Source organism: Streptomyces actuosus, from assembly GCF_016921115.1.
Lineage (GTDB): Bacteria > Actinomycetota > Actinomycetes > Streptomycetales > Streptomycetaceae > Streptomyces > Streptomyces actuosus_A.
In genome coordinates this window covers 172,153-214,439 of the sequence record NZ_JAFFZS010000011.1, presented here as the reverse complement: position 1 = coordinate 214,439, position 42,287 = coordinate 172,153, and the positions used below count along the sequence as shown (strand labels likewise).

Here is a 42,287-nt window from a genome sequence, read left to right as displayed (position 1 = left end):
CGCCGGGCCCCGAAGACACCCCCCTCCGGCGTACGGAGGCACCACCTCGAGCGCGCGTTGCGTATTGTTTTACCGTGATGTACTTTAGCGCCTGCCCCTGCGCGATCGGGGCCGGCGCAGCCGTGGAGCCGGCGGTGCCGGCTCCACCTCGAGCTTGACCGACCAGGCCCCCACCCGCGGGACCTCGACCACGGCCTGCGGGTTCACTGCCGGTCCGACAAGGAGTAACGGTGATTCCCGCCGACGCTGATGAACTCGTGACCTCGCAGGACATCGCGGAGAAGTACGAGGCCAACGAAGGCAACGTGGCCTACTGGACCACGCTCCCGGGTTTCCCGGAGGGGTGGCCGTCTGGTCCCGGACGGACCTTGGTCCGCGACGCCGCGTTGGTGGACGCGTGGCTGAAGGAAAACCTTCCGGTCCACTGGGCGAAGGGGCAGGACTCGGACAACCCGTTCGGCCTGCCCGCCGGCAGGCGGAAGGACTTGGTGACGCTGTCGGACATCTGCGCCTGGGAGGGCCAGGCCCTCGGGCGGACGGAGCCGGTGCCGGAAGCCACCCTGCGCGGGTACCTCTCCAGGAAGGTCCTGCCCGGCCCCGACCGCACGCCAGGTGACGGGAAGAAGCCGGAGGTCACGGAGCGGAAGTGGTACCGCGAGACGGCCTACAAGTTCGTGAACCGTCCGCGGCGCATGCGCCGGCAGACGAAAGCCGAGGAACCGGCGGCAAGCGAGCAGGCCCCTGCAGCCAGCAGCGAGCTTCCGGGCCGCTCGACCATCGCGCGCACCGGGCACCTGGACGCCCAGGGCGTCGCGACCACGTACAGCGTCAGCGGACAGACGGCCCGGGGATGGATTCGCGCTGAGGGGTTCCCTGAGGCCGGCGAGCACGGTTACAGCGCGGCCGAGGTCGACGAGTGGGTGCGCGAGAATCGCCGGAGTACCTGGGCCAAAGCTCAACGACGCGCTCAGCTGTCCAGCCATGCGTGGGCCGACTCGTCGGCAACCGACGAGGACGCCGGCGCCCAGAAGGAACTCGCCGACCGGGCGCCGGCGGCGGAGCCGGCCGCCGAGGCGCAGGGCGAACAGGCGGAGCTCACTGCGGAGATGATTGGTCCGCGGTACGGCGTCTCTGAGTACACCGGTCTCCAGTGGACCAAGGTCAAGGAGAAGCGCGAGGGCGACAAGGTCGTTCGTCGGGCTTTCCCTGCGCCGCGGAGCACGCAGCCGCGTACGTATGACCAGCACGAGGTCGACGCGTGGGTGGAGAAGCACCGTCCGCATGTCTGGGCGGCCTTCAAGGGAACCGGGCCGGCCCTGGTCCACGATCTGCCCGAAGGGGATCCGCGGGACCTGCTGGACATCTACGACTTCGCCGAGGTGCTGGGCATGACTACCCGTGGCGAGGCCCTCGCGCGCGAGACCATCCGTGCCTACCACGCCCGAGGACAGGTCCCGTTCGCCGACCGGACTGCCGATGACGGCAAGAAGCCTCGGGTCTTCCAGGATCACTGGTATCGCGAGACGGTCTACGAGTTCGTCCTCAGCCGCAGGGGATCCGGCCGCTTCGGTCCCAGGCGCTAGGAGGCCTTGGTGGCCTTGCCCTGTCGACCGGCTCCCGGCTTTTGACCGACCAGATGGGCCAGCCCACGGAACGGTTGGGCGGACGGTCGCTGGAAACGAGAGAGCCCGCCGGTCAGCGACCGGCGGGCTCTCGGCTTTCCTGCTGGGGGTCTCGCACGTCGTGGTGAGATCTGTCGGGTGTTCCCAGGTGCGTTGTCCGCCGTAGCGACGAGGGCGTCAAGTTCTTCATGCTCACGATGACGAAAGCGCGGCCTCCGGATGGAGGCCGCGCTTCTGGCTTCAGCGGTGTGGCGCGTCGCCCGGGTCAGCTGCGCTTGCGGAAGAAGCGGCGGCGAGGGCGGGACTGCGGCCGGTACGGCTGCTGCCCGGCCAGTTCGTACACGGCGTCATGGAGCTGCGGGTGCGCCAGGAGGGTCCAGTGCTTGCCCAGGGTCGCCCAGACCTCCGTCAGGGCGGTGCGGGGGTCCGTTCCCAGGAGCGTGCTGTACGTCGCTGCCACGGCGGGGGTGCGCGAGCGGCCCGCGACGCAGTGGAGGAAGACCCGCTTGCCTTCCTTGCGGAGCCGGAGCACCTGGCGGGCCGCCTGGTCGAGGGCGTAGTGGAGGTTGGAGTTCTCGCCTTCCCTGTCGACCAGCCAGACGCGGACGTGTTCGATGTCGGTCGAGGAGAAGATCGGCCCCTGCCCGACGCGGCACAGGGAGACGACCGCATCGACCGGCGGTGTGCCAGCGAACTCAGTCATGGGGAGGTTGCCGAGCAGGACTCCGGCGTCGGCGGGGTGCTGTGCGACGTAGCCCTTTCCGGCGGAGCCGGGGATCTTGACGCGCGGGGCCGACGGCCAGCCGTCACCGTCGTCCATGCCCTTGCGGGCGGTCAGGACGGCCAAGCGGACGAGATCGGGGCCGGACATCGTGGGCCAGCCGTTCACCGCCTGCTGCCAGGCGAGCGGGATGGCGGACACGCCCCAGCGCGCTCCCAGGAGGGCGCCCGCGATAGCGGCCACAGTGTCCGTGTCATCCCCCGCGCGGACCGCCGCTTCGGTGGCGAGCTGGAAGTGCTGGGCGGGGAACGATCCACGCTCCGGGGCCAGCTCGGGAACGGGCGTGTTGGTGATGGCGGACCACGCGGCCTGGAGGGCCGTGACGACGTACCCATTGCGGGTCCAGTGGTGGGGCGGGTTCGCCTCGGCCTCGTCCAGCCTCGCGTGCCAGATCTCCTGTCGGTCCTCGGGGAGCAGCGCGATGCCGTCACGGACTCCGTCGAAGTGGCCTTCCAGCACGGCGGTTCGGATGCCCGCGCACCACAGGATGCACGCTTCGACGCACTCGGGGTCGCTGTGGGTGAGGGAGCTGATCATGGTGGCGGCCTGGACCATTCCGTCAGCGTCGTCCAGGTAGGCGAGGGCGACGATGCCGGTCCGCATCAGCGAGCCGTTGCCCGCGCTGAACCGGGTGCGGGCGGTGTAGGCGTCGGCTTCCGCCGTCATGGCCTGGGCGGGCGTGCCCGTCTTGTGGTTCTTCGCGGCGCGGAGCACGCCGCTGGTCTGGTTCCCGATGTCGCTGGCGCCTCCGTCGCGCCAGCGGTGGAAGTTGCGGGCGATCTGGTCGAGTGCGGTCGGGCTGGTGAGGTCGGCGCCGGTGGACGCGACGGCGGCGATGCAGACGTGCATCTGGGTGTCGTCGGAGTACTCGCCGGGCTTGTAGGGGCCCAGGCCGCCGCCGATCATGGCGGGCTGCTCGTCGGGGCCCAGTCGGCGGGCGAACTCGTAGGGGACGCCGAGGGCGTCGCCGCACGCGGCGCCGAGGAGGACGCCGGCTGCGCGGTCGATGGCGTGGGCATTGAGCGGGTGGGCCGCCGGGGTCAGGGTGGGGATCGTGGGGTCAACGAGCTTGGCATTCACGGGTGTTCTCCCGAGGTCATGTGCTGCGTGCGTGGTCTGAGGAGGGCGGGGCGGGGAGCGCGGCGTCAACTCGCCGTGCGCTCAAACCCGCTGTCGCTACGTCAGAGTGACACGACCGAACTACTTTCGTCAACATGACGATTAGCGTTGCGTGTTTCTTTTTCACTGTGTATTTTAGTTGCCGTCGGAGGCGCTCGACCGTCCTGGATGACGCGCCCCGCTTCCCTTCGTCGGCACCGCGCCCCCTGGACATCAGCGGCCGCGCGTCCGGCATCGAAGTGCACGCTCACCTACAGGAGTTCTGCCATGAACAAGGCCCAGCTCGTCGACGCGATCGCGGACAAGATGGGCGGTCGCCAGCAGGCCGCCGACGCTGTCGACCACGTGCTCGACGCCATCGTTCGCGCTGTCGTCGCCGGAGACCGCGTCTCCGTCACCGGATTCGGCTCGTTCGAGAAGGTCGACCGACCGGCCCGCTACGCCCGCAACCCCCAGACCGGCGAGCGGGTGCGGGTCAAGAAGACCTCCACCCCCCGCTTCCGGGCCGGACAGGGCTTCAAGGACCTGGTCAGCGGTGACAAGAAGCTGCCCAAGGGCGGCGAGGTCTCCGTCAGGAAGGCCCCCAAGGGAAGCCTCACCGGCGCCTCCGCCGTGGTGAAGAAGGCGGCGGCCAAGAAGGCCGCCACGAAGAAGTCGGGAGCGGGGGCCAAGAAGACAGGCCCGGCGAAGAAGGCCGTCAAGGCCACCCCCAAGAAGTCGCTCGCCTGATCCGCCGTTGCCGGGCCTCCATCCCGGCGTTCCCAGCTCGACGGCCGGGCGCTGGCGCGCCCGGCCGGACCGGAGAGACTTCTGATGAACTACCTCGTGATCGACGGCACCCGCGTCGTCTCTGCCCATCGGACTCTGGCCTCTGCCCATTCAGCGGAGGCGCAGGGGATCGGGCGCAGCACCGAGCCCGGTCCGCTGCTAGGCGGTGAACCGGCTTGGTGGACACGGCAGAACGGCGGTGTGGCGGAGCTCGGCATCCTTCGGACGGACGCGGCCGAGCTCGGCTTCCGCTTCGAACTGCGCGCCTGCCAGGCGCCGGCCGGCTCCTGCCACCACAGGCCATGCGGCACCTACGCCACGTGGGCGGTGAGCCGCTGGTACGGGCTCCTCAGCGAGCTCGCCGCGTTCGTACCCCTGTCGTGGATCTGGGTCGGCAAGCGCAGCGACGACCCCCGCGGCGACGCCCCGCAGTTCCTCGCCGAGGGGCGGGTCCTCGTCGACCGCCTGACCGCAGAGATGCGGGAACCCCTGCGGGTCGTCGAGCTGCCGCCGGCGGACACGCGAACCCTGGACGAGCGGGCCCAGGCAGCTCACGCCCTTGTCGTGCGGTTCCTGGCAGAACATTTCGGCCCCGCCTCCGAACCGGAGCCCGTCGCGGTCCGTCCGGTCCTCCACGGCCACGAACTGCATCTGCGGCTGGACCCGTCCGTCCCGGCGAACCTGCCCATCTGCGGCACCGCCTTGCCGGGCCGCGGCACTGACGCCACCGGCGCCGAGCCGGACGTACACGCCTGTGACCAGTGCTTCGGGCGCGCCCCCATCGTCCCGCCGCCGATTCTCACCACCGCCGAGTACGAGGCGTGGACCACATACATCGGCCAGCCCGGCTCGCGACCGGCGAATTGAGGAGGAGTCACCTCGTGTCCCAGGCATCAGCCGTCGTCCCTGCCGGCTCGTCCAAGCAGACGGCGCTTCGCATGCTCCGGCGCAGGTCCTTCAGCGCCGGGTACCTGGCGCAGGTGATCGACCTTGCCGTGCGTGAGGTGCTCGCCAACCAGTTCGACGAGCCCGACGAGCGCGAAGCGGCCCTGGTCCATCAGCGGCTGACCCGCTATGCCGCGAACGGGCGGCCCGGCTCCGCCGAGCTCGCCCGCGCCATGCTGGACGTCAAGCACGCCCTGGACTTGGTGCGGAACGGGCACTACCGGGCCTCCGCCGTTCCCGAGAGCGGACTCGACACGGTCGTCTCCGCGGAGCAACTGCTCGAGCTGGTCGCCGAAGTCGGCCGGGATCGTGTGCTCGTGGCGCAGGGGGGAGCCCTTGTCATCCTCGCGGAGGACGAGGGAGCTAGCACCGTCTACCGTCCGGTGTCCGCCGCACAGGCGAAGGCTCTGCGGCAGGCGGCACGCAGCGCGAAGGAGGAGGCGATCCGCCTTCATGAGGGTGCAGTTGAGGTGCTGAGCCCGCACGTGCGCATGGCTGACTGGAGCAAGGACGACGGGTACGGAGTCGCGGTCGACGTGGTGCGCGACGGAGTGTCGGTGCAGTGGTGGCCGGCCGCAGTGCCCGAGTCCCTGGCGCTGTGGGAGCAGGGAGGAATCCGGCACCTCTGTGCGGCGCTGCTGTCGGCCCGGTTCACCGTGCCCGAAGGGGATGAGCGGACACCCCACGCTGTGATGTTGCGTATTTAGATTCCCATGTGTACTGTACTCATGTCTGGTTGATCGGCCGCTCTCTCCTCCCCCACAGCCCCAACGCCGCCCCTCGTCGGCGCCGTGAGGGCGGCCGCCAGGCCACTGCACCGCTGCGTGGCGAACCCCGCAGCCCTCCATCTCACCGCCCCGGGCCGCCGAAGCCCGCCTCGAACTGGGAGACCGTCATGGGCCCGAGCACCCCCCAACCGCGCCGGACACCGCCCCTCGACTCGCTCAGGGAACTGGCGCCCGGCGCCGAGCTCGTCAAGATCCGCGCCAACCCGCACAACTGGAGCCAGGCCGTGCTCCTCGCCGCGTACACGTGGCCGCAGTACGAGGGCGACCGCCTGGTCCCCCTCGACCACGGCAGCTACCCGGACGACTCGCACAACACCGCTCTGACCATCGGCGAGTTCCTCAGCCGGTACCGGCAGCTCCCCGTCGTCCGCCAGCTCCAGGCCAGTGACGCCGCCTACACCTTCCTGGTCGAGCTCGCCCGCCCCTCCTGGGAGCTCTCCGGCGGTGATTCCCAGTGAGCGCCCCGGCGATCCCCGCGGCGTGCGCGCACCGTCCCACGCACGGCGGCCTGGTCGTCCCGTACGTCTCGTTCGAGCACAACGGTCTGCCGGTCTTCGGCGGGCTCGACCCGGGCAAACGCACCCGAGCCTTCGAGAACGGCCTGTGCCAGATCTGCGAACGGCCGCTGGAGCGGTGGTTCTACGTGCTGGTCCGCCCCCAGGACGTGGGCATCGGGTACTCGCCGGAACCGGGACTCCACCCGCCCTGCCTGATGTATTCGGAGAAGGCGTGCCCGATGCTCAACGGCACCAGAGCCACCTACCGTTCGGGCGGCGTCATCTCCCGGCATCCGGCGGGCCGTCCGTGCGACGACCCGGCCTGTTCCTGCCCCGCGACGGCACCCACCGCAGAATCCCTGGTGCGCGCCGGGCGCAAGGCCGACGACTGGGACGCCTGGATGCTCTCAGCAGACCAGTACGAGCTGCACCGTGACGGACACGGCGCGGCCGTGGGCATCCGGCTCCCTTCCGACCCGAAGCGCATCCGCCGCGTGCGGGTCTCCCCCGAGCGCAAGCGCGCCCTCGCCCTGGTCGCGGCGCTCCTTGATCTGGGCGCCTAGCCCTTCCCCCCCTTCCACGCCTGGCGGGCCACCTTGCCCGCCACGTTCTGCCACCGATGAGGATGACCGTGCTCGCTGAACGCTTCCGCCCCTCCGACATCGAGAGTCTGGTGCGCATCGCAGGCGCCCTGGCCCCCTCACTGGCCGCCGCCGAACTGCCCCCGCAGTACCGTGAACTCGCCCAGCGCGCTTACGCCGAGATCGTCGCCGAGGCAGCCGGCGGCCGGTCCCCGGCCGTCTCCGCCATCCTGGGGCCTCGCCCGGGCCAGCAGGTCTGGATGCTGCGCATCTGGACCCGCCACGAGGACACCACGGCGCCCTACGCCACGGAACGCGCTGCCCTCGCGGAGCTCGCCACGCACGTGCGCGGCAGCTGGGCCAACGTGGGCGGCCAAGGCGACGTGCCCGACGAGCCCCCGGCCGACGACGCCGAAGCGGTCGATCTCTACTACGGTCCCGACGGCGACGCGGTGCCCGATCAGGGCTTCGAGCTGTACTGCGAGGAGATCGGGCGGGCGCAGCGCTCCCGCATTGCTCCCCTGAACTTCGTCTTCCCCGACGCCGTGACGGCCGAGGGCCTCAACCGCGCCGCGGTCTTCTACCCCGCCGATGACCAGGGACCGTCGTGCATCGAGGTGGCCGGCGTGCTCGTCTTCGGCTACCTGGACGCCGAGGACGGCGTCGTGCGGGTCTCGGTCCACATCGACAGCGCCGACCCCGAGCACGTCGTCCGGCCGGACGGGACCGTGCCGCTGCGCGTCGTCGTCGAGGACACGGTCATCCTCGACGACAGCAACCACTACGCCCCGCATCCCCCCGTACTGGAGCAGCTCCTGGACGCTGCCGACCCGGAGCAGCGGGCCGTGATCTCCTCAGTGGCGGTCTCGGCGGGGCTGATGTGGAGCTGCCCGAGCTGCCAGTGGCACAACCCCCGGGCGACGGAGCAGTGCGAGCGCCCCGGCTGCGGGCGCAAGGTCAAGGCAGCGATCAACCCGCGGGCCGCAGCGCTCGACCCGGCGCCGGTCCTCGCACTGGAGGGCCCGCGGTGACCAGCAACGCCTACCCGCCGGCGCCCAAGCATCTCCGCGCCGCGTGCGCACATCCCTCGGGGCACCTCGTATCGCACGGCAGCCGTACGACGCTCCAGGTCTACCTGGACGACGGCCTGGTCTACCGCAACGACGGCGACGGCTACCGGCTGCCGCCGGAGAAAGCGCAGGCGCAGGGCGTCGGACCGTACGTCATCACCGGCGCCGGACGGCGGTCGATCCTGAACGACTCCCAGCTGGCCGCCCTCGACTCCGCCGACGAGGACGGCGCGCTGAGGGACGTCACCTGGCCCACCGCCGCCTCCCTCGCCCGCCTCGCCCTCGTCGAGTACCGCGACGCCGACGGCGTCCCCCAGCCCACCGACGGCGACGACGGCCGCACCGGCCCGAAGCACCGGCCCTACCTCACTCCGGCAGGCCTCGACGCCGCACGCGCCGCGAAGCCGCAGCCCTGACCCTGTCCTCCGGCGGGTGCGACCCTTCCCAGCCGCACCCGCCCCTCCCCCACAGGTACGCCCATGACTTCCCTCACGCTGTTCGAACCCGACCTCGATGCCGACCCCGCCACGCCGTCGTCCGGCGGACCGGCTCCGGCCGAGGTCGCCTCCGCGGAGGCTCTGGCATCCTTCCGCGCGACGAAGCACAAGTCGCTCAACTTCGGCCTCGGCGTCGACTCGACGGCGCTGGCCCTGGCGATCATCAACGATCCGACCGCCTTCGGGATCGCCGAAGACTTCTCCGACTTCTCGATCGTGACGGCGATGACCGGGTTCGAGTTTCCCGACACGATCGCCGACGTCGAGAACCACGTCCTGCCGTTGCTGCGGGAGAAGGGCATTCGATACACGCAGGTCGCGCGGGCCGGGCGCCCCGACTCGGCAGGTGTCGAAGTCCTCTCCGACACCAAGAACCCCGGCAAGGTGTTCAGCCAAGGTCCATGGACGCTCATGGACGAACTGGAGGAGAACGGCACGGTTCCCCAGTACGCCGGCGGTCACGTATGCAGCCAGAAGCACAAGGCTTGGACGATCGACCGCCTCCAGCTCGAGCGAGCGGGCGGGCAGACCGTCGGCAAGCTCTTCGGCTACAACGCGGACGAGTACAAGCGCGCGGTCAAGGCGAACAAGTTCCAGGCCAAGCGCAACAAGAAGGCCGGCTACGAGACCTTCGCCCTGGACTACCCCTTGCTCAGGCTCGGCTGGGGCCGCGAGGACGTGCAGGGCTACGTCAAGGACCGCCTCGGCATCGACATGTCCAAGTCATATTGCCCGGTATGCCCGTTTGCTGGGGTGTGTTCGCCCCAGCCGGACCACCTGAAGCGACTGCGGAAGTACCCCGACCTCGCCGCGCGCGTGCTGCGTCTTGAGTACCTGTCGATGGCCCTGAACGACAACAGCTCCCTCTACAAGGACGACACCCTGTTCAGGCGGGTCACCGACGACCAGAACGCTGAGGCGCTCGGCCAGTTCAACGCCCGGCTGGACGAGGAGCCGTGGGCGGTCTACCGGTTGCAGCGCGCCTACACCGCCGGCCGCCGGCCCGAGTGCCACACCGCGCACGGCGACCGCTGCTCCAAGCCCGAGTGCCGCGACAGCAGCTTCAAGGGCACGGTCTACCGGTCCGTGAAGACCGTCCGCACCGGCAGCCGTTCCGAAGTCGGCACCTTCCTGCACAACGCCGCCACGGCCCTGGACCGCCCCGTCGAGCACTCCACGAAAGCCCACGGCGCCGGCATCGACCGCGTGCGCACCCGCGTCCGGCCGGACGCCAAGACCTACGGCACGGTCGAGGACTTCTACGTGACCGCCCCGGCCGGCGTGCAGGACAAGGCCCGCTCCGGCTTCGCCGGTGTGTGGGCCGCGATGACCGCCGGCCAGTAGTCCCCGATCCCCCTGCGAGGAGAGATGACCACACGCACCCTGCCCCCCGCCGCCTACGACAGACTCACCGCCGCGGTCGCGCGCGACACCGGCGATCGGCGCACGGCCGCCCTGTGGAGCCACGCCGCGGCCCTCGTCCGGCATGCCCACGTACATGGCCTGGCTCCGGCCGACGAACGCCCGCCGGGTCCGGACGGCCTGCTGAAGTCCCTGGAGAGTCTCGCCGGCTGCCACCCCGCCCTGGCCCCTCTCGCCGATCCGGCCGTGCTGCCGCCGGGGGAGCAGCCGCTCGGCTCCGCCGCCTGGAACGCCATCGAGGAGTTCTGGGACCGGCACCCCGCCCTCGAAGACGGGCGCCGCGTGGACGGCTACGCACTGGGCGACGCCTACCAGCTGCTGTCCGACGAAGCCCGCAAGGGGCGCGCCCTGTGCCAGACCCCGCCCTGGATCGCCCGCCTCCTGCTGCGCCTGTCGCTGGAGCCGGCCATCGAGGAGTGGGGGCCGGCCGACGTCCGGATGATCGACCCCGCCTGCGGGACCGGGCACATCGCCGTCGCCGCGTTCCACATGGCCCGCGTCCCGCCGATCCGCGGCCGCCGCTCCGCTCCGGTCGGGCACGGACCGCGGGCCGTCGAGCGGGCTCTGGCAGCGGTGTCGGGCGTGGACCTTGACGCGTACGCCGCCGCGCTGACCGCCTACCGGCTCCTGGCGTGCTCGGCGTCCGTCCTCGGCGTGAGCCTGGACCAGGTCCCGGCGTCGTGGCCCGTCAACGTGGCCGCCGCCGACTCCCTGCTGGACCGGACCGAGCCTCTACTCGCCGCCGGCGCCTACCACGCGTGCGTGGCCAACCCGCCGTACATCACCCCGAAGGACCCTGCCGTCCGCGACCAGGTCCGCGCCGCGTACCCGCAGGTGGCGGCCGGCAAGTACTCGCTGGCCCTGCCCTTCACCGCGCTGATGCTCGAGCACCTGGCCGTCCCGGGCGGCTTCGTGGCGCAGCTGACCGCGAACTCGTTCATGAAGCGGGAGTTCGGCAAGCGGTACATCACCGAATTCCTCCCCCGCTTCGACGCACGCTGGATCATCGACACCTCCGGGGCCTACATCCCCGGCCACGGAACACCCACCTGCATCCTCGTCCACCGGGCCCGCCCACCGGTCGGCGACACGGTCACGGTGATCCGGGGCAACCGCGGAGAGCCCCACGTTCCGGAGGACCCCGCGAGAGGGCTGGTCTGGAGAGCGATCGAGGACGCGGTCGACAACCGGCTTGCCTGGGAGCGGTTTCAAGCAGGTGCGGACCTCGCACGGCGCAGCGGGGACACCACCACCTGAGATGTTGCGTATTCGCGATTCACTATGTATTGTCATTCTCAGTTCGGGCCAACGCCCCGCCACACCAACCCACTTGACGAGCGCCGCTCCGGGCGTCGCGCCCGTCTCAGCACATCCGGGGGACTGATACAGATGAAGCGGAACAAGCCGCTCATAAAGCGCCGCAAGGCCGGGACGCAGTACCGGCGGCGGAGGCTGCATCCGTGGGGAAAGCACGCCTCCTCGTACTGGGCGCTGGCCGTACCCCAGGCGTTCACCGGGACCGGCCAGACCGTCCTCGACATGACCGGAGCGGTGCCCGCGGGCGCGGACGAGTCCAGGCCCGACAACCCGCGCTACGGCTCCGTGCTGCGCTGGCGGCTCGACCGCGGCGGCCAGACGCAGTTCGTCTACGGCATCCAAGTATGGGGGCGGTACCGGAGCGAGAGCCCGTCGGCTTACGGCAAGCGCATCTCGGGCGCGTTCCGCCGGTCCCTCCCCACTTCGACGGACGTCTACCACGTTTTCGTCGCGGAGCGGCCGGGTTGCGCACGAGGAACGCGGTGCCCGCTCACCCAGCACTGGTACACGGCCATCGAGGCCGACCTGTCGACGCACCAGCCGGATCGGTGCCCGATGGGCGTCCTGAACGACGGCCCGCCCTGGCGCCTGATCGGCCGGACAGTCCCTGACGGCCGCCACATCTACTGACGTCCCTCGCACAGCACTCCGGGCCGCCCGGGCAGCTCTCAGCTCCGGTCGGCCCGGCCTCAGAGCCCGAACCGCCGTTGAGGCCCCTCCGGCAGCCCTCCCTTCCGCCAACCCCAGAGGCGACGCACCGCGCCTCATACCGCCCCAGGAGTCCCTATGCGTAGCACCCGCACACGCCTGCCCGGCATCACCCTCCGCGACGCGGCGCCCACCGACGCGGACGCCGTCATGCGGCTCCTCGCCGACGTGAACCCCGACGATCCCGACGCGTTCGAGGAAGTACGGCCGAACCTGTCCCTGCCGCAGGAAGAGCCGCTCTCCCACTTCCGGGCCCTGATGATCGTGGCCGAAAACGATGAAGGCGAGACGCTCGGCGTCCTCATCGGAGGCGTTCCGCTGTGGCTCTTCGACCATCCCGGCATCGACGTGCCGCTGGCGCACCTTCTGGCGGAACGGACCGCGATCGTCACCGCGGTTGCGGTGGATCCCGGGCAGCGCGGGCGAGGCATCGGGGCCGAACTCATTCGGCATTCCGTACGCCGCTTCACGCGCGCCGGTTATGGACTGCTGACCCTCAACTGCTTCCCGGAGCTGGAGAGTTACTACGAAGGTCTCGGCTTCTCCATCATGGACGGCCTGAACGTGGCCCTCGGCCCCCTGAACGCGGTCGGGCACCGATGGGGCGATACCCGGGTGGCCGCCCGGCTTCTGGACCGATACACGACCTTCGTCGACGTCCCGGGCCTTACCTCCCCGGTCGTTTCGGGCATCCTTCCCAACACCCGGATGCAGCGTGGCGCGTACTTCGACGGGGAGCAATTCCGCGCCTGAGCCGATCACAGCCCGGGGGTCTGGCCTCCCGGGCGACAGAACTCACCCACGGATGCAGGTATCAGCCGGCATCCAGAACCAAGGAGGAACTGATGCCGGTTGTCGACGGCAAGAGCCCGAGCCCGTGGGTCCGATGGGCGCTGCGATGGGGCGCGCCGAGCGCAGTCGTCGCCCTGGTCAGCGTGTGGGTACTGGAGCCCGCCAGTCTTGTCGGCGCGGTCATTGCGGCCGGGGTGGCACTGACGGCGCTCCTGGTCTTCGTCGGCACGATGCCCCGCCGGCAGCTGCCGGCCCAGCAGCGGGCGCGCAGGGGCGCCGGCAAGTAGAAGGCTCCAGCGAGGCGGCCGGTGCGCCGTTACCCGAGAGCTCGGATGGCGGGCCCGGATACGTGATCGCCCGGCTCGCCCCGAGGGCGAGCCGGAAAGCGTTCACAACCACCTGCGATGTTGCGTATTCAGATTTCAGTATGTAGATTGATTGCATCGCTGGCGGACCTCCAAGTCCACGCCGCACGAAGCCCCTTTACTGCTCTGGAGTCCTCCCATGCTTGCTGTCGCCCACAAGGCAGAGGTAGACGCCGCCCTTCTCGCCTACCGGAGGGGATGGGCCGACGTCTGGCTGACCCTGGTGGACGTCACCACCGACTTGATGCACCTGGCCAGTCACATGCGCGCCGACATCGAACGCTGCCTCGACGGCGACGCGAAGGCGCGACTGGACGAACGGCCCCTGGCCGCCATGCCGAACCTCGACCCGTCCGTCGCGCCGATCCACAACACGGACGATTCGGCCGCCGCAGACCACCTCTTCGACGTGTACGTGCACGCCAGCGACGCCGCTGCCGCCCTCCGCGTGCACATGGCAGAGGACCCCTACCCCACCTTCTCGAAGGCGCTGCACGTGCTGCTCAACGAACTGCGCGCCTACGCCCAGAACCTCGGCTTCGACTTCGACGAGGTCATGCGCGCGGCATCGCAGGCCCACCGGGTCGACCAGCGCAAGGCCAAGTAGCCGAACCCTGCCCCGGTGCCGCCGCCCCCACGAACGATCCCACCTGGAAGGACCTTGACCATGACCACGCCCCTGATCCCCGCCCCGGCTCGATCGGGCCGCGGCTCGATACGCATGCACCTCGACCGCGGGGAACACCCCGCGACTCGGGTGCCGCTCCTCGGCGCCGATCTCGACAACCCGCCCGCCGTCTGCGGAGGCTGCGCCAACACCGTGTTGAAGCGGCTCGGTGACGGTCGAGAGCGTCTCAAGTGCGGGCTTCTGCCTCGCGGAAGCCGCGGACTGCGCGGCCCAGATCTGCGCGAGTCCATGCCCGCGTGCGTGAAGTACGCCGCGGCCTCCGCCGCACCGCGGAACACCTGATCTTTCCGACCACGCGCCCGGGGCCCTTCCGCCGGAACCCACGCGGTCCCGTACGCCAAGAGGCGGCGGGCCCCGGGCTCGTGGTCAGGATCCCTCTCCACCACCCGCACCCGCCTCACCACGGAGATGTGATCATGCTGCCCGGCCTCGCCCAGCACATCGACTTCCAGGCCGCCCACAACGACTACACCCGCGGGTTCCTCGTGGTGAGCAAGGCCGACCGCACCACCGCGTACGGGTACGTGTGGGAACACGCCCTCCCGGACGGCACCACCACGTGGGTCGCCCAGCCGGACACGGCCAACAACGCTTCGCGCATCCCCGGGTTCCAGTCCCGGGAGTGGGCCGGGGAGTTCCTGTACGAGCGCGAGTGGCCCAAGTTCGTCCGTCGCGGGGACGACAAGGGCGACGCCCTCCCGCAGCCGGGATGCGCCGAGCGCGCGCCGTGCGGGACGTGCTCCCTGTGCGAGCCCGAGCTGGCCCGCCGCGGAGTCCTCTGAACGAGCCGGCTGACGCCCCTACGCCATCCATCACCACAACGTGCAGGTCCGGGGCTGCGGACGACGCCTTCCCGCTCGCGGCCCCGGCACCGGCTTCCTGCTCCTGACCAAAACACACCACCCACCCATGCCCTGGAACCCTCATGCCCGCTGCTGATTCCACCGCCGCCCTCGTGACCGAGGCCGTTGACCAGGTGCTCACCCACAGGGCTCGGAACTGCACCGACCCGAGCTGCGCCCGGCACGCCGGTACGACCGACTGTCCTGCGATCACCGTCAGCCGTAGCGCCGGCTCCGTCCTCGGCGAAGCGGTCGCCGAAGCCTGGCACGCCGCCGCCGGCAGCCGCCTAGACATCCCCGCAGGGGTCGTCGCGGCCCTCGCCCTGTGGCCCCAGAAGTCCCCCGGTGCGGCGGCCGCCGACACGATCGCCGCGTACATCGCCGCGCAACCCCCGCGCGTCCTGGTCCGCGGCCTGGCCGATAGCGCCAACTACTACTACGGCCTCCGCCCCGACCTTTGGGCCACCGCCCGCCCGCTGTTCGACTGGACCAGGGAGGACCTGCACGACACCCACCTCGCCGGCGTGCGTGCTGTGGCCCTTGCCGCGCTGCGCCATGGAGTCCTCCGGCACACGGGAGACACCGACCCCGCCGAGCGGTCCCGGATCGACCTGATGTCCTGGGTCATCACAGCCCTACGCCACCATCACTCCCGGCGCAGCCTCGGCGAGTACCACACTCCGCCCGACATCAGCGATCTGATCGCCGCGATGCTGGCCGACGAAGGCGGCACAGGAAAGCGACCCCACCACCGCGGTGAGTGGGCGCTCGAGCCGGCCGCCGGAACCGGAGGGCTCTTCCGCTCCGCGGCGCAGGACCTGCGCCGCGACGGCGAGGACCCGGCAGAGCGCGGCTGGGTCATGCTCGAACTCGACCCCCTGGCCGCCGCTGGAGCCGCCGTCAACACCCTCGTCTGGGAACTGGGCCCCCGCGCGGTCGTCGGATGCGGAGACGTCCTCGCACAGCCCGACCTGGCCGAGGAAACCCTTGCCCGGCAGCGTGACATGGCGCGCCACCGCGACGACGTCATGAAACTGATCGGCTTCGCCATCGCCACTCGCACCACCGAACAACTGCTGGACGCCCTCACGACCAGCAGGTAGCTGCCCCGCCCCGGCCCACGCCTCGTGGGCCGGGCCCGAAGGAGGAACCGTGGCACAAGCCCACGACCACAGCGACAGCCAGGCCGTAGCCCGGGCGCTGCGCGCCGTCATGCCCGCACCCAGCCGTACCAGCGTGTATGTGCTGACCTGCGGATGTCCCGACGCCGAGGGACTGTTGTCCTGGTACATCGACACCGAAACCCGGTCCTACGAACTCGACCTCTCCCGCGCCGCGGCCGGTCCGAGCCAGGTTCGGCTGACCAGCCGGCCGCTTATCGGCGACGGCACCGTCTGGAGCGAGGACTTCCTCGTTCCAGACACCCCGGCCGACTGGGCGCACTCCCTCGCACGTCTCGTCGCCCGGCTCACCCTTTCCGACCGCAGCCCCCTCTCACTCGACTGAGCAAAGGACCATTGTGTCGAACCGCACTCCCCTGACCGGCTGCCTGCCCGGCTTCGGCCGGCACCGTGGCTACCCACCGCGCTACGGGTGGCTCCGCAAGGTCTACGACGCCCTGCGCCAGGACCCGACCGCCCTGCGCCGCCCCGACGCGACCGTCGTGCTGGGCGTCGGCAAGAGCATGGTCCCGTCCATGGCCTTTTGGTCCCAGGCCTTCGGCTTGGCCGCCCGCAACGGCCAGGACCTGGTGCCCACGGACCGCGCCCACTGGCTCCTGGACGAGGACACCGGGGCCGACCCCTACCTCGAACTCGACGCCAGTCTCTGGCTGTTGCACTGGTGGTTGGTGAGCTCCGAGCCGTGTCACGTGCCCGCCTGGCGGTATCTCTTCGGGTACTCCCCGTTCAGCCGGTCCAGCCGCGCGGAGCTGCAGGGGCGCTTGGCGGCCGCCGCCGACGCGGCCGGCCACAGGACCCCGGCCGCGTCGGTACTCGCGTCGGACATCGCCTGCCTCGTGAGCATGTACGCGCCCGGCGCCCCCACCGCCGCGAACATCGAGGACGAGCTCTCCAACCCGTTCCGCACCCTCCACCTGCTCGACCCCGAGCCGCCCGCCGACCGCACAGCCGACCGCAGCCACCTCGTCGCCCTGCGCCGCATGGCCGGCCGCCACTGCCCCGCGCCCGTCCAGGCGTACGCGAGCCTGGACTTCGCGGCCCGAACCGCCAGCCCCGCGGCCGGCTCTATCAGCCTGGCGCGGCTTGCCTCCGACCCCCTGGGGCCCGGCCGACTCCTTCTCACCGGTACCGCCGACCTCCGCCGTGCCCTGCACCAAGTCGCGGACAGGCATGCGGATCTGGCTGTCGTGCAGTCCGGCGACGGCGAGGAGTCTCTCGTCTACTCGCGCCCGCCCGTCCTCCTCGCCGAGGACGTCCTGGCCGGCGCCTATCCCGCCCTGCGGCCGGCCACCAGCCGTGCTGCGGAGAAGGGGAGTTCTTGGTCCCTGTCCTGACGGACTCCGGGTTCCCGCGGGCGCGGATCGCTCAGACGAACACAAGCAATGTTGCTTATTAGTGTTTCCATGTGTACTGTGGTTCTCGTTGGTGGTGCTCGCCCCCCCGGCTTGAGCGCCCCGCGCCCTCCCCTTCCGACGAGACAGGCCCAGGAGACACGCATGCGCATCAAGACCGGTGGACAGCACCAGGGTTGGACCGTGGTCCACCAGGCGCGGCGGGCGTGGCGCGGCTCCTTCGAGGGCGTGTGGCTCGGCGTGGAGGAGTCCACGGGGCACTGGATGGTCGGCCGCCAGCACGACGGGCAGTCGATGGACGACGGCTTCGACGCGGACGGCAACTGGGCCACGTCCCGGCACTTCCGGGAGGGCAACGAGTACCTCAACATGCGCCGGGCTCTGGCCGCGTACGACGAGGAGGCACAGAACGCGAGCGACGTCTGGAACGGGATGTGGGACCAGCGCGCCCACGAGGCCGTCGCCCGGCACCTCGCGCACCGCGTTCCCTTCCCCGCGCCGGTCCGGCTCTCGGCCGGATGGATCGGGCGCGGCCTGACCGATTACCACCCCCCGCGCGGGTCGACGTTCCCGCTCGACGGGCCGGAGGCCAAGTACGAGCTGATCCGCTACCTCCAGGGCCAGACCCGGTTCGACGAGATCGTGACGGAGCCGGGCTCGGTCTCCGAGGAGGAGGCGTACCAGCTGGCCATCAACGCGACGGGGCCGATCCGCTTCGTGTGCCGTGGCGTGACCTTCTACCTGAGCGAATGAGCCCGACGGCACGGGCGCGGGGCCACAGCGCGCACCGCGCCCGTGCCGCCGGAGCACAAGTCGTCCAGCCAACCACCGACGTACCCACCGAAGGCGAGGACGCCGCCCCTGGGGGCGGTTGAGACGAGATGGACCACAAGAACCTCATCGGCCACGACGGCGCCGTTCACGAGGGCCTGCTCAACAGCCACACCGGCTTCATGATTGACGTGGCCTGCGACGCGGGCCGGTACGCCGTCGTCCACCACTACGAGAAGCTCGACCCGGCGCGCGTCACCGACGCTCCCCTGACCTGTCCTGAGTGCGTCGCCGCGAACTCCACCGCCACCGCACAGCTGCACCGCGGACGCATCGCCCATCGGTACGCCGAAGAGGTCCTCGCCCTCGCCGATACCCGCGCATGCCCGCCTTCCCAAGACGACGAAGGGCTCCGACTGGCCTTCGTGGCACTCGCGACAGAGAACCCGCCGCCCCGGGCCCTGTACGCGCTGATCAGGGAGCACGTGACCGACATGCTGACCGATCGCGCCCTGGCGGTGCCGGAAGGGGTCCCGCAGGTCCTCGTGCCCTACAAGCGGTACACCGGCGGCACAGTCCAGGCCCCCGTCGGCCCTGGGGACCGCCTCATGCACTACAGCGCCGCCGGCGGGTACTTCCAGTACGTCTGGGTCGATGGGCTCGATGAGTCTCCGGACGGAATCGTCGTCACGGTCCACGAGAAGGACCGGCGTCCGGTCACGTACTCGGCGCGCGAGGTCAGCCAGCGGTACTCGAAGCTCGACCGGGCGGCACCGCTGCCGTCGAGCGGTGGGTGATCGAAGCTGACGGCGACGGCCTGACCTCAAACAGTCCTGGGCAGGCCGGGCACGTACCGTCGCGGCTGATCCCGCCCCCATCCGCAGATGTGCGCCGGGATAGCGCTCGTCTCTCGCGGCCAGTTCCCCACCGCGATGGCGTCGGCCAGTTCAGGTCTTCTCACCCGCGGCCCGTGCCGGGATCCCCTCGGCCCCAGCACCGCGGCGGATGCGCCCCACCACCGTCCTGCCGCCCAACTGACCCTCTCTTTTCAGGATGCTGCGCCGCGCCGTCGCCGCGGCGCCGCCTCACCCGACTCCGGAGGCGCCCACACCATGACCACCGACAGTCCGCACGTCGCCTACCTGGCCCCTTCCGATCCTGCCCGCCCCCAGCCCGGCCGAGACAACGACGAGGAGGCCGACCGCTTCGAGGACTCGGTCCTGACCGCCTACCTCTTCCACCTGACGGCCAAGGGACACCGTGCCCTGCGGCACCGCGTCGTCACGGATCCCGTCCTGGCGTCCACCGACCTCTTCGACGCGACTGCCGGAGAGGTGGTGATGGCCTGTCACCGATCGCACTACCGCGCGCTCATCGCCGCGTACGGAGTGATCAGCGACTGCGCGCGATTCTTCCCCCCGGCCCGCCGCGCACTGCTGTTCACCGCCGAGCCGGGCTCGGTCGCCAAGGAGTTCCTGTCCCACCACAAGATCATCGCGATCTGGCCCGAGGGCGAGTCCTTCGTCCGCGCGGACCCGGCAGCCGAGACAGGCGGAGCGTGAACCGCCAGAGCTTCGGGCCGCCGTCGACGAGAGCCGAGGAACGCGCCTTGCGCGCGGCCGGTCTCCTCGTCGACGTGGCCGGGCGCGTACTGCCGGCCACGGCCCCGCCCTGCGGCTTCTGCGACGGCGAGGACATCGGCGACACCTGCCCGGCATCCCTGACCTGCCCCACATGCAAAGCCACGCCCCGACAAAGGTGCCACCGGCCGAGCGGCCACACCGCCGAGCAGTGGCACCGCAGCCGCGTCCACGCCGCCGACCTGGAAGACCAGCGCCGCGAGGAAGACGGCGACACCACCCTGCCCGCCCGCTGGGCCGACACCCCGCCGGCGCCGACCCCATCACGAGGAACACGATGACCACCGACCACCCCCGCAACAGCGCCACGGCCACGTCGCCCGGCGCCCCGGACCGGCCGCGTACGGCCGGAGCCTTCACACCCCGCATCACCCCCGCCCAGCGCCGCGCCCTCCTCGCCGGGGCCAGGGACCCGATCGGGCTGCTGCCCAAGTCCGTCAACCTGCGGACCCTGGCGTCCCTCGCCGACATCGGCTACGTCGGCCTGGATCAGAGCCGCGACGTCCTTCGTGGACAGGAGGCGACGCGGGACGCGCTGGACGTCTGGGGCGGTGCTCTGACCGAGGACGGCTGGCAGCGGGCCCGCGCCGAGGGCGCGGGCAGGTTCCGGATCGTCGTCGTCGGCTGCGGAAAGGCCAAGCAGGACCGCCGCGTGACCGCCGGCGCGATGTACGTCGGCACCTTCCACGGCTCCTGCCGGGAGACGGCCAAAGCCCTGCTCCAGGACGGCGGCCGCCAGTACATCCTCTCCGCCGCCCACGGGCTCCTCGACCTGTCCAAGCAGATCGACCCGTACGACATCACCGTGGGCGACCCCGACAGCGTCAGCGCGGACTTCGTGCAGGCGCAGGTCCGGGAACGCGGCATCGAGTCGGCGGAGGTGACAGTGCTGGCCGGCAGCAAGTACGTGGCCCTCGCCCGGCACTCCTGGCCGGACCTTCAGGCGCCGCTCGCCGGAGCCGGCGGGATCGGGGAGATGAAGCAACGTCTCTCCCAGATCCGTCTCGCCGCGCGGGCCGAAGCCGGGCAGGAGCGGTGAGCGCGCCGCTCGGGCCCGCTCCGGCTCGGTGGGAGGCCATGGCTGCCGGCAGCGCCGAGGGCTGGGCTCAGCGGTGGAGCCGCGGTGTGCCGACGTGGGTCCATACGTCGCAAGGCGGCTTCGACCGGCGCCGCTACGAGGTGGTCGAGCTGGCGGAGGCGCCCGCCCGGGAGTACATCCAGGCCAACCACTACCTGTCGGGGTGGCCGCCGGCAGTCCACCGGTTCGGGCTGGTGGACCTCGAGCCCGCAGGGGGCGACGACGGCCAGGTGGTCGACGGCCAACTGCTGGTGGGTGTCGTCGTCCTGGGCGTCCCGATGAGCCGCCGTGCTTTGACCAGGGTTTTCCCGTCGCTGGAGCCGTATACGGAGGCACTGGAAATGTCGAGGGTGTGCCTGTCCCCCTCGGTGGCGAGCAACGGGGAGAGCTTCACGGTCGCGGGGGCACTGCGTCTGGCCGCGGGCCACGGCGTGCGGGGAGTGGTCACCTACGCGGACCCCGTCGCCCGGCTTCGGACCCTGCCGGACGGGCGCACGGCCGGCTCCCCCCGAGGGCACCTAGGGGTCATCTACCAGGCCCTTTCCGCAACTTATACGGGCCGCAGCACGGCGAGGACAATCGTCGTGCTGCCGGACGGCCAGGTGCTCCCGGCGCGGTCGATCGCCAAGTTCGTCGCCGGAGACCGTGGTGCCGACGGGTTCGAGCGGCGCATCGCGGCGCTGGGCGCATCACCGCGCCCTGCGGGGTCCGACCAGCGTGCCTGGCTGCGCACCGCACTGGAGCAGATCGGGGCCAGGCGCCAGCGGCACCCGGGGACCCACAGGTACGCCCTGCCCGTTGGCCGTACGCGGGCCGAGCGGTCGAGGGCGGTCTTCGGCATGCCCGCACTCCCCTACCCGAAGTGGGCAGATGCCCGTCCCCGCACCTAGTGTGTTGCGTATTCACGTATCAATATGTAGTGTGGTGTTCGTGATCGAGCGGCGTACCGCTCTCACGCCCACCGCCATCTTGGAACCTCACCCTGAGGAACAACCGTGGACACGTCCATCCCCGACCGCAAGGCTGCGCGCTTCACCGCAGCCGCGGAATCCGGCGTCAACATGACCCCCGCACGTGAGTGCACCCTCGCGGACCGCGCCGCATGGGCCGACGCGGCGCTGGAGGCCTACAACAGGCAGGCTCCCAAGGCCCTGTTGCCCGTTCCCGAGCTGGCCGAGCGCGTACGGCTCGGCGTCCTCGCGGCCGAGGCCATGGCCCAGATCGCCTTCAACCTGCCCGGCGACCAGGTCGTGGACGACCAGGAAAGCGCCCATCGCGTAATCGGTGATCTGGTCGCTCAGGTCTTCTGCCTGACGGACGGCCGGGTCACCGCCCATGAACTCCACCAGGCCGCCGAGGGACTTCGCAGCGAGGCGTACCCCGTGAAGCTCGATGTCCTGTGCGCCGTCGCCGCCGCCGGGGCTGAGCGCGAGGCAGCCATGCTCGCGGCGCTCCTGGACGCGGCCGAGTCCTTCGGGTGCGACGTCCCCGGCATGGTCGAAAGCGCTCGCGACTACTTCGAAGAGCTCAAGGCCGAGGACGAGGAGGCCGAGGCGGCGCGCGCCTGAGCCCCCGTCCGGGAGCGAGGAGTTCGGCCCTGGTGGCCGCGCTCGCTCCCGGCCGGGTCGCCACGGAGCACACCTGATGAAACTGATCGTCCCCGCCTTCGACCAGCACTACCGCGTGTCCGCCACGGACTACAACTGGACCAACCCGGACGAGATCCTCACCATCGGCACCGACGAGGCCTTCGTCGGCCTCGACAGCCGCCGTTACACCACGCACGGCCGGGTCGCCGCACTCGACGTCACCCGAGCCGAGGTCACCGCCAAGATCATCAGCCTCCTCGCCCGGGACGGCTTCTACGTGCCCGGACGTGAGCGGCAGAGCACCGAGACCCGCAGGCGTATGGGCGAAGTCTTCGGCCTGGCACGCGGCTTGGAGACCGGCGCCGTCATCGTCCTTCACCGCGGTCGGCCCCGCCGCCACGCCGCACCCCCGAACTGACCCGCCCGGCGCGGAACATCCGCCAGCGCCCACCGCCACAGGAAGAGCCCCATGGACACCATGCCCCCGGACACCCATGCCCAGCAGCACTGGTACCTCGCCACCCTCGGTCACGAGGCGCTGTTGCGAGAGCTCGCACCGCTGGAGCTCCCCGCCTCCGCCACCCAGGACCCGCTCGCCCTCGCCGCACGGTGCCTGATCGCCGACCCGATCGGCTACCCCGAAGCCCACCAGGCCGCTGAACGGGTTCTGGCCCCGCTGCACGCCGCCCGGACGTTCACCACCACCGTCCCGGACGAGGACAACTCCTTGGAGCACACCGGCGTCGTGCCGGTCCTTGAGCAGCGCCAAGCCGGAGCCGTCACCGGGTGGTACGCCGAGCTCCTCCTCTTCGAGCACAGCACGCTGCTCAACAAGGCTGCCTACCGCCTGTCCCGGATGCCCGGAGACCCGACCTGGATCATCGACAGTGACTTCCAGCCCAGCGGCCACGCCGGGACGCTGCGGCCCTTCGGCTCCCGGCGGCCGGGCCGCAAGCGGACCCTCCTGCCGCCGTTCGTCGCCGAGCTCGACCGCCTCATCGCACAGGGGCCGAGGAGCGCGGCGTGACCCTGTTCGGCATCCCGCCCGCCGGAATGCGCCGCGCCATGGCGCCCGAAAGCGGGCGGGACCACGCCCACGCCATCGCCGAGGCCGCACACGCCTGGTGGACGGCCAACCGCGGAGGCTCCAGCGACCGGGCCATCGCGGTCGGCACCCTAGCCGCCCTCGCCCTCTCCGCGCCCTCACGGCCGGACGGCCCCGACTACGGCCCGCTCCTTCTCCCCCTCGACGACGAACAGCTCGTCGACACGTTGCGAGCCGGCTGGAACTCGTTCTGGACCTACGACCCGGACCTGACCGAGGCCGCCCGCCCGCTCCACGACTGGCTCTCCCACCCCACCGACAACGACATCCGCGGCCTGGCCGACTACGCCCGGATCCTCCTGCGCGCAGGGCTGCTCGAGTACTGCTCCGACACCGCCCGCGCCGAGTCCGACGATGTCCTCGGCCTGCTCATCACCCGGATGCGCAGCTACAGCGAACGGCAGAGCACCGGTGAGTTCTTCACCCCGGCCGTCGTCACCAACTTCATGGGCGACATGGTGCTCTCCGCCGACCGCAAGCCCGGTGACCTGTTCCTCGAACCCGCTGCAGGCACCGGGACGATGGCCCGGTCAGCGGCCGCCACGCTGCGGTTCTTCGGCACCGACCCCGCGCTCTACCACTGGTGGCTCAACGACCTCGACCCGCTCAACGCCGCGTGCTGCGCCGTGAACGCCCAGCTGTGGAGGCTCGGCCGGCAGGTGACCGTCTCCTGCGGCGACGCCCTCAACCGTCCCCGGCTCCTGGAGGAGGCCGTACGAGAGCGCGCCGAGCGGGCGAGATCCGAGCAGAAGGCCCGGCCGGTGCTGTACCCCACCACAACCCGCCCGCCGTTCTGGCCGTGGCAGTTCACTCCGCCCTCCTGACCGCGCGGCGGCCGTGCCGCATCCAGCGGCCGGCCGCCGCTCTCCCCTCACCCCTGCACGAAACGGAGCCTTCCCATGGCCATCAACACCACACCGCCGCCCGCCATCGCCGCCTTGGTCCCTGACTCCGAGGGACACGGGACGGTCCTGCGGATCGTCTACGCCCACCACCTGGACGGCGAGACCCTGGCCTTCCAGCTCTTCCACCGGTACGTCCACCGCTTGCAGGCCGGCACCCAGCTCCCGGACGAGATCACCCGCGCCGAGGTGATGGCCCTCCTCGGCGCGCAGGGCGCGGACTGTGCCGAGGGCTGGCACTCCTCTGCGAACGAGCCCACCGAGGCGGCCTCGGACGAGGCGTGGCAGTGGGTGCGCGCACAGGTGACCCGCCTTTTCCCCGGTCTGTCCTGGAAGGTCGAGCCTGACCGGCGCATGAACATTCCGGGGGTCGACGCCGACAAGGTCGCCGACATCGTGATCCGGGCCCGCTCCCTGGCATCGGACGTGACCCGACCCCCGACCATGTTCGATCCCGCGCTCACCTACTACGCGGACGGGACACATGTGGTGATGCGGGCCCGGGGGACAGAACGCTCCGGGCGCACCTTCGGAATGGCGGAGGGCGCCGCCTCGTACGCCTACCAGGCCGTGCGCTGGGACGACGGCGGAGCCGACCTCGTCGCCCCCCACGTGCTGCACCGCATCGAGAGCCAGACCCAGGACGGCCTGGCTTAGCCAGCCGCAGGGGCCGGCGCGCGGGAGTGCGCACCGCTCGTGGGCGTCGTCGGCGACCAGTGTCGCCGGGAGGGATGAAACCAACGGTGTCCCGGTGGCCGGGACTTGAGGCGGACTCGCCAGTGGATGGGGCGCGCATCACTGTTGCGTAATGAGTTTTCAGTGTGTACTGTACTTCCATGAGGGCGGGAAACCGCCCCCCGTCCAAGCCAATTCCGAAGGAGCCGCTTCCCGCGGCTCGCCCTGGCCGCACTCCCCCCGGCGGCCGGGGCCGCGAGGCCCGGACCGACTTTCCCTCCGCCCGGTCCGGGCCTCGCCCCCTCACAGAGGCCCCAAGGAGACGACGTGACCATACGGACGAACACCGGACCGGCGTACCGCCTCCAGATCATCTTCGATGCCGGACCCACGATGTCGATGTGGCGGCCGCTGCTGCGGAGGCTGCGCCAGTCTCTCGCCCATAACGGCCTTTTCGAGGGTGTGACGGTGTCCGTGCTCACGGCCGATGGCACGGTGCGAGGGCGACAGGTCGAGGACGACCGGCTGGTGACCCTCGTACTCAGCGACTGCTCCGGCCCCCAGTGGTACCCCGGCCCGGCCGGGGAACGCTGGTACGAGACTCTGCGCAGCTGGGCGTGCGTGCGACCGGTGGCGGTGGTACAGCCACTGCCCGAGCGCATGTGGCGGCGCACCGCGCTGCCCGGGACGCCCGGCCGCGTCCACGCCCCGGCCGCCGGATCCGCCAACTCCGGTCTGATCTTCACGGCGTACGACGGCACACCCCATGCGGGAGCGGACAGTATCCCTGTTCCCGTTCTGGAACCCTCCTCCGTCTGGCTGGAGAACTGGTTCACGCTCCTGGGCAGCGGCGGCACCGAGGTCCCGGCGGCGGTCGCCTTCATTCCGCAGGCGCTCCCGGCCGAAGAGACCGCCTCCCCGGCGAGACTCACTGCCGAGGAACTGGTCCTCCGCTTCCGTGCCACCGCCTCCCCCGAAGCGTTCCGTCTCGCGGGCCACCTGGCCGCAGGCGTCCCCCACTTGCCGGTGATGCAGCAGGTGCACCGCTCGGTGGAGACGGCCCCGTGCCCGAGCCACTTGGCCGAGGTGATTCTGAGCGGCCTGCTCCGTGCCGTCCCCGGTCCCCCCGGGACCTACTCCTTCCGAGAGGGCGTTGCATCCGTGCTGCTGCGCACGGTGCCGCGTTCCTCGCTCTCCCGCACGGTGGCTCTGCTGCGGCGAGCCGAACCGTCGGCGCGGCGTCCCCTTGTGGCCGCGGAGGTTTCGCGGCGCCTCCGCTAGGTGCGGCTTCCGCGCCCACATATCGACGCCGCCGTTCGCCGCGCCCCGCCCATCCAGCACCGTCTGATGCCGGATGGGCGGTCCGAGATGAACGCCCTGCTCGAGAAAGCGGGCAGCGGCGCCGGCGCGAAGACGCCGGCCGTCGCCACCTGCGCGCCCAACGGGTGGAAGCGCCAGCCCGGGACGCACGTTCGCTGATCACACCGGCCAGGCCCGGACCACCCTCCTCTGTTGCTTATTCGCGTTCCCATGTGTACTGTCATTTCATCGCCTGGTGCTCGGCACCCGCGACCTCTCCCCAAACCCTTCGCGTCCAAGTAGGGATGACATGCACTCGAACATGCCCGAGTTGTCGGATTCCGAGCTTCTGGCCATCGCGGCCCGTGCCGCCAAGCGGACCCCGGTCAAGCCCAACGATCTCCTCATCCTCAGCGAGCTCCAGCTGAAGCTGTACCGGGAACTGCATGCCGCTGCCGGTCAGTTGGTCCGGCCGCCGGTCCCGGCGGAAGTCTCCCCGGCATCCTCGGCGCGGGTACGGGGCGCCATCGACAACGTCCTCGCCGAGGAGGAGGAGATGGCCGTCTTCCGGCAGATCTACGACCACTTGGCGAACGCGGCACTGGGCGACCAGCGGGTCGCGGATCAGATGCTGGCGCTGTCCAGCGGCCAGCGCGGCCCGGTCGGCGGGTTCGTCAAGCGCATGCTGCGCTTCGCGGCGGCGGACGCGTACGCGAACACGGTGCAGATGCTCGTGGTCGACTTCCTGAAAAGCGCCGACGAGAAGACGTTGCGCGCGGTGCTGGCCCAGCTCGCGGGAATGGAATGGGCCCTCGATCCGGACGACAGGCACCAGCGGATGATCATTGACCCGCCGGACGTCGTCGTTGACGACGTCGACGCCGAGGCCCGCCGGTTCCGCGCGCTGGGGCTCCACCCCGGTGGAACCACCCCGGGCCGGAGTCTCGCCCGCACGGACAAGGCGGCCTGGGAAACTCCCGACCAGCACCGCATCCGTACCTGGCGGCGCCGGTACGTGGAGGCCCACAGGCAGAGCCTGGACTGGGCCCGGGCGAAGGCGGAGGTGTACCGCCGGGAGCGTGAGCGGCTGGCGCCCTACGGGCATCCGGACGGCCTGGAGGCGGCCGTGGTGACGCAGCTGCGGCAGGAAGCCGACCGGGCCTCCTCCGCCCGCCTCTTCCAGATCGGCGACTCCCTCGGCCAGATGGCGCTACGCCGCGTGGTGCGGCGGGCGGAGAAGAAGACGACCCCGTTCGATCCCGCCCACCTCCCTGCCTCGCGCGGGATGCTGTTCCTGGACACCCCCCTCTCTCTGCCCAACGGGCGACGCATCGTCGGCTACGTGTGGGGCCCGTGGTCGCCCCGGGCGGAGGAAGGCTGGTTCCTTCTGCGGCCCGACCGGCTTCTGGAGCCGGTGGAGGCCGCGTGCGACGACGCCCCGTGGACCTGGGTCACTGCCCTGACGTGCGACGAGTCGCTGCTGAAGCTGCCGTTCTCGCCTTACGAGACCCTGCTGGCGCGCCCCGGCGAGATCTCGGATCCCGAGACCCGACTTCGCGACCCGGACAACCCTGAGCGGTACCGGAGCGGATCGGGCCGCCAGGGCGGCCAGGAGCTGATGCTCCGCCACGTGCGGGCCCTGTGGGAGCTGCTGACCCAGCACAAGCGGTCCACGGTTCGGGTCCTGGCCCACCAGGTCCACCAGCTCAAGCCGAGCAAGCGCGATGCCGAACGGCGGCGGGGCATCTCCGACTCCGGCCAGGTCGAGAACTGGTGGGTGGACCCGGACGCGGGCGAGCGCTTCCGGGAGCAGCAGCCGAGCGAGCCGCGCGAGGGCGGAACCGGCCGCACGCTGGCGGTCCGCTACTGGAGGGAAGAGCACGAGCGGCAGCAGTGCCCGAACTCCCACCGGCACGCCGCCCTGGAGACCGAAAAGCGCGGCAGCTGCCCCCACTACGAGATCACCATCCCTGAGCACCCCGTTGGGCCCGCCGACGCGCCGTGGTCCGACCGGCTGCGCCGCGCCCGCCTCCGCCCCTCGGCGACGCCCCGGCACGGCACGAACGCCTAGCAGTCCGCGTGCGGCACGGGTGGGCCCCGTCCCGCCCGTGCCACAGGTCCCACGGCCCGTGCACCGGGCCGACTTCCCGAACGTCTTCAGCCGAGGAGAGCCATGTCCGACGAGCCCCGTCCCCGCACCGTCCAGCACCGCCGCTGTCAGCCACTGCACACCGTCTACGGGCTGGTGGCGCTGCTCGCCGGCTGCGGCTTCCTGATGGAGCAGCCCGTCATGTGGCTGTACGTCGGCCCGCTCGGGACCCTTGTCGTCAAGACGCGTCGGCTCGCCCGGAGCGGGGCCTGCGCCGCCCTCCGCAGGCGGGACGCGCGCAAGACCGCCCCGGCTCGCGCCCGCTGGGTGTGGAGCGCTGCCGCGGCCGGTCTGGACGCCGCCCTGGTGGCGGGAGCTTTCGCTGTCTGCACCGTGCTGCTGCACGGCCACGGTTACGAACTCGTCCCACGCGGGAGGGCGGTGGACTACCTGGCCCTCGGCGCAGGGACGGCGTTCGCCGGCGCGCATGCCCTCACTCACCGCATGTCCGCCCCAGCCCTGCAGCCGCCGCAGTCCGAGGCGTAGCAGGTCCCCCACGGTCGCGCCGTTCCGGGCGATCACCCGGCACGTCCCTCCCCTTCAAGTCCTCGGAGCGACCGTCATGCTGCGCTTCGACCCGCCACTACGAACGGCTCGGCCGTGGCGCACCTGCCCGCAGCGTGGTGCTTCCTGCGCGATGCCGGTCCCGGGCGCCGGCCGGATGTGGCGAACTGGCCGACGGCGTGGAGGACATGGTCGTCGGCCTCGGCCTGGGCCCGGCCGGCCCCCCTGCGCAAGTCGAGCTGGCTGGCACAGGCGAGTGTTCGCCGTCCTCTGGCTGCGGTACGACCGCGCCGACGCGCTGCTGGTGGCCGGTGTCATTCCGGGCAAGCACGCCGCTGCCGCTGTTGAACTGTACGGCGAAGAGCTCGACTTCTCCCGTTGGCCGACACCGTCCGCGCTGAGTCCGGGGACGCAGCCGCCAGGGCCGCGCGGGTGCAGGTCAGGCGGGAACGTTGGGATGCCCCACACCTAGAGCGTTGCTTATTTGTGCTTCAATGTGTAATGTGATTGAACGTCGGGTCCGGCGGCACCGCCCCCAGACCTGGACCACCCCCCTTCCTTCCTCCAGCTCAGGAGACGACTGTGCCCACCCGAGTCGTGACCCGCACCCCCGACCGCCGCGTGCCCAGCCAGCGCGGCCTCCAGACACGGCAGAAGCTGATGGACGCGACGATCCAGCTTCTCGCCACCCAGCCCTACCGCGACATCAAGGTGATGGACATCGCCCAGGCGGTGGGCACGTCACCCGCGACGTTCTACCAGTACTTCCCCGACATCGAGGGCGTCGTCCTCGAAGCATCCGGGCTCCTGGCCAAGGAGACGAAAGCGGCACTCAAGGACTTCAAGGACGGCTCCTGGTCCTCGGACGGACTGCCCGGCGCCGCCCGGATGGTCGACGCCGTACTCGACGGGTGGAGCGCGCACCTTCCGGTCGTGCGCGTGCTGACCGCCGTCGCGGCCGAGGGCGAGCCCCGCTTCGTCAAGGCGTACGCCGCAGCCACCCGGCCCATCGCCCGTGCACTGACGGCAGCCACCCAGACGACCACACCCGACGACGCAGGCAAGGAACTCGTGCACGCCCTCGTGTCCGGCCTGACCGCCGCCGCCGGACACGAGAACGCCGGAAGCGTCCAGGGACTGACCAAGCACCAGAGGCGCCAGGGACTCGCCCGCCTCGTCCACGCCGCCGTGGCCAGCACCACCGCCTAACCCGCGCTCCGACCACCGGACCCTACTCAACCAACACGGGGAAACCACCTTGATCCAGCCAGCCTCCCTCGCCATCGGCTTCGGCCTCGGCGTCCTCAGTGTCCTGATACGCACCCTTGCTCTGCGCATCCGTCCGCGCCGCCCCCCGCTCCCCCTCTCGGTCGCCTCGCCGAGCCCCGAGCTCATCGCCGCCCTGTCTGTGGCCGTCGCCGAGCGGTACCCGAACCTCGGAGGGTTCGACTACGCCACCATCAGCGTCTTCGAGCACAACGCACCGCAGAACACGGTGCACCTCTACCCCGCGCGCGGCCCCCACCGGGGCGCCATGCGCCTGGACCCCGCAGACCCGAGCAGCGCCAGCGGCAGGACGGCCCGGCTGCTGGCCGAGATGAGCCTGCCCCACGTCGGCGTCCTGGTCATCCCGCTCAGCCCGCGCTGACCCGGCCCACGCCGCCCCGGCTAACTCCCCGGGGCGGCCCCCAACCGGCCGCCTCGACAGACCCGAGAGCGCCGGCCAACCACCACTGGCACGAACCGAGGAGAACGCCATGGGCGCCATCGAGAATCACGAAGCCCTGATGTACGGGTACCGCCTGGGAGGCCCGGCCGACAACTGGGAGGGCCTGACGAACGAGCTGGTCCGGTACACCGACGACGTCGACGGCTCATCCTTTCTGATGCCGCGCGTGCCGTGGGAGACAGAGGACATGCGCGAGGAGAACCACCCCGACTACTTCGCTGCCGCCGCGGAGGAGCGACTGGCCGCTAACGGCCTGGGGTCGCTGCTCCTTCGGACGTACTCGATCGGGTGGGAAGAAGACGGACACTTCCTGGCGGCCGTCGTCCACCAGCCCAAAAGCGGACCCCTCACGCTCGACCCCGCGTCGATGAGCGCCGCATCCCAGCACGACGAGGCCCTGAAGCGGGCGTTGTCCGTGCTGGAACTACGGACCCGCGCCAGCAAGCCCGAGTGGATCATGGCGAGCTACTACGCGTAGCCCCGGGGTGCGAGGGCTCCCGTCACTCCTCTTCTTCGTCGTCAGCACAGACCGCCGCCCGCTCCAGGTGAGAGCGGAAGTCCCCGATGCCCCCGACGCCCGCCCTGACCATCGCCGAGACCTGACGACCCGCGAGCACAGCCACAATCTCTTCCCCAAGGAATCCCCCATGACTTCCATCGGTACCGCCCGGCATTTCCAGCCCCACGGCACGCCCGGCCACATTTGCCGCGACCACAACCGGGCGGTCCTCGCCCCGGCCGTCGCCGTCGAGGCCCTCCGCCAGGGCCTCGGTCCCGACCTGACCGACGCCCAGCTCGACCACTGCGCGGAGATCGCCGAGCGCAACCCGCTGTCCGACACCTCCCGCGCCGCCGTCCGTACCGCACTGGAGCCCGCGCTGTCCGAGCGCAACTCCCCGGCGACCGTCCATCATCGGCTGTTCACCCTCCCGCCCGGGCACCCTCTGCGCGTCCGCGTAGGCGACACCGAGTACTTCCTGGTCCCCATCCCCATCACCCTGTGACCTTCCGCTCTCCGCAGAGAGCGGGCGGCCGGAAACCAACACCCTTCACCAGCGCGTCCGGCCCCGACCGGACGCGTTTTGGCATGATCCCCTCGACCGAGATCCGGTATCTGACAAGGGGGAACCATGTCCGTGCGCCTGCGCCACGTCCTTCCGATCGTGCTCCTGGCTGGCACGGTCCTGATCTCCGGCTGCAGCGGCTCCGACAGCGAGCCCAAGTCCGACAGGCAGGCGACGAGCAGCACCCCCGCGGCACGGCCCTCGCCCTCCACGGTGCTGCCGGACGGCATCGTGAAGGCCGGAACTCCGCTGCCGGTCGGCGACGGGGCGTGGACGGTGACGCTGCAGGGCTTCGAGCGGCTGCCGGCCGGTGCCGTGCCCGGTGTGCCGGCCGGCTCGAGCGCGTACACGGCGCGGGTGACCGTGGCCAACCAGCGCGCCCAGGTCGCGACCGCGCCGCAGACCGCCGTCACCGCCCGCTACGGAGCTCTCGGCCGCACCGCTGCCGAGGCCACCGACAGCAGCGCGTCCTCTTCCACGGACGAGCCGCAGCAGGTGCGCCCCAACGGCTCCGTCGACAGGGATGTGAAGCTGGTGCTTCCCGACCAGGCCCAGGGCCTGCCGGTCACGGTGACCGTGGAGGCGACCGAGGAAGGGCTGGCCGAGCCTGAACTGCTGTTCTTCGAAGGCACCTTGCCAGGCGGTACCGCCGCCTCCCCGGACACCCAGGCGCCGCAGGGTGCGCCGGCCGGGCAGTCGGTCACGCCGCTGGGGCAGTGGAACGGCCAGGTGCGCGTGGGCAAGGTGACGGTGAGCGGCGAAGGTGCCTCGCGCACCGGGAGCCTGGAGCTGAGCGTGGTCAACCGCTCCGGCGACCCGATGTCCGGCCTGGGCACCACCCTGCGGATCCTGACCGGCCAGGAGCTGCACCTGGCCGCCACCGTCCGTCCGGTGTACGGGTACCGCGACGCCGCGATCGCCCCGTACCGCACCGCCACACAGACCGTCTCCTTCCGCGTCCCGGAGACAGCCGCCGGCGGCCCGGTGACGGTCGAGGCCATCGACGCGGGCGGCTCCAAGGTCACCTTCGAGGGCACGCTCGGCTGAAGGAGCCCACAAAAAGTTCGGGCGGAGTGTCACACCGGCGGCCTCGGCCGCACCTGTAGCAGGTGAACGGTGCCTTCTCCGACCCGAACAGGACTTCCTCACATGGCCCCTCGCCTCCTGGCCGCCGGTCTCGTGCTCGCCGGTGCGCCCGCCGCCTCCGCCTGCGGCCCGCTCACCGTCCCCGGCTCCACCGCAAACGCGGCACCCGCTCACGCCCCGGCCGAGGCGGGCCAGCGATGAGGCCGGCCGCCGCACAGCCTCAGCCCTTCGATGCAGACCGGGATCGGTGGACCCACGCTGTCCAGGAAGCCGCCCGGCTCCATCACTCCGTGCGCGCCGAGCTGGCCATCCGGGCCTCGACCCCCGCCGCTGCTCGGGGCGCCATGGAGGCGCTGCTGCTGATACGGGAGCGGACCCGGGATGGGTGGCTGCGCTGGGACATCTTCGGGCCGCACCCCGCGGGTGTGCTGCGCGAGGCGGGCTTCTTCGACCCGGAGCAGCACCGACTGGGGCGTTGGGTGTGCCGGAGCGTATGGGGACGCCGCCCGCCCCAGTACATCTGGATGCTGGGAGGCCTCGAGCTTCCCCGCCCCCTCCCGGTCGGCCGGACCGCGCTGTTCACCGTGACTGCCTTCGCCGCTCTGGGTCCGGCGACCTCCATGCTGCCGGCGGCCACCGGTCTCCTGGCGGCTGGCGCGGCCGGCATGGCCGCGGCCGCCGGTGTGCCCGCGGCCGTCCAGCGCTTCACCCGGCGCCGCGTGCGCGTCGTCGAAACGAGCAAGGCGTACGCGGTGGTCTTCTACCGGCTGCTGGCCGACGAGCAGCGCCTGCGCATGCTCGCCGAGCGCAGCGGGCGCTACGAGCTGGCGCGCGCGGCGGCGGTGTTGCCGCGGCTGGTGTGGGACGCGGCCGGTCTCGTGCCGCTGGCGGCGGACAACGTGGAAGCCCGCGACCTTCTCCTCGCATACGCGCAGTCGCTCGCGCTCCTGGTCGACCAGGCCGTAGAGGTCGGACGGCGGGAGGAAGCGGTGGAGTCGGCGATCCGCGACGACCGCGTGGCCGTAGTGCCAGTCAGACCCGCGCTGCCCGAAGGGCTGCTGCCCCGGCAACTGCTGGACGACGCACGGCTGGAACTGGAGGAGCTGGGAGAGGGACTGCTCCATGCCCGGGAGGTCCTGGGCGGGGCTCACGACGACCGAACTCGGTCTGCAAGGAGCGGAGAGAGCGATGAGTGAGCACGAGCGGACCGACCGGCGCGTCCCGTGGCGGGAAGCGAACCCGGAGGCATACGCCGAACTGAGGCGTACCTGGGGGGTGATCGGTCACAGCAGCGTCCTGATGGTTCTCAGCCTGAGCTTGATCGGCACGTCGCTGACGCTGGGCTACCTGCATTGGCCCGGCTGGCTGGAGACCTTTGCGCGTCTGGGCGCCAGCGGCGCGGCGGTCGGCTGCGGCGCGATCGGTCTGTGGCGGCTGGTCCGTGCCCTGTTCCGGTCGGTGCGGGCAGTCTTCCGTACCCGCCGGCGCGGCGCCGAGGGCGCGGCGCAGGGGGAGACCGTCGAGGAGTCCGTGCCCGATGCCGCCCCGGCGGCGGGGTCCTGAACGGGCAGGGGGCGCCGTGTTCCGGTTCGAGAGCTTCGCGGTCGGGTTCCTCGTCGGCGCCGTGGCCTGGTGCGTGCCGTACGTGCGTGGCCTGGGTCGGCGCGGGGTCACCAGGGGGCTCGTTCCCTGGCGTCGCAGACGGCCTCCCACTCGGCGAAGGTGAGGCACTGCTCGGCGGTGCGCGTGCGGCGGGCCCGGTCCGCCTCGGCGAGCGAGGCGAGAATTCGGTCGCGGATGACGAAGCCGGGCGGTTCGGGCTCCGGTTCGACGGGCGGCGACAGCCTGGTGAGGCGGGCGCGGACTGCGTCCATGGCCTCCCGGAAGGCCGCGTTGGGCGGGACCCCGCAAGGCGTCTCCTCGCCGCGGCAGGGGGCGGCAGCGGGCTCGTCGTGGCCGGTGGTCTCGCTCCAGCGGGCCATGATCATGCTGGCCGGGGAGGCTGGCCGCCGGGGCACGCGCCAGACCGACAGGTCGGCGGCGAGGTCGGCGGCGGAGAGGCCGGTAGCGATCCAGGGCCGCAGGGCGAAGGCGAGGCGGCGCAGTCCCTCGCCCTGGGTCCATGGCACCCGGGGGCGTATCCAGGCGGCGACGGAGACGGCGTGTGCGGCCTGGCTGGGGCTGGCTCGGTAGGGCTCGGGCACTGCGTGTCGGCGGCGGGGCCGCGGCCTCGCGCCGTGGGGCGCGCTGGTGTTGTTCTTCTTCCCTCTCATCTCAGCTGTAGGACGTGGGTGGTTGGTCTTACAGGAAGGGGTGTCACGGCGGCGGGAGGGGCGGGTGCGGCGGCGGGCTTCGGTGATGGCCAACTGGCGTCCGTGTTCGGTGAATCCGACGTGGCGGGCGTGATAGCCGTGGCCGCGCACGCGGTGGCCGAGGGCGTCGTCCCAGGCGCGCGGGACCACGGCGGCGTAGATGGTGGCGGTGCCGGCCCATTCGCCGCTTCCGGCGGGTCGGGTGTTGGTCCGGCTTCCGTGGACGGCCCAGACGAGGAGGCCGAGTTCGCGCAGGACGGCGATGTGCCGCTCCAAGGTGCGCCGGCTGATGCCGAGGCGCTTGTACGTTGTGTCGCGGCAGTAGGCGACGTGCCCGTCGGCGTTCAGGCGGGCGGCGAGGTCGCGGGCGACGCGCAGTGTGGTGTTGCCGGCTTTGGGGTGCAGGCGCTGGGTGATGGCCCAGGTGGCGGCGCGCAGAAAGTCGCCGCGCCGGGTGCGGCGGGACGCGGTGGTGCCGATTTCCTGGTCGGCGTGGTCGCGGACCAGGATGTATCGGTTGTTTGTGGATATTCGGTGTTGTCCGCGCGGAAGGCGCGGTGGAGCGGCGGCGGCGTGGACCGGCGCGCGGGCATGCTGCATCATGGGCAGGGCACGCCCTCCTTTCGGGCATGCGTGAGCCCCTCTTCGGTGGGGCCGGTTCTTCCGGAACCAAGTGATCCGCCCTGGCAGGGGCGGTGTTGCCCGGTCTGCGGACCGGGTTCTTCACCAGGCGAGCTGGACACTCGCCGGGTGGTGGCAGAGATGCGGCGGGCGGGCCGAGGTGCTGGACACACCAAGGTCTTGCTGCCGCGGGGCAGCCCACGGGGGACTGCCCACTGTCAGATCATGTGCTCATCGGACTCCAGCGTGGCGGGCGGTCACGGTGGTCAGTGGCCCATGCCGGCGCCGCCGTCGACGGGCACCACGGCGCCGGTGATGTAGGCGGCCTGCTCGGAGGCGAGGAAGGCGACGGTGGCGGCGATCTCCTCGGGGCGGGCGAGGCGGCCGAGGGGGATCTGGGTCTTGAGATTCTCGAGCTGCTCGTCGCTCAGCGCCTCGCTCATGGACGTCTCGGTGAGGCCGGGGGCGACCACGTTGAACGTGATGCCGCGGGAGCCGAGTTCGCGGGCCATGGAGCGGGCGAAGCCGACGAGGCCGGCCTTGGAGGCGGCGTAGTTGGCCTGGCCGCTCTCGCCGCGCAGGGCGACGGCGGAGGAGATGTACACCACGCGGCCCTTCTTCGCGCGGAGCATGCCGCGCGAGGCGCGCTTGGTGACGCGGAAGGCGCCGGTGAGGTTGGTGTCGAGGACGGAGGTGAAGTCGTCCTCGCTCATGCGCATCAGGAGCTGGTCCTTGGTGATGCCGGCGTTCGCGACGAGGACCTCGACGGGGCCGTGCTGCTCCTCGACCTCCTTGAACGCGGCGTCGACCTGGGCGGTGTCGGTGATGTCGCAGCGGACGGCGAGCAGGCCCTCGGGGGGTTCGCCCGAGCGGTAGGTGATGGCGACGCGGTCGCCGGCCTCGGCGAGGTGACGGGCGATGGCGAGGCCTATGCCGCGGTTGCCGCCGGTGATCAGGACTGAACGGGACACGGGGTGGCGCCTTTCTGTGGTGCTCGTGGGGGTTTGCAGTCAATCAGCTGGCCCGGCGCGTGCCGGAACGGGTGAGGTGTCCGCTCATCGCCGCGGCGGTGTCCATCACGGCAGTCACGTACCGGGCGCGGGTGGCGGCGCGTCGCATGGGCGCGTCCTTGGCCAGCAGTGCGACCGAGCCGGCGACGGCCGAGCCATACCAGACGGGCGCGGCGATCATGGTGCGCCCCTGGAGCGGGGACGGCCCGATGGCGTGACCTTCCTCACGGACGTGGGCGATGTCGATCTTGTGGTCGCTGACGGAGCCGAGGCAGGCGAGGATCGCCAGTCCGGCCGCGTCGGCTTCCAGAGGTGCTGATTCAAGAGATCGGAAAGCGATCTGAGGTGATGTAAGGATCTCGTCAGCGTGTGACCCGTATGCCCGTTCCGCGCAGATTCTCATCGGAGTGCCGATCAGATGCGGTCGGTAAACAAATGCGGCCTGACCAGTTCTCGACTGTAGTGTGACGATCTCTGCCCTCACCGCGGGAGAGGGCGGGCCGGCCTGGAGGGGCTGGGCGGGTGTCGATGAGGGGGGACCGTGCAGCGCGTCAGTCAGCGCGTAGCGAGCACGCGGCCCGCGCTGTTCGACGGCGCCCTCCCGCATCAAGGCCTGCAGATACCGGTGAGCGGTCGGCGCGGGAAGCCCCGCGGACTCGGCGACCGAAGCCAGAGGATGTTCACCCGGCCCGAGACGGATCAGCGCGCCGAGCACCGCCATAGTGCGTGCCACGGCACCGCCTGTGCGGTCGGACGGGGTGGCAACGGGATGCAGCAACGCGAACTCCCCCTCGCGGTTGTCGAGGACCCTCGCGTCTCCCACAACGCGGATTCGATCCAGTGCGCGATTCTTCCCGGCCAAGATCCCGCCCACCAGGCTCTGAATTTTCCGGTCCTCGAATTTCAGGAGCGAGCGCTTCCGGTATATCGCGGGGATGACACGGGGACGGCAACACGGGGAAGGGTGCAAAGTTGAATCAGAAGGAGGCGTTGCAGCAGCTGCTGCAATGGAAGCGCGGAGAGATAGACCCGGTCGAGCTCGGCTGGCCCAAGCGCACCGGTCGGGGCCGGCGCTCACGAGGACTGTCTCAGGCGCAGGTTGCCCAGGCGCTGTTCGTCACGGAGAAGACCTACGCCGAGTTCGAGCGAGGGAACACGTCCCAGCCGAGCACCGAGTTCCTCGACAACGTGGCCAAGGTGCTCAACATGGAAGAGCGCGAGCGGACCGCGCTCTACGTCTACGCGATCGGCTACGAGCCGCCGTTCCCTATGGACCCGATGGCTGGGACGAACGTGGATCCGGCGTGGCAGGTGGCTGTCAACGGCGTGTCGGGGCAGCCCTGTTACATCAACGACGTGGCCTGGAACGTGCTCGCCGCAAACGACGACTTCAAGCTCATGTTCCCCCAGCCTGAGGGAAGATCCCCCGAGCTGCCTGAACGCAACCTGATCCGGTGGATGCTGCTGCGCGAGGACGCGCGCGAGCACCACCTGGTCGACTGGGACACGCGCTGGGCGCCGCAGGTCGCAGCCCAGCTGCGCACGGCAGTCGCCGCGCACCCCGACAACGCGGATCTCCGGCAGCTCGACAAGGAGGTCAACGACGACCCGGTGGCGGGGCCGATCTACCGAGACCACAGCCTCGCGTACATCCACCCGGACGGTGACGCGCGGCCGATGCGGCACGCCGGCTACGTGACCCCGCGCGGCACCGAGGACCACCGCACCAGGTGCTGCGACCGGCATGCGCCGTCCCAGCTGGGCACCGTCACCATGTGCGCCGCCCAGCCGTTCGGCAGCCCGGGCGCCCGGTTCTTCCTCCTGCCATTCGTGCCCCACATCTGACGCTGCCCCGCGGCCGCTTCGGCGGAGAGATTTCCTCCGGGCGGCCGCGGCACGCACAATGCATGCCCATGGCATCCACTGACCTGAAGCAGATCGCGCCCGGCGTCTTCGCCTGGCAGCCCGGCCACGAGGCAACATGGGGCCTGGCTAACTGCGGTCTCGTCGTCTCCAAGGGCCAGGCCCTCGTCATCGACACGCCCTACACACCCGCCCTGACCGACGCCTTCCTCACCGCGGTCCGCTCAGCCGCGGGCCCGGACGTCCCTCTGGACCGGGTCGCCGTCACCCACGCCAACGGCGATCACACCTGGGGCCTTCAGCAGCTTCCCGGCGCCGACGTCTACGCCACCCACGCCGCCCTCGAGCACCAGTGCCTGGAGCCGAGACCGGAACAGCTGCAGGCCCTCATCCATGACACCGACCCCGGCCAGCCCCTCGGCTGGTACTTCCGGGAGCATTTCGGCAAGTTCGACTTCGCGGGTATTGAGGTTCTCCCGCCGACCACGACGTTCACCGGACGCCATGACCTCGAAGTCGGCGAGATAGCCGCGGAGCTGCTCGAAGTCGGCCCGGCCCACACCGTCGGCGACCTCATCGTCCATCTGCCCGAGCAGCGCGTTGTCTTCGCGGGCGACATCGTCTTCGCGGGAGACCACCCCTCGCACTGGGCCGGCCCACTGGAGCGCGTCGCCGCCGCCTGCGCACGGATCCTGGACCTCGACCCCGAGTGGATCGTCCCCGGCCACGGACCGCTCATGACCCCCGACGACCTGCGGGGCTACATCGCCTACCTCGACGACCTCGCGGACCAGGCGTATGTGATGCACGGCCAGGGCCGGACGGCCGTCGATGCCGCACGCATCCTGATCAAGGAAGACCGCTACGCCGGCCTCGGCCTGCCCGAGCGGCTCGCCATCACCCTCAGCACGGAGTACCGCCACCTCGACCAGGACACCACCGCCCCGGACCTGCTGAAGCTGATGGACCACGCGGCACGCATTGCCTGGGACCACTCGTCGACCGGCCCTCTCGCACCCTGAACTCTTCACCTGGCAGCCGTGCACGGCGCGAATTCCGGCTGGTGAAACAGCGCGGCCCACTCCGTTCCGATCATTGAAATAGGAACCGCCCGCGTAGCTCGGGGGCTTGCCCCCGAGCTCGCCCAAGCAGTCAACTACCGACGTCGGCGCGCCGTGTAAGCACGGGGGAGCGCCGCTCAGGCACCGAGGGCCCTCCCACGCCCGTTGACGTGCGCGGTCGAGCAGCACGCCGTTGCTGCACTCGATTCCGGATGCCGCCGCCGGCCCCCCGGCGGTGGCATCCGCTCGAAGCCGCCTCGCTCCAGGGAGAGTTCATGAGCCGCGCAGCCATTGTCTTGCCGGTCCCCGCCGCCGTCCCCGAGTTCCTCGGCCACCGCATCGAGGACCTCCGCCACACCATCCGCGCCGGCCGCCGCGAAGAGGCCCTGGCGGCCGCCCGGACCATCAGCGACGAGCTCGCCGAGAGCCACGGCCCCCTGCACAACTACACGCTCCACGCCCTCGAGCTTGTCGCCTTCTGCGCTCAGCTCGCCGGATACCCGGCCATGGCTACCGACGTCTCGGTGTACACCGCAGCGGCCTGGCAGCGCCTTCTGGATGCCACACACCACCAAATCCGGCGGCAGGCCCGCAACGGTGCGGCCTCCTGGCTCACCGTCACCGACGCGAACGACGCCGTCCGGACCGGAACGGCCCTGCTGACGCTGCTGCAGTCGGTTTTCGGCAAGAACCACCCCTCCACCCCGTTCGTAAAACGTCGACTTAACGCCATTACCGGCGGCGACCAGGAGGCTGCCCGGAATGCTCTGCGGGCCACGGGGCCGGCCTTGCTGATCAAGCCGTGAAGTCCTTGGCCACAGTGTTTCCAAATCGCCCGCGCCAGAGGCATATACCGGAAGTGCTGCTACCGGAAAAAACGGGGCCTGGCTGCACCTGATCTTTCTGGCCAGAATCAGGCTCGGACTGATCACGTTGTGGGAGACGCGGCGTCCGTGACCGCGAGGGGGAAATCGCGTTGCGACATCTAGGAACTGGACTCGTGCCATCCGGGTCCGCATCACTGCTACGACCGGCCGACCTCCGGTCGGGAACCGGGTGGATGACCGAGTCGACCATCCAGGCTTCGGTGCGAAGCCGCCCTGTTCACACGCTGGCACCTCGTCATCCGTGGCTCACCCACGGCACGACGCCCCTGCTGCGGCTGGAAGCCAGGCACTGGCCCTGCGCCGTGGCCGTAGGCTCGCCGGGTCCTGGCCTGGCGTGCATCTCCAGAGCCGGCGAAGCGCGGTAGAGGACTCACCTCGCCGCTTTTTGTCCGCCCTGAGCGCGCGTCAGCGCCCGTACCCGACTCCTGAAGGGGATCTGCCGATGGCTTCGACCACCCACCACCGCACCCATGTCCTGCGACTCGCAGGTGCCGTCCTCACGTGCACCGTCGCAGCCGGCGCTCTGGCCGGCTGCGGCTCCGACACACCCAAGAAGAAGACGGCCTCCTCGCCCTCGGCCACTGCCTCCTCGACGCCGTCCACCGATCCGGACCAGGCAGCGAAGGACAAGGTCCTCGCCGCGTACACGAACATGCGCGAGATCCAGATCAAGATGGCCGCGGACGGAGATCTGCACACCGAGGAACTGGCCAAGTACGCCAGGGGCGATGCCGCCACCGACCTCAAGAAGTCGGTCCTGCGCAACGAGTCGATGGGCATCAAGTTCACCGGCCGTCCGGAGATGAAGCCTCAGGTCACCGCCGTGAACACCAAAGGCAAGACCGCAACGGTCACCGACTGCTTCGACGCGACCAGCTGGAAGCCCGTCTACAAGGACTCCGGCAAGGAGCTCAAGCTCGCCGAGCAGCGCCTGAAGTACCCCGTCACGTCCCAAGCCACGCTGGAGGGCGACACATGGTTCGTCACGAAGATCACAGCCGATCGCACAAAGGGCTGCTGATCCGTTCTGCCCGCACAGTGGGCGTCCTTGCGGTACTGACCGCCCTGACGCCGGCCGGCCTCGCGTACGCGGGCAACGGCGCCGGCCACTGCTCCGACGTGGACGTGTGCGTCGACGTCGGAACGCCCGGCAAGCCCGGTGGAGGCGGAGGCGGCGGCACCGGCGGAGGAAGCGGCGGGGGCGACGGAGGCGGGAGCGGCAACGGGATGTGCAAGCTCGTCGACGACACCGAGATCCCCTGCGCGCCCGGGTACAACCCGGCCGACCGCTGCTTCTACGAGCTCATGGATCCCCAGCCGCCGTCCGGCCCGGGCCACACCGACATGAACGGGGCAGACACCACGGGTCCCGGCGCCTTCTACATGAGGGACTGCATCGTCAACGACGTCGGCGGCATCGTCTGGCTGACGGAACCGCCCGCCGGTCTCCTCCCCGACCCCGAAGTGCTGGCGCGTCAGGCCCGGGACAAGATGACTCTGCTGGGTGCGAACATCGGCAGCTCGCCCGGTCCGGACGCCCCTGGTCTCGTCGGCATGCCCGTCTGGCTGTGGAACAACAAGAGCGACACCACCTGGGGTCCCAACAG

General features: G+C 70.9%; 49 protein-coding genes and 1 pseudogene (1 of these 50 running past the window's edge). 46 read left to right on the top strand and 4 right to left on the bottom strand.

Features of this window, described 5'->3' with window-relative positions:
• Positions 1 to 230: 230 nt before the first annotated feature.
• Entirely contained in the window at positions 231 to 1,583 is a 1,353-nt protein-coding gene (locus JS756_RS16960; protein WP_205383913.1) for a hypothetical protein, read from the top strand.
• A 304-nt stretch (positions 1,584 to 1,887) separates the two neighbouring features.
• On the opposite strand, the gene JS756_RS16955 is transcribed toward JS756_RS16960, so the two are convergent.
• Positions 1,888 to 3,483 carry an ADP-ribosylglycohydrolase family protein gene (locus JS756_RS16955; protein WP_307790721.1) on the bottom strand — a complete coding sequence of 532 codons (1,596 nt, stop codon included), beginning with the start codon at positions 3,481 to 3,483 and terminating at the stop codon, positions 1,888 to 1,890.
• A gap of 306 nt (positions 3,484 to 3,789) precedes the next feature.
• On the opposite strand from JS756_RS16955, the pseudogene JS756_RS16950 reads away from it, so the two are divergent.
• From JS756_RS16950 to JS756_RS16755, 40 genes and pseudogenes are all read left to right on the top strand, one after another.
• Positions 3,790 to 4,248: pseudogene (locus JS756_RS16950) on the top strand (HU family DNA-binding protein); the annotation flags it as partial.
• Positions 4,249 to 4,335: 87 nt separating this feature from the next.
• Positions 4,336 to 5,157: a hypothetical protein gene (locus tag JS756_RS16945; protein ID WP_205383912.1), complete on the top strand. Its 822-nt coding sequence runs from the start codon at positions 4,336 to 4,338 to the stop codon at positions 5,155 to 5,157.
• A gap of 14 nt (positions 5,158 to 5,171) precedes the next feature.
• Positions 5,172 to 5,942 carry a hypothetical protein gene (locus tag JS756_RS16940; protein ID WP_205383911.1) on the top strand — a complete coding sequence of 257 codons (771 nt, stop codon included), beginning with the start codon at positions 5,172 to 5,174 and terminating at the stop codon, positions 5,940 to 5,942.
• A gap of 188 nt (positions 5,943 to 6,130) precedes the next feature.
• On the top strand, positions 6,131 to 6,481 hold the full coding sequence (locus JS756_RS16935; protein WP_166630427.1) for a hypothetical protein: 351 nt from the start codon (positions 6,131 to 6,133) through the stop codon (positions 6,479 to 6,481).
• Positions 6,478 to 7,083 (top strand): hypothetical protein, encoded by a 606-nt coding sequence (locus JS756_RS16930; protein ID WP_205383910.1) that lies wholly within the window; start codon positions 6,478 to 6,480, stop codon positions 7,081 to 7,083. Before JS756_RS16935 ends, JS756_RS16930 begins: the two co-directional genes overlap by 4 nt.
• 62 nt (positions 7,084 to 7,145) lie before the next feature.
• Positions 7,146 to 8,132 (top strand): hypothetical protein, encoded by a 987-nt coding sequence (locus JS756_RS16925; RefSeq protein WP_205383909.1) that lies wholly within the window; start codon positions 7,146 to 7,148, stop codon positions 8,130 to 8,132.
• Entirely contained in the window at positions 8,129 to 8,587 is a 459-nt protein-coding gene (locus JS756_RS16920) for a hypothetical protein (RefSeq protein ID WP_205383908.1), read from the top strand. Before JS756_RS16925 ends, JS756_RS16920 begins: the two co-directional genes overlap by 4 nt.
• A 63-nt stretch (positions 8,588 to 8,650) precedes the next feature.
• Entirely contained in the window at positions 8,651 to 10,012 is a 1,362-nt protein-coding gene (locus JS756_RS16915) for a hypothetical protein (protein WP_240203874.1), read from the top strand.
• A 24-nt stretch (positions 10,013 to 10,036) separates the two neighbouring features.
• Positions 10,037 to 11,347, top strand: a complete 1,311-nt coding sequence (locus tag JS756_RS16910) for an Eco57I restriction-modification methylase domain-containing protein (protein ID WP_205383907.1) — start codon at positions 10,037 to 10,039, stop codon at positions 11,345 to 11,347.
• Positions 11,348 to 11,479: 132 nt separating this feature from the next.
• Entirely contained in the window at positions 11,480 to 12,037 is a 558-nt protein-coding gene (locus tag JS756_RS16905) for a hypothetical protein (RefSeq protein WP_166630422.1), read from the top strand.
• 156 nt (positions 12,038 to 12,193) lie between these two features.
• On the top strand, positions 12,194 to 12,868 hold the full coding sequence (locus JS756_RS16900; protein ID WP_205383906.1) for a GNAT family N-acetyltransferase: 675 nt from the start codon (positions 12,194 to 12,196) through the stop codon (positions 12,866 to 12,868).
• 92 nt (positions 12,869 to 12,960) lie between these two features.
• Complete coding sequence (locus JS756_RS16895; protein ID WP_030578726.1) at positions 12,961 to 13,194, top strand: hypothetical protein; 234 nt, start codon at positions 12,961 to 12,963, stop codon at positions 13,192 to 13,194.
• A gap of 217 nt (positions 13,195 to 13,411) precedes the next feature.
• Positions 13,412 to 13,879: a hypothetical protein gene (locus tag JS756_RS16890; protein WP_200402285.1), complete on the top strand. Its 468-nt coding sequence runs from the start codon at positions 13,412 to 13,414 to the stop codon at positions 13,877 to 13,879.
• 60 nt (positions 13,880 to 13,939) lie between these two features.
• Positions 13,940 to 14,242, top strand: a complete 303-nt coding sequence (locus JS756_RS16885; protein WP_051860019.1) for a hypothetical protein — start codon at positions 13,940 to 13,942, stop codon at positions 14,240 to 14,242.
• 134 nt (positions 14,243 to 14,376) lie between these two features.
• Complete coding sequence (locus JS756_RS16880) at positions 14,377 to 14,742, top strand: hypothetical protein (RefSeq protein WP_166630434.1); 366 nt, start codon at positions 14,377 to 14,379, stop codon at positions 14,740 to 14,742.
• A 143-nt stretch (positions 14,743 to 14,885) separates the two neighbouring features.
• Positions 14,886 to 15,905, top strand: a complete 1,020-nt coding sequence (locus JS756_RS36825) for an N-6 DNA methylase (RefSeq protein WP_240203873.1) — start codon at positions 14,886 to 14,888, stop codon at positions 15,903 to 15,905.
• 49 nt (positions 15,906 to 15,954) lie between these two features.
• Entirely contained in the window at positions 15,955 to 16,308 is a 354-nt protein-coding gene (locus JS756_RS16870) for a hypothetical protein (RefSeq protein ID WP_205383905.1), read from the top strand.
• Positions 16,309 to 16,321: 13 nt separating this feature from the next.
• On the top strand, positions 16,322 to 17,317 hold the full coding sequence (locus JS756_RS16865) for a DUF4007 family protein (RefSeq protein ID WP_205383904.1): 996 nt from the start codon (positions 16,322 to 16,324) through the stop codon (positions 17,315 to 17,317).
• Positions 17,318 to 17,479: 162 nt separating this feature from the next.
• Positions 17,480 to 18,088: a hypothetical protein gene (locus JS756_RS16860; RefSeq protein WP_205383903.1), complete on the top strand. Its 609-nt coding sequence runs from the start codon at positions 17,480 to 17,482 to the stop codon at positions 18,086 to 18,088.
• A 128-nt stretch (positions 18,089 to 18,216) separates the two neighbouring features.
• Positions 18,217 to 18,903, top strand: coding sequence for a hypothetical protein (locus tag JS756_RS16855; RefSeq protein ID WP_205383902.1), 687 nt, complete (start codon positions 18,217 to 18,219; stop codon positions 18,901 to 18,903).
• A 315-nt stretch (positions 18,904 to 19,218) separates the two neighbouring features.
• Positions 19,219 to 19,668 (top strand): hypothetical protein, encoded by a 450-nt coding sequence (locus JS756_RS16850; protein ID WP_205383901.1) that lies wholly within the window; start codon positions 19,219 to 19,221, stop codon positions 19,666 to 19,668.
• Positions 19,665 to 20,027: a hypothetical protein gene (locus JS756_RS16845; RefSeq protein ID WP_205383900.1), complete on the top strand. Its 363-nt coding sequence runs from the start codon at positions 19,665 to 19,667 to the stop codon at positions 20,025 to 20,027. The genes JS756_RS16850 and JS756_RS16845 overlap by 4 nt, the downstream gene beginning before the upstream one ends.
• Positions 20,024 to 20,785 (top strand): DUF6884 domain-containing protein, encoded by a 762-nt coding sequence (locus tag JS756_RS16840; RefSeq protein WP_205383899.1) that lies wholly within the window; start codon positions 20,024 to 20,026, stop codon positions 20,783 to 20,785. Before JS756_RS16845 ends, JS756_RS16840 begins: the two co-directional genes overlap by 4 nt.
• A 38-nt stretch (positions 20,786 to 20,823) precedes the next feature.
• Positions 20,824 to 21,714 (top strand): Mom family adenine methylcarbamoylation protein, encoded by an 891-nt coding sequence (locus JS756_RS16835; protein WP_205383898.1) that lies wholly within the window; start codon positions 20,824 to 20,826, stop codon positions 21,712 to 21,714.
• Between the two features lie 105 nt (positions 21,715 to 21,819).
• Positions 21,820 to 22,392 carry a hypothetical protein gene (locus tag JS756_RS16830; RefSeq protein ID WP_205383897.1) on the top strand — a complete coding sequence of 191 codons (573 nt, stop codon included), beginning with the start codon at positions 21,820 to 21,822 and terminating at the stop codon, positions 22,390 to 22,392.
• A 76-nt stretch (positions 22,393 to 22,468) separates the two neighbouring features.
• Complete coding sequence (locus JS756_RS16825) at positions 22,469 to 22,831, top strand: DUF7715 family protein (RefSeq protein ID WP_205383896.1); 363 nt, start codon at positions 22,469 to 22,471, stop codon at positions 22,829 to 22,831.
• 51 nt (positions 22,832 to 22,882) lie between these two features.
• The gene (locus JS756_RS16820; protein ID WP_240203872.1) at positions 22,883 to 23,440 is read left to right on the top strand and encodes a hypothetical protein; all 558 of its coding nucleotides are present in this window, start codon (positions 22,883 to 22,885) and stop codon (positions 23,438 to 23,440) included.
• A complete protein-coding gene (locus JS756_RS16815; protein ID WP_205383895.1) occupies positions 23,437 to 24,342 on the top strand; it encodes an N-6 DNA methylase in 906 nt (301 codons plus the stop codon). Before JS756_RS16820 ends, JS756_RS16815 begins: the two co-directional genes overlap by 4 nt.
• A 75-nt stretch (positions 24,343 to 24,417) precedes the next feature.
• Positions 24,418 to 25,077, top strand: a complete 660-nt coding sequence (locus JS756_RS16810) for a hypothetical protein (RefSeq protein WP_205383894.1) — start codon at positions 24,418 to 24,420, stop codon at positions 25,075 to 25,077.
• 345 nt (positions 25,078 to 25,422) lie between these two features.
• Entirely contained in the window at positions 25,423 to 26,376 is a 954-nt protein-coding gene (locus tag JS756_RS16805) for an SAV_2336 N-terminal domain-related protein (protein WP_205383893.1), read from the top strand.
• A gap of 328 nt (positions 26,377 to 26,704) precedes the next feature.
• Positions 26,705 to 28,465 (top strand): hypothetical protein, encoded by a 1,761-nt coding sequence (locus JS756_RS16800; protein WP_205383892.1) that lies wholly within the window; start codon positions 26,705 to 26,707, stop codon positions 28,463 to 28,465.
• Positions 28,466 to 28,567: 102 nt separating this feature from the next.
• Entirely contained in the window at positions 28,568 to 29,029 is a 462-nt protein-coding gene (locus tag JS756_RS16795; RefSeq protein WP_205383891.1) for a hypothetical protein, read from the top strand.
• 600 nt (positions 29,030 to 29,629) lie between these two features.
• Complete coding sequence (locus JS756_RS16790; RefSeq protein ID WP_205383890.1) at positions 29,630 to 30,256, top strand: TetR/AcrR family transcriptional regulator; 627 nt, start codon at positions 29,630 to 29,632, stop codon at positions 30,254 to 30,256.
• A 49-nt stretch (positions 30,257 to 30,305) separates the two neighbouring features.
• Positions 30,306 to 30,695, top strand: a complete 390-nt coding sequence (locus JS756_RS16785) for a hypothetical protein (RefSeq protein WP_205383889.1) — start codon at positions 30,306 to 30,308, stop codon at positions 30,693 to 30,695.
• Between the two features lie 109 nt (positions 30,696 to 30,804).
• Positions 30,805 to 31,254, top strand: a complete 450-nt coding sequence (locus tag JS756_RS16780) for a hypothetical protein (RefSeq protein WP_205383888.1) — start codon at positions 30,805 to 30,807, stop codon at positions 31,252 to 31,254.
• A gap of 169 nt (positions 31,255 to 31,423) precedes the next feature.
• Positions 31,424 to 31,780, top strand: a complete 357-nt coding sequence (locus tag JS756_RS16775) for a hypothetical protein (RefSeq protein ID WP_024126702.1) — start codon at positions 31,424 to 31,426, stop codon at positions 31,778 to 31,780.
• Positions 31,781 to 31,906: 126 nt separating this feature from the next.
• Positions 31,907 to 32,887 carry a hypothetical protein gene (locus tag JS756_RS16770; protein ID WP_240203871.1) on the top strand — a complete coding sequence of 327 codons (981 nt, stop codon included), beginning with the start codon at positions 31,907 to 31,909 and terminating at the stop codon, positions 32,885 to 32,887.
• A 102-nt stretch (positions 32,888 to 32,989) separates the two neighbouring features.
• Positions 32,990 to 33,127, top strand: coding sequence for a hypothetical protein (locus tag JS756_RS16765; protein ID WP_240203870.1), 138 nt, complete (start codon positions 32,990 to 32,992; stop codon positions 33,125 to 33,127).
• Positions 33,128 to 33,216: 89 nt separating this feature from the next.
• Positions 33,217 to 34,122 (top strand): hypothetical protein, encoded by a 906-nt coding sequence (locus tag JS756_RS16760; RefSeq protein WP_205383887.1) that lies wholly within the window; start codon positions 33,217 to 33,219, stop codon positions 34,120 to 34,122.
• Positions 34,115 to 34,489: a hypothetical protein gene (locus JS756_RS16755; protein WP_205383886.1), complete on the top strand. Its 375-nt coding sequence runs from the start codon at positions 34,115 to 34,117 to the stop codon at positions 34,487 to 34,489. Before JS756_RS16760 ends, JS756_RS16755 begins: the two co-directional genes overlap by 8 nt.
• A gap of 107 nt (positions 34,490 to 34,596) precedes the next feature.
• Here JS756_RS16755 and JS756_RS16750 read toward each other — a convergent pair whose 3' ends face one another.
• The 3 genes from JS756_RS16750 to JS756_RS16740 form a co-directional block, all read right to left on the bottom strand.
• Positions 34,597 to 35,841, bottom strand: a complete 1,245-nt coding sequence (locus JS756_RS16750; RefSeq protein ID WP_240203869.1) for a helix-turn-helix domain-containing protein — start codon at positions 35,839 to 35,841, stop codon at positions 34,597 to 34,599.
• Between the two features lie 284 nt (positions 35,842 to 36,125).
• A complete protein-coding gene (locus JS756_RS16745; RefSeq protein WP_024126708.1) occupies positions 36,126 to 36,830 on the bottom strand; it encodes a beta-ketoacyl-ACP reductase in 705 nt (234 codons plus the stop codon).
• Positions 36,831 to 36,873: 43 nt separating this feature from the next.
• Complete coding sequence (locus tag JS756_RS16740) at positions 36,874 to 37,743, bottom strand: helix-turn-helix domain-containing protein (protein WP_307790718.1); 870 nt, start codon at positions 37,741 to 37,743, stop codon at positions 36,874 to 36,876.
• Between the two features lie 98 nt (positions 37,744 to 37,841).
• On the opposite strand from JS756_RS16740, the gene JS756_RS16735 reads away from it, so the two are divergent.
• From JS756_RS16735 to JS756_RS16715, 5 genes are all read left to right on the top strand, one after another.
• The gene (locus JS756_RS16735; protein WP_024126710.1) at positions 37,842 to 38,714 is read left to right on the top strand and encodes a helix-turn-helix transcriptional regulator; all 873 of its coding nucleotides are present in this window, start codon (positions 37,842 to 37,844) and stop codon (positions 38,712 to 38,714) included.
• A gap of 68 nt (positions 38,715 to 38,782) precedes the next feature.
• On the top strand, positions 38,783 to 39,754 hold the full coding sequence (locus JS756_RS16730; RefSeq protein ID WP_205383885.1) for an MBL fold metallo-hydrolase: 972 nt from the start codon (positions 38,783 to 38,785) through the stop codon (positions 39,752 to 39,754).
• A 314-nt stretch (positions 39,755 to 40,068) separates the two neighbouring features.
• Positions 40,069 to 40,599 carry a hypothetical protein gene (locus tag JS756_RS16725; RefSeq protein ID WP_205383884.1) on the top strand — a complete coding sequence of 177 codons (531 nt, stop codon included), beginning with the start codon at positions 40,069 to 40,071 and terminating at the stop codon, positions 40,597 to 40,599.
• Between the two features lie 523 nt (positions 40,600 to 41,122).
• Complete coding sequence (locus tag JS756_RS16720) at positions 41,123 to 41,701, top strand: hypothetical protein (protein WP_205383883.1); 579 nt, start codon at positions 41,123 to 41,125, stop codon at positions 41,699 to 41,701.
• A protein-coding gene (locus tag JS756_RS16715; protein WP_240203868.1) for an ATP-binding protein crosses the window boundary here: on the top strand, positions 41,656 to 42,287 show its 5' portion. It continues 328 nt past the right edge of the window; the window shows 632 of its 960 coding nt (coding positions 1-632); its start codon is at positions 41,656 to 41,658; the stop codon falls past the right edge of the window. The genes JS756_RS16720 and JS756_RS16715 overlap by 46 nt, the downstream gene beginning before the upstream one ends.

Coding starts and splice junctions, on each gene's coding strand:
- JS756_RS16800 (WP_205383892.1), top strand. CDS start 26,705: ATGCACTCGAACATGCCCGAGTTGTCGGATTCCGAGCTTCTGGCCATC.
- JS756_RS16925 (WP_205383909.1), top strand. CDS start 7,146: ATGACCGTGCTCGCTGAACGCTTCCGCCCCTCCGACATCGAGAGTCTG.
- JS756_RS16730 (WP_205383885.1), top strand. CDS start 38,783: ATGGCATCCACTGACCTGAAGCAGATCGCGCCCGGCGTCTTCGCCTGG.
- JS756_RS16880 (WP_166630434.1), top strand. CDS start 14,377: ATGCTGCCCGGCCTCGCCCAGCACATCGACTTCCAGGCCGCCCACAAC.
- JS756_RS16860 (WP_205383903.1), top strand. CDS start 17,480: ATGCGCATCAAGACCGGTGGACAGCACCAGGGTTGGACCGTGGTCCAC.
- JS756_RS16895 (WP_030578726.1), top strand. CDS start 12,961: ATGCCGGTTGTCGACGGCAAGAGCCCGAGCCCGTGGGTCCGATGGGCG.
- JS756_RS16945 (WP_205383912.1), top strand. CDS start 4,336: ATGAACTACCTCGTGATCGACGGCACCCGCGTCGTCTCTGCCCATCGG.
- JS756_RS16765 (WP_240203870.1), top strand. CDS start 32,990: ATGGCCCCTCGCCTCCTGGCCGCCGGTCTCGTGCTCGCCGGTGCGCCC.
- JS756_RS16720 (WP_205383883.1), top strand. CDS start 41,123: ATGGCTTCGACCACCCACCACCGCACCCATGTCCTGCGACTCGCAGGT.
- JS756_RS16890 (WP_200402285.1), top strand. CDS start 13,412: ATGCTTGCTGTCGCCCACAAGGCAGAGGTAGACGCCGCCCTTCTCGCC.
- JS756_RS16725 (WP_205383884.1), top strand. CDS start 40,069: ATGAGCCGCGCAGCCATTGTCTTGCCGGTCCCCGCCGCCGTCCCCGAG.
- JS756_RS36825 (WP_240203873.1), top strand. CDS start 14,886: ATGCCCGCTGCTGATTCCACCGCCGCCCTCGTGACCGAGGCCGTTGAC.
- JS756_RS16770 (WP_240203871.1), top strand. CDS start 31,907: ATGTCCGTGCGCCTGCGCCACGTCCTTCCGATCGTGCTCCTGGCTGGC.
- JS756_RS16810 (WP_205383894.1), top strand. CDS start 24,418: ATGGCCATCAACACCACACCGCCGCCCGCCATCGCCGCCTTGGTCCCT.
- JS756_RS16840 (WP_205383899.1), top strand. CDS start 20,024: ATGACCACCGACCACCCCCGCAACAGCGCCACGGCCACGTCGCCCGGC.
- JS756_RS16795 (WP_205383891.1), top strand. CDS start 28,568: ATGTCCGACGAGCCCCGTCCCCGCACCGTCCAGCACCGCCGCTGTCAG.
- JS756_RS16780 (WP_205383888.1), top strand. CDS start 30,805: ATGGGCGCCATCGAGAATCACGAAGCCCTGATGTACGGGTACCGCCTG.
- JS756_RS16905 (WP_166630422.1), top strand. CDS start 11,480: ATGAAGCGGAACAAGCCGCTCATAAAGCGCCGCAAGGCCGGGACGCAG.
- JS756_RS16825 (WP_205383896.1), top strand. CDS start 22,469: ATGAAACTGATCGTCCCCGCCTTCGACCAGCACTACCGCGTGTCCGCC.
- JS756_RS16820 (WP_240203872.1), top strand. CDS start 22,883: ATGGACACCATGCCCCCGGACACCCATGCCCAGCAGCACTGGTACCTC.
- JS756_RS16835 (WP_205383898.1), top strand. CDS start 20,824: ATGGCTGCCGGCAGCGCCGAGGGCTGGGCTCAGCGGTGGAGCCGCGGT.
- JS756_RS16855 (WP_205383902.1), top strand. CDS start 18,217: ATGGACCACAAGAACCTCATCGGCCACGACGGCGCCGTTCACGAGGGC.
- JS756_RS16885 (WP_051860019.1), top strand. CDS start 13,940: ATGACCACGCCCCTGATCCCCGCCCCGGCTCGATCGGGCCGCGGCTCG.
- JS756_RS16775 (WP_024126702.1), top strand. CDS start 31,424: ATGACTTCCATCGGTACCGCCCGGCATTTCCAGCCCCACGGCACGCCC.
- JS756_RS16910 (WP_205383907.1), top strand. CDS start 10,037: ATGACCACACGCACCCTGCCCCCCGCCGCCTACGACAGACTCACCGCC.
- JS756_RS16850 (WP_205383901.1), top strand. CDS start 19,219: ATGACCACCGACAGTCCGCACGTCGCCTACCTGGCCCCTTCCGATCCT.
- JS756_RS16915 (WP_240203874.1), top strand. CDS start 8,651: ATGACTTCCCTCACGCTGTTCGAACCCGACCTCGATGCCGACCCCGCC.
- JS756_RS16900 (WP_205383906.1), top strand. CDS start 12,194: ATGCGTAGCACCCGCACACGCCTGCCCGGCATCACCCTCCGCGACGCG.
- JS756_RS16935 (WP_166630427.1), top strand. CDS start 6,131: ATGGGCCCGAGCACCCCCCAACCGCGCCGGACACCGCCCCTCGACTCG.
- JS756_RS16755 (WP_205383886.1), top strand. CDS start 34,115: ATGAGTGAGCACGAGCGGACCGACCGGCGCGTCCCGTGGCGGGAAGCG.
- JS756_RS16750 (WP_240203869.1), bottom strand. CDS start 35,841: ATGATGCAGCATGCCCGCGCGCCGGTCCACGCCGCCGCCGCTCCACCG.